General features: G+C 64.8%; 55 protein-coding genes and 5 tRNA genes (2 of these 60 only partly in view). 6 read left to right on the top strand and 54 right to left on the bottom strand.

The window, feature by feature from the left end; translation table 11 throughout:
• The 46 genes from rplQ to ACUDTM_RS16295 form a co-directional block, all read right to left on the bottom strand.
• A protein-coding gene (rplQ, locus tag ACUDTM_RS16520) for a 50S ribosomal protein L17 (RefSeq protein ID WP_005408217.1) crosses the window boundary here: on the bottom strand, positions 1-266 show its 5' portion. The gene continues 118 nt to the left of window position 1, outside the view; the window shows 266 of its 384 coding nt (coding positions 1-266); it begins with the start codon at positions 264-266; its stop codon lies beyond the left edge, outside the window.
• Positions 267-456: 190 nt separating this feature from the next.
• On the bottom strand, positions 457-1,455 hold the full coding sequence (locus ACUDTM_RS16515) for a DNA-directed RNA polymerase subunit alpha (RefSeq protein ID WP_005408216.1): 999 nt from the start codon (positions 1,453-1,455) through the stop codon (positions 457-459).
• A gap of 55 nt (positions 1,456-1,510) precedes the next feature.
• Positions 1,511-2,140 (bottom strand): 30S ribosomal protein S4, encoded by a 630-nt coding sequence (gene rpsD, locus ACUDTM_RS16510; RefSeq protein ID WP_004145446.1) that lies wholly within the window; start codon positions 2,138-2,140, stop codon positions 1,511-1,513.
• Positions 2,141-2,155: 15 nt separating this feature from the next.
• Positions 2,156-2,545 (bottom strand): 30S ribosomal protein S11, encoded by a 390-nt coding sequence (gene rpsK, locus ACUDTM_RS16505; RefSeq protein ID WP_004145443.1) that lies wholly within the window; start codon positions 2,543-2,545, stop codon positions 2,156-2,158.
• A gap of 11 nt (positions 2,546-2,556) precedes the next feature.
• Entirely contained in the window at positions 2,557-2,913 is a 357-nt protein-coding gene (rpsM, locus tag ACUDTM_RS16500) for a 30S ribosomal protein S13 (protein WP_004154500.1), read from the bottom strand.
• Between the two features lie 347 nt (positions 2,914-3,260).
• On the bottom strand, positions 3,261-4,628 hold the full coding sequence (secY, locus tag ACUDTM_RS16495; protein ID WP_005415420.1) for a preprotein translocase subunit SecY: 1,368 nt from the start codon (positions 4,626-4,628) through the stop codon (positions 3,261-3,263).
• 7 nt (positions 4,629-4,635) lie between these two features.
• Positions 4,636-5,079, bottom strand: a complete 444-nt coding sequence (gene rplO / locus ACUDTM_RS16490; protein WP_004154498.1) for a 50S ribosomal protein L15 — start codon at positions 5,077-5,079, stop codon at positions 4,636-4,638.
• Positions 5,080-5,085: 6 nt separating this feature from the next.
• On the bottom strand, positions 5,086-5,277 hold the full coding sequence (gene rpmD / locus ACUDTM_RS16485; RefSeq protein ID WP_005408214.1) for a 50S ribosomal protein L30: 192 nt from the start codon (positions 5,275-5,277) through the stop codon (positions 5,086-5,088).
• Complete coding sequence (rpsE, locus tag ACUDTM_RS16480) at positions 5,270-5,812, bottom strand: 30S ribosomal protein S5 (RefSeq protein WP_005415419.1); 543 nt, start codon at positions 5,810-5,812, stop codon at positions 5,270-5,272. Before rpsE ends, rpmD begins: the two co-directional genes overlap by 8 nt.
• 161 nt (positions 5,813-5,973) lie before the next feature.
• Positions 5,974-6,327, bottom strand: coding sequence for a 50S ribosomal protein L18 (rplR, locus tag ACUDTM_RS16475; RefSeq protein ID WP_004154495.1), 354 nt, complete (start codon positions 6,325-6,327; stop codon positions 5,974-5,976).
• Between the two features lie 32 nt (positions 6,328-6,359).
• The gene (gene rplF / locus ACUDTM_RS16470) at positions 6,360-6,884 is read right to left on the bottom strand and encodes a 50S ribosomal protein L6 (RefSeq protein ID WP_049416175.1); all 525 of its coding nucleotides are present in this window, start codon (positions 6,882-6,884) and stop codon (positions 6,360-6,362) included.
• 18 nt (positions 6,885-6,902) lie between these two features.
• Positions 6,903-7,301: a 30S ribosomal protein S8 gene (rpsH, locus tag ACUDTM_RS16465; RefSeq protein ID WP_005408210.1), complete on the bottom strand. Its 399-nt coding sequence runs from the start codon at positions 7,299-7,301 to the stop codon at positions 6,903-6,905.
• Positions 7,302-7,558: 257 nt separating this feature from the next.
• Positions 7,559-7,864 (bottom strand): 30S ribosomal protein S14, encoded by a 306-nt coding sequence (gene rpsN, locus ACUDTM_RS16460; RefSeq protein WP_005408209.1) that lies wholly within the window; start codon positions 7,862-7,864, stop codon positions 7,559-7,561.
• 18 nt (positions 7,865-7,882) lie between these two features.
• Complete coding sequence (gene rplE / locus ACUDTM_RS16455; protein ID WP_005415416.1) at positions 7,883-8,425, bottom strand: 50S ribosomal protein L5; 543 nt, start codon at positions 8,423-8,425, stop codon at positions 7,883-7,885.
• An 11-nt stretch (positions 8,426-8,436) separates the two neighbouring features.
• Positions 8,437-8,754: a 50S ribosomal protein L24 gene (gene rplX / locus ACUDTM_RS16450; protein ID WP_004154490.1), complete on the bottom strand. Its 318-nt coding sequence runs from the start codon at positions 8,752-8,754 to the stop codon at positions 8,437-8,439.
• A gap of 16 nt (positions 8,755-8,770) precedes the next feature.
• Positions 8,771-9,139 carry a 50S ribosomal protein L14 gene (rplN, locus tag ACUDTM_RS16445; protein ID WP_010483978.1) on the bottom strand — a complete coding sequence of 123 codons (369 nt, stop codon included), beginning with the start codon at positions 9,137-9,139 and terminating at the stop codon, positions 8,771-8,773.
• A 12-nt stretch (positions 9,140-9,151) separates the two neighbouring features.
• Positions 9,152-9,421, bottom strand: a complete 270-nt coding sequence (rpsQ, locus tag ACUDTM_RS16440) for a 30S ribosomal protein S17 (RefSeq protein ID WP_004154489.1) — start codon at positions 9,419-9,421, stop codon at positions 9,152-9,154.
• An 11-nt stretch (positions 9,422-9,432) separates the two neighbouring features.
• Entirely contained in the window at positions 9,433-9,618 is a 186-nt protein-coding gene (gene rpmC / locus ACUDTM_RS16435) for a 50S ribosomal protein L29 (protein WP_004154487.1), read from the bottom strand.
• Positions 9,618-10,031 carry a 50S ribosomal protein L16 gene (gene rplP, locus ACUDTM_RS16430; RefSeq protein WP_004154486.1) on the bottom strand — a complete coding sequence of 138 codons (414 nt, stop codon included), beginning with the start codon at positions 10,029-10,031 and terminating at the stop codon, positions 9,618-9,620. Before rplP ends, rpmC begins: the two co-directional genes overlap by 1 nt.
• 5 nt (positions 10,032-10,036) lie before the next feature.
• Positions 10,037-10,771 carry a 30S ribosomal protein S3 gene (gene rpsC, locus ACUDTM_RS16425; protein ID WP_005415414.1) on the bottom strand — a complete coding sequence of 245 codons (735 nt, stop codon included), beginning with the start codon at positions 10,769-10,771 and terminating at the stop codon, positions 10,037-10,039.
• Positions 10,772-10,789: 18 nt separating this feature from the next.
• Positions 10,790-11,125 carry a 50S ribosomal protein L22 gene (gene rplV, locus ACUDTM_RS16420; protein WP_004145348.1) on the bottom strand — a complete coding sequence of 112 codons (336 nt, stop codon included), beginning with the start codon at positions 11,123-11,125 and terminating at the stop codon, positions 10,790-10,792.
• Positions 11,126-11,137: 12 nt separating this feature from the next.
• Positions 11,138-11,407, bottom strand: a complete 270-nt coding sequence (gene rpsS / locus ACUDTM_RS16415) for a 30S ribosomal protein S19 (protein ID WP_005415413.1) — start codon at positions 11,405-11,407, stop codon at positions 11,138-11,140.
• Positions 11,408-11,413: 6 nt separating this feature from the next.
• On the bottom strand, positions 11,414-12,241 hold the full coding sequence (gene rplB, locus ACUDTM_RS16410) for a 50S ribosomal protein L2 (protein ID WP_004145339.1): 828 nt from the start codon (positions 12,239-12,241) through the stop codon (positions 11,414-11,416).
• A gap of 10 nt (positions 12,242-12,251) precedes the next feature.
• Positions 12,252-12,551: a 50S ribosomal protein L23 gene (rplW, locus tag ACUDTM_RS16405; protein ID WP_004145338.1), complete on the bottom strand. Its 300-nt coding sequence runs from the start codon at positions 12,549-12,551 to the stop codon at positions 12,252-12,254.
• Entirely contained in the window at positions 12,548-13,153 is a 606-nt protein-coding gene (gene rplD / locus ACUDTM_RS16400) for a 50S ribosomal protein L4 (RefSeq protein WP_005415412.1), read from the bottom strand. Before rplD ends, rplW begins: the two co-directional genes overlap by 4 nt.
• Before the next feature lie 12 nt (positions 13,154-13,165).
• Positions 13,166-13,816 carry a 50S ribosomal protein L3 gene (gene rplC / locus ACUDTM_RS16395; RefSeq protein WP_004145336.1) on the bottom strand — a complete coding sequence of 217 codons (651 nt, stop codon included), beginning with the start codon at positions 13,814-13,816 and terminating at the stop codon, positions 13,166-13,168.
• 11 nt (positions 13,817-13,827) lie between these two features.
• Positions 13,828-14,139 carry a 30S ribosomal protein S10 gene (gene rpsJ, locus ACUDTM_RS16390; RefSeq protein ID WP_005408208.1) on the bottom strand — a complete coding sequence of 104 codons (312 nt, stop codon included), beginning with the start codon at positions 14,137-14,139 and terminating at the stop codon, positions 13,828-13,830.
• 332 nt (positions 14,140-14,471) lie between these two features.
• Complete coding sequence (gene tuf / locus ACUDTM_RS16385) at positions 14,472-15,662, bottom strand: elongation factor Tu (protein ID WP_065178958.1); 1,191 nt, start codon at positions 15,660-15,662, stop codon at positions 14,472-14,474.
• Between the two features lie 52 nt (positions 15,663-15,714).
• Entirely contained in the window at positions 15,715-17,856 is a 2,142-nt protein-coding gene (gene fusA, locus ACUDTM_RS16380; protein WP_072167920.1) for an elongation factor G, read from the bottom strand.
• A gap of 141 nt (positions 17,857-17,997) precedes the next feature.
• Entirely contained in the window at positions 17,998-18,471 is a 474-nt protein-coding gene (rpsG, locus tag ACUDTM_RS16375; RefSeq protein ID WP_004145321.1) for a 30S ribosomal protein S7, read from the bottom strand.
• A gap of 12 nt (positions 18,472-18,483) precedes the next feature.
• Positions 18,484-18,858, bottom strand: a complete 375-nt coding sequence (rpsL, locus tag ACUDTM_RS16370) for a 30S ribosomal protein S12 (protein WP_004145320.1) — start codon at positions 18,856-18,858, stop codon at positions 18,484-18,486.
• Positions 18,859-19,142: 284 nt separating this feature from the next.
• Positions 19,143-23,366, bottom strand: a complete 4,224-nt coding sequence (rpoC, locus tag ACUDTM_RS16365; RefSeq protein WP_061480645.1) for a DNA-directed RNA polymerase subunit beta' — start codon at positions 23,364-23,366, stop codon at positions 19,143-19,145.
• A gap of 87 nt (positions 23,367-23,453) precedes the next feature.
• Positions 23,454-27,608 (bottom strand): DNA-directed RNA polymerase subunit beta, encoded by a 4,155-nt coding sequence (rpoB, locus tag ACUDTM_RS16360; protein ID WP_005415409.1) that lies wholly within the window; start codon positions 27,606-27,608, stop codon positions 23,454-23,456.
• A gap of 328 nt (positions 27,609-27,936) precedes the next feature.
• Positions 27,937-28,305 carry a 50S ribosomal protein L7/L12 gene (gene rplL / locus ACUDTM_RS16355; RefSeq protein WP_005415408.1) on the bottom strand — a complete coding sequence of 123 codons (369 nt, stop codon included), beginning with the start codon at positions 28,303-28,305 and terminating at the stop codon, positions 27,937-27,939.
• A 63-nt stretch (positions 28,306-28,368) separates the two neighbouring features.
• On the bottom strand, positions 28,369-28,905 hold the full coding sequence (gene rplJ, locus ACUDTM_RS16350; RefSeq protein ID WP_010480377.1) for a 50S ribosomal protein L10: 537 nt from the start codon (positions 28,903-28,905) through the stop codon (positions 28,369-28,371).
• Between the two features lie 386 nt (positions 28,906-29,291).
• The gene (gene rplA, locus ACUDTM_RS16345) at positions 29,292-29,990 is read right to left on the bottom strand and encodes a 50S ribosomal protein L1 (RefSeq protein ID WP_005415407.1); all 699 of its coding nucleotides are present in this window, start codon (positions 29,988-29,990) and stop codon (positions 29,292-29,294) included.
• A 4-nt stretch (positions 29,991-29,994) separates the two neighbouring features.
• Positions 29,995-30,423: a 50S ribosomal protein L11 gene (gene rplK / locus ACUDTM_RS16340; protein WP_004145248.1), complete on the bottom strand. Its 429-nt coding sequence runs from the start codon at positions 30,421-30,423 to the stop codon at positions 29,995-29,997.
• A 299-nt stretch (positions 30,424-30,722) separates the two neighbouring features.
• Entirely contained in the window at positions 30,723-31,283 is a 561-nt protein-coding gene (nusG, locus tag ACUDTM_RS16335; protein WP_004154362.1) for a transcription termination/antitermination protein NusG, read from the bottom strand.
• A 10-nt stretch (positions 31,284-31,293) separates the two neighbouring features.
• Positions 31,294-31,707 carry a preprotein translocase subunit SecE gene (secE, locus tag ACUDTM_RS16330; RefSeq protein WP_004145202.1) on the bottom strand — a complete coding sequence of 138 codons (414 nt, stop codon included), beginning with the start codon at positions 31,705-31,707 and terminating at the stop codon, positions 31,294-31,296.
• Between the two features lie 49 nt (positions 31,708-31,756).
• Positions 31,757-31,832 (bottom strand) — tRNA-Trp (locus tag ACUDTM_RS16325).
• A gap of 102 nt (positions 31,833-31,934) precedes the next feature.
• The gene (gene tuf / locus ACUDTM_RS16320; protein WP_065178958.1) at positions 31,935-33,125 is read right to left on the bottom strand and encodes an elongation factor Tu; all 1,191 of its coding nucleotides are present in this window, start codon (positions 33,123-33,125) and stop codon (positions 31,935-31,937) included.
• Positions 33,126-33,166: 41 nt separating this feature from the next.
• Positions 33,167-33,242 (bottom strand) — tRNA-Thr (locus ACUDTM_RS16315).
• A 49-nt stretch (positions 33,243-33,291) separates the two neighbouring features.
• Positions 33,292-33,365 (bottom strand) — tRNA-Gly (locus tag ACUDTM_RS16310).
• Positions 33,366-33,389: 24 nt separating this feature from the next.
• A tRNA-Tyr gene (locus ACUDTM_RS16305) sits at positions 33,390-33,475 on the bottom strand.
• A 137-nt stretch (positions 33,476-33,612) separates the two neighbouring features.
• Positions 33,613-34,629, bottom strand: a complete 1,017-nt coding sequence (locus ACUDTM_RS16300) for an isoaspartyl peptidase/L-asparaginase family protein (protein ID WP_188241486.1) — start codon at positions 34,627-34,629, stop codon at positions 33,613-33,615.
• A 106-nt stretch (positions 34,630-34,735) separates the two neighbouring features.
• Positions 34,736-35,755, bottom strand: a complete 1,020-nt coding sequence (locus ACUDTM_RS16295; protein ID WP_134972560.1) for a cyanophycinase — start codon at positions 35,753-35,755, stop codon at positions 34,736-34,738.
• A gap of 170 nt (positions 35,756-35,925) precedes the next feature.
• Between ACUDTM_RS16295 and ACUDTM_RS16290 the strand changes: the two genes are divergently transcribed.
• The 6 genes from ACUDTM_RS16290 (at position 35,926) to ACUDTM_RS16265 (ending at position 50,308) form a co-directional block, all read left to right on the top strand.
• Positions 35,926-38,664 carry a TonB-dependent receptor plug domain-containing protein gene (locus tag ACUDTM_RS16290; protein ID WP_151355091.1) on the top strand — a complete coding sequence of 913 codons (2,739 nt, stop codon included), beginning with the start codon at positions 35,926-35,928 and terminating at the stop codon, positions 38,662-38,664.
• Positions 38,665-38,826: 162 nt separating this feature from the next.
• Positions 38,827-41,598: a response regulator gene (locus tag ACUDTM_RS16285; protein WP_445391416.1), complete on the top strand. Its 2,772-nt coding sequence runs from the start codon at positions 38,827-38,829 to the stop codon at positions 41,596-41,598.
• The gene (locus tag ACUDTM_RS16280) at positions 41,595-42,818 is read left to right on the top strand and encodes an EAL domain-containing response regulator (protein ID WP_088496492.1); all 1,224 of its coding nucleotides are present in this window, start codon (positions 41,595-41,597) and stop codon (positions 42,816-42,818) included. Before ACUDTM_RS16285 ends, ACUDTM_RS16280 begins: the two co-directional genes overlap by 4 nt.
• Before the next feature lie 121 nt (positions 42,819-42,939).
• The gene (locus ACUDTM_RS16275; RefSeq protein WP_445391415.1) at positions 42,940-46,167 is read left to right on the top strand and encodes an ATP-binding protein; all 3,228 of its coding nucleotides are present in this window, start codon (positions 42,940-42,942) and stop codon (positions 46,165-46,167) included.
• Positions 46,164-46,805: a response regulator gene (locus ACUDTM_RS16270; RefSeq protein ID WP_049416983.1), complete on the top strand. Its 642-nt coding sequence runs from the start codon at positions 46,164-46,166 to the stop codon at positions 46,803-46,805. Before ACUDTM_RS16275 ends, ACUDTM_RS16270 begins: the two co-directional genes overlap by 4 nt.
• A gap of 263 nt (positions 46,806-47,068) precedes the next feature.
• Positions 47,069-50,308 (top strand): autotransporter family protein, encoded by a 3,240-nt coding sequence (locus ACUDTM_RS16265; protein ID WP_445391414.1) that lies wholly within the window; start codon positions 47,069-47,071, stop codon positions 50,306-50,308.
• A 504-nt stretch (positions 50,309-50,812) separates the two neighbouring features.
• Here ACUDTM_RS16265 and ychF read toward each other — a convergent pair.
• The 8 genes from ychF to ACUDTM_RS16225 form a co-directional block, all read right to left on the bottom strand.
• Positions 50,813-51,904: a redox-regulated ATPase YchF gene (gene ychF / locus ACUDTM_RS16260; RefSeq protein ID WP_005415403.1), complete on the bottom strand. Its 1,092-nt coding sequence runs from the start codon at positions 51,902-51,904 to the stop codon at positions 50,813-50,815.
• A gap of 117 nt (positions 51,905-52,021) precedes the next feature.
• Entirely contained in the window at positions 52,022-52,600 is a 579-nt protein-coding gene (gene pth / locus ACUDTM_RS16255; protein WP_072167917.1) for an aminoacyl-tRNA hydrolase, read from the bottom strand.
• A gap of 48 nt (positions 52,601-52,648) precedes the next feature.
• The gene (locus tag ACUDTM_RS16250) at positions 52,649-53,266 is read right to left on the bottom strand and encodes a 50S ribosomal protein L25/general stress protein Ctc (protein ID WP_005415401.1); all 618 of its coding nucleotides are present in this window, start codon (positions 53,264-53,266) and stop codon (positions 52,649-52,651) included.
• Positions 53,267-53,376: 110 nt separating this feature from the next.
• Positions 53,377-54,336: a ribose-phosphate diphosphokinase gene (locus ACUDTM_RS16245; protein WP_005415400.1), complete on the bottom strand. Its 960-nt coding sequence runs from the start codon at positions 54,334-54,336 to the stop codon at positions 53,377-53,379.
• A 140-nt stretch (positions 54,337-54,476) separates the two neighbouring features.
• A tRNA-Gln gene (locus ACUDTM_RS16240) sits at positions 54,477-54,553 on the bottom strand.
• 11 nt (positions 54,554-54,564) lie between these two features.
• Entirely contained in the window at positions 54,565-55,434 is an 870-nt protein-coding gene (gene ispE, locus ACUDTM_RS16235; RefSeq protein WP_072167916.1) for a 4-(cytidine 5'-diphospho)-2-C-methyl-D-erythritol kinase, read from the bottom strand.
• On the bottom strand, positions 55,431-56,090 hold the full coding sequence (gene lolB, locus ACUDTM_RS16230) for a lipoprotein insertase outer membrane protein LolB (RefSeq protein WP_445391413.1): 660 nt from the start codon (positions 56,088-56,090) through the stop codon (positions 55,431-55,433). Before lolB ends, ispE begins: the two co-directional genes overlap by 4 nt.
• Positions 56,087-56,131: the 3' portion of a tetratricopeptide repeat protein gene (locus ACUDTM_RS16225; protein ID WP_172412111.1), read on the bottom strand. Its footprint extends 1,641 nt past the window's final position; 45 of the gene's 1,686 nt are visible here — the last part of the coding sequence; the start codon falls outside the window, past its right edge; the stop codon is at positions 56,087-56,089. The genes lolB and ACUDTM_RS16225 overlap by 4 nt, the downstream gene beginning before the upstream one ends.

Genomic DNA, 56,131 nt, shown 5'->3' with positions numbered 1-56,131 from the left:
TTCGCGTAGCGCGGGCCCAGGATGGTGAACAGGTTGCCCACGGCTTCGTTGTCGCGCAGGCGAGCGAAAGCCAGACGGCGGTTGGCGACGGAGTCGACCTTGGCCAGGGTGATCAGCGGCTCGGCAACGCGGCGCAGTTCCTTGGCCTTCGGCAGGGTGGTCTTGATCAGCTCGTGCTTGAACAGCGAGGCGGCCATGTTCTTGAACATCGCTTCGCGGTGGGCGCTGGTGCGGCTGAACTTACGGCCAGACTTCTGGTGACGCATGGTGATATTCCTTGGTTAATGATGAGGCTGTGCGGATCGTTGTCGCCATCCTGGCGTTGCTGCGCGGACTGCGGATGGTCCTGGCCGCCCGTCCTGGACGACCTGCCCGCGAACCTGGGGTTCGTCGTGGCATGTTGTGTTGCGTTGAAGGCCCCACCGCGAACGGTGGAGCCTTCAGGCATTGCCGATATCAGCCCAGCATGCCGTGGCTGGCGACGCCGGCCGGCGGCCAGTTCTCCAGCTTCATGCCGAGCGACAGGCCGCGCTGAGCCAGCACTTCCTTGATCTCGGTGAGCGACTTCTTGCCCAGGTTCGGGGTCTTCAGCAGCTCCACTTCGGTCTTCTGGATCAGATCGCCGATGTAGTAGATGCTTTCAGCCTTCAGGCAGTTGGCCGAACGCACGGTCAGCTCCAGATCGTCGATCGGGCGCAGCAGCACCGGATCCACGCCGTTGTTGGCCGGCTTGGCCGCACCGCGGTCGCGGTGGGTGAAGTCACCGAACACCGACAGCTGGTCGCTGAGGATGTCGGCGGCGGTGCGCACGGCTTCCTCGGCATCGATGGTGCCGTTGGTCTCGATATCGATGACCAGCTTGTCCAGGTCGGTGCGCTGTTCGACACGCGCCGCTTCCACGGCATAGGCGACACGGCGGACCGGCGAGAACGAGGCATCCAGGACCAGGCGGCCGATGGCACGGGTTTCTTCGTCCGGACGACGACGCGCGGCAGCCGGCTGGTAGCCGAAACCACGTTCGATCTTCAGACGCATGTTGATTGCCGTGTCCTTGGTCAGGTGGCAGATCACATGGTCGCCGTTCAGGATCTCCACATTGTGGTCGACCTTGATGTCGGCAGCGGTGACAACGCCCGGGCCCTGCTTGGACAGGGACAGGGTGGCGCTGTCGCCGGAGTGCATACGGATGGCCACATCCTTCAGGTTGAGCAGGACTTCGAGCACGTCCTCCTGCAGACCTTCGACCGTGGTGTACTCATGCAACACGCCGTCGATTTCGACTTCCGTGATGGCGAAGCCCGGGATGGACGACAGCAGCACGCGACGCAGGGCGTTGCCCAGCGTATGCCCGTAACCCCGCTCCAAAGGTTCGATAACGACCTTTGCACGGGTGTCGGTAAGGCGTTCGATCTGCGGACCGCGAGGACGCAGAACCTGGTTGGCGGTAACCGTCATGTTGCGGGTTCTCCTAGTGAACCCCCGGCCGTCGCCGGGGGCTCTCCAATGTGAATTACTTCGAATACAGCTCGACGATCAGCGCTTCGTTGATGTCCGCAGGCAGATCCGAACGATCCGGAACAGCCTTGAAGATGCCGGTGAACTTGCCGGAATCCACTTCAACCCACGACGGGCTCAGGTCATGCTGGGCGGCGACGGTCAGGGCTTCCTGGACGCGCAGCTGCTTGGCAGCCTTTTCGGACAGAGCGATGGCGTCGCCAGCCTTGACCTGGTACGAAGCCAGGTTGACCGACTTGCCATTCACGGTGACGCCGCGGTGCGACACCAGCTGACGGGCAGCCGGACGGGTCACGGCGAAGCCCATGCGGTAGACGACGTTGTCCAGGCGGGTTTCCAGCAGCTGCAGCAGGTTCTCGCCGGTGTTGCCCTTCTTGGTCGAGGCCTTCTTGTAGTAGTTGCGGAACTGACGCTCCAGCAGGCCGTAGATACGCTTGACCTTCTGCTTTTCACGCAGCTGGGTGGCGTAGTCGGACAGCTTGCCCTTGCGGGCAGTGGCGCCGTGCTGGCCGGGCTTCTGCTCCAGCTTGCACTTGGAGTCCAGCGCACGCGCCGGGCTCTTCAGGGACAGGTCGGCGCCTTCGCGGCGGGCGAGCTTACAGGTAGGACCGATATAACGAGCCATTTCTTATCGCTCCCTTTAGACGCGACGCTTCTTCGGCGGACGGCACCCGTTGTGCGGGATGGGCGTCACGTCGATGATGTTGGTGATCTTGTAGCCGACGTTGTTCAGCGAACGCACGGCCGACTCACGGCCCGGACCCGGGCCCTTGATGCGGACTTCCAGCGACTTCACGCCGTAGTCCAGCGCAGCACGACCGGCCTTTTCAGCAGCCACCTGGGCAGCGAACGGGGTCGACTTGCGCGAACCGCGGAAGCCAGCGCCACCGGAGGTCGCCCACGACAGAGCATTGCCCTGGCGATCGGTGATGGTGACGATGGTGTTGTTGAACGAAGCGTGGACGTGGGCAACGCCGTCGGTGACGACGCGCTTGATCTTCTTCTTGGTCTTAGCAGCGGGCTTAGCCATTTCTCAGTCCCTTACTTCTTGATCGCCTTGCGCGGACCCTTGCGGGTGCGGGCGTTGGTACGGGTGCGCTGGCCACGCAGCGGGAGGCCACGACGGTGACGCAGGCCGCGGTAGCAGCCCAGGTCCATCAGGCGCTTGATCGCGATGCCGATCTCACGGCGCAGATCGCCTTCCACGATGTACTTGCCGACTTCGGCGCGCAGGCGCTCGATTTCCGGCTCCGACAGATCGCGGATCTTGGTGGTCGAAGCAACGCCTGCGACTTCGCAGACCTTCTTCGAACGGGTACGGCCGATGCCGTAAATGCTTTGCAACCCGACCCAGACGTGCTTCTGGGCTGGCAGGTTGACGCCTGCAATACGCGCCATGACGCGGTTCTCCAGCTGAGTGATGGCCGACAGCGCGCCTCGGGCACGCCAATCCGGCAGGATGGATCAAAAAAGTGAACTAGCAATACTAACAAGGTTCCGGTTTACATGGAAGCCCGTGAAACCATTGGTTTCATGAACCCGGCCTGGGGAGTGTGCCCAGGCTCCGGCGCCGGATGGGGTTGGACCTGGGGTTTCCCCCGGGGCCGCCCGCGCTACTCCAGCGCGGGACCACCTCATCACACCCCCACCCGGAACCGCTGCGGGGGCCGCCCTTCGTTTGTGTGGCCGGAATCCGCGAAGCGGAGGGACCATCACGTCAGGAAGACGAAAGTATAACAGGCCTATCAGCCGCGGGCAAAACCGCCGCGGTTGCCGCCCTTCAGGTTGGCCTTCTTCAGTAGGCTCTCGTACTGGTGGGACATCAGGTGTGCCTGCACCTGGGCGATGAAGTCCATCACCACCACCACCACGATCAGCAGCGACGTGCCACCGAAGTAGAACGAGGCATTCAGCTGCGTGCGCATCAGTTCCGGCAGCAGGCAGACGATCACCAGGTAGGCCGAGCCGGCCGCGGTCAGGCGGGTCAGCACGCCGTCGATGTAGTCGGCGGTGGCCTTGCCCGGACGGATGCCCGGAATCAAAGCGCCCGACTTCTTCAGGTTGTCGGCGGTTTCCTGCGAATTGAACACCAGCGCCGTATAGAAGAACGCGAAACCGGTGATCAGCGCAGCGAACACGATCATGTGCAGCGGCTCGCCCGGGCCCAGGGCATTGGCGACCTTCTGCAGGACCTGACCGAAGCTGCTCTGGTTGGCAGCCTGGCCGGACCACATGGCCAGGGTGGCCGGGAAGGCCAGCAGGCTCGAGGCAAAGATCGCCGGGATGACGCCGGCCATGTTGAGCTTCAGCGGCAGGAACGAGGTCTGGTTCATGTACGCGTTGCGACCGCCCTGGCGGCGCGCGTAATTGACCGTGATCCGGCGCTGGCCGCGCTCCACGAACACCACGAAGAAGGTGAAAGCGAGCACGACGATAGCGATCAGCAGCAGCTGGATGAACTGGATGTTGCCGTCGCGGTAGGCGTCGAAGGTGTGGATGACCGCACCCGGCAGGCCGGCGACGATACCGGCGAAGATGATCAGCGACACGCCGTTGCCGATACCGCGTTCGGTGACCTGCTCACCGACCCACATCAGGAACATGGTGCCGGCAGTCAGTGCGACCACCGCGGTGAGCACGAAGCCCATGCCGGGGGCGTACACGACCGGAGCGCCCGACGGCGAAACCTGCCCCTGCAGGGCCAGCGCGATCGAACCGCCCTGCACCACTGCCAGCAGCACGGCGCCGATGCGCGAATACTGGGTGATCTTGCGGCGGCCGGACTCACCTTCCTTCTGCATCGCCTTCAGGGCGGGGAAGATGTGCACGGCCAGCTGCATCACGATCGATGCCGAGATGTACGGCATCACGTTCAGCGCAAAGATGCTGAAACGGTGCAGGGCGCCGCCCGAGAACATGTTGAACATGTCCACGATGCCGCCGCCCTGCTGTTGCATCATGGCAAGCATGGCATCGGGATTGACGCCCGGCACCGGCACGTAGCAGCCGATGCGATAGACGATCAAAGCCCCGACGACGAACAGCAAACGTTGGCGAAGTTCAGTGAACTTGCCCATTCCGCCCGCGAGGTTACCGATGCCAGCTTGCGCCATGATTTTCTTACTCCGTTACGCTGCCGCCGGCAGCTTCGATCGCAGCCTTGGCACCAGCCGTGGCAGCAATACCCTTCAGGGTGAACGCCTTGGTCACTTCGCCCTTGACGACGACCTTGGCCTTCTTGGCAGTGCTCGGGACCAGCTTGGCAGCACGCAGGGCGGCGAAGTCGATCTCACCGGCCGGCAGCTTGTCCAGCGCGTACAGCAGCACTTCAGCGGTGTCCTTGGCGATCGGCGAACGGAAGCCGATCTTCGGCAGACGACGCTGCATGGGGGTCTGGCCGCCTTCGAAGCCAGCCTTGATCTTGCCGCCACCCTTGCGGGCGAACGAACCCTTGTGGCCGCGGCCGGCAGTCTTGCCCAGGCCCGAGCCGATACCGCGGCCGACGCGGGTGCGCTCGGTGCGGGCGCCCGGTGCCGGGCTCAGTTCATTGAGACGCAGAGTCATGGTCGATTACTCCTCAACCTGGACGAGGTACTGAACCTTGTTGATCAGGCCGCGCACCTGCGGGCTGTCCTTCAGTTCACGCACATCGTTGAGCTTGTTCAGGCCCAGGGCACGCACCGACAGGCGGTGACGCGACTGGGTGCCACGCAGGCCACGCACCAGGCGGACCTTCACAGTCTTGTTGGACTCATTAGCCATGGTTGAGTTCCTCCACCTTCTTGCCGCGCTTGGCCGCGATGCGGGCCGGCGACTGCGCAGCAGTCAGGCCCTTCACGGTGGCGCGCACCAGATTGATCGGGTTGCGCGAACCGGTGGCCTTGGCCAGCACATTCTTCACGCCAACGGCTTCCAGCACGGCGCGCATGGCACCGCCGGCGATGACGCCAGTACCTTCCGAAGCCGGCTGCATGAACACGCGGGCTGCGCCGTGACCATCCTTGATGGTGTGCCACAGGGTGCCGTTGTTCAGGTCAACGCTGACCAGGTTCTTGCGGGCCTGTTCCATCGACTTCTGGATGGCGACCGGCACTTCGCGGGCCTTGCCATAACCGAAACCGACCTTGCCTTCGCCGTCGCCGACCACGGTCAGGGCGGTGAAGGTGAACTGGCGGCCACCCTTGACGGTCTTGCTGACGCGGTTGACCGCGACCAGCTTTTCGATCATGCCGTCGTCGATCTTCTCTTCGCGGTTACGGTCGCGATCGCGACCCCGCTGCTGACGCTCTTCTGCCATGTTGATTCCTTGGTTGTTTGGGTATGTACGGCTCGAGGCCGCTTATGGTTGTGGAGTGACGCGTTGTTCCGGTGGACCGCTGCAGAAGAGCGGCGCCGTCCAGCCTCGCTCAGGCTGGCGAGCAGGCAGGCAGGAGGCCATCGGCCCCCTGCCCTTGTCCCTTAGAACTGCAGGCCGGCTTCGCGGGCGGCTTCTGCCAGGGCCTTGATGCGGCCGTGGTAGCGGTAGCCCGAACGATCGAAGGCAACCTTTTCGATGCCGGCGGCCTTGGCACGCTCGGCAACGATGCGGCCGACCTTGGCAGCGGCATCGGCGTTCTTGCCGTTCTTCAGGCCTTCCTTGACGTCGGTCTGGGTGGTGTTGGCGGCAGCCAGCACCTTCGAACCGTCAGCGGTGAAGACCTGGGCGTACAGGTGCTGGCCGGTGCGCAGCACCGACAGGCGGGCGACGCCGAGCTCACGGATGTGGGCGCGGGTCGACTTGGCGCGACGCAGGCGGGCGATGTTCTTGTTCATGATGTTTTTTCCTTGAAAGCGGAAGCGCCTAATTAGGCCTTCTTGGCTTCCTTACGGATGATGACTTCGTCGGAGTACTTCACGCCCTTGCCCTTGTACGGCTCCGGCTTGCGGAACGCACGGATCTTGGCGGCGACTTCACCGACGACCTGCTTGTCAGCGCCCTGGACCAGGATCTCGGTCTGGGTCGGGGTGGAGATGGTGATGCCTTCCGGTGCCACGAACACGACCGGATGCGAGAAACCGAGCGACAGGCTCAGATCCTTGCCCTGCATGGCAGCACGGTAACCCACGCCGACCAGCTCCAGCTTGCGCTCGAAGCCTTCGGACACGCCCTTGACCATGTTGGCCAGGATCGCGCGCACGGTACCGGTCAGCGCGACCAGGTCGGCGCTCTCGGTGCTCAGGGTGGCAACGCCGCTGTCGACGTTGATGGCAATACCGGCCGGCTTGACCAGCGACAGGGTGCCCTTCGGGCCCTTGACGGTGATGCTTTCCGACTGGACGTTCAGTTCGACCTTACCCAGGGTGACGGGCTTCTTGGCTACGCGGGACATAGTTCTACTCCTTTCGCCTTAGGCCACGAAGCACAGGACTTCGCCGCCGACGCCCAGCTGGCGCGCCTGCGCATCAGTCATGATGCCCTTGGAGGTGGAAATGATGGAGATGCCCAGGCCATTCATGACCTTCGGCAGCTCGCTCTTGCCGCGGTACTGGCGCAGGCCCGAACGCGAGAAGCGCTTCAGGGTCGCGATGACCGGCTTGCCTTCGAAATACTTCAGCACGATTTCCAGCTCGGACTTGTTGTTTTCCAGCTGGGTCACGCGCAGGTCGGTGATGTAACCCTCGTCCTTCAGGACCTGGGCGATCGCAACCTTGATCTTGGACGACGGGGCTTTCACCGTCTGCTTGCCAACCGCAGCCGCATTCTTGATGCGGACCAGCAGGTCGGCGATGGGATCAGTCATGCTCATATGAGTACCTTTGAGTGCACCGATATCCGCTTTCGCGAAAATCTGTTGTCTCCTGGAAACGGGCCAGGTCCCTTGATGCAGCGGGCCAGGGCCCACTCCTACAACCCCGTTTGCGCAGGGCAAGACGCGGGAGTATACGCCAAAAGAGCCCGACTTGCGCCGGGCTCTTCGGGTTTTTTCGCAGAAAGGAAGCTGAACGCCTCCCTCCCCGGTTCAGAAGCCCCCGAGGGGGCTCCTGATCGCAGAGCCGGCTGGGATTACCAGCTGGCCTTGCGCAGGCCCGGGACGTCGCCACGCATGGTGGCTTCGCGCAGCTTGTTGCGGCCGAGGCCGAACTTGCTGTACACGCCACGCGGACGACCCGACAGCTCGCAACGGTTGCGCTGACGGCTCGGCGACGAATCGCGCGGCAGCTTGGCCAGCTTGGTTGCGGCGTCGATCTTCTCTTCGTAGGTCGCGTCCACGGAGGACACGATCTTCTTCAGAGCCGCACGCTTCTCAGCGTACTTCTTGGCCAGCTTTTCCCGCTTGATGTCGCGGTTGACCATGGAGGTCTTTGCCATTTCGGTTTCCTCGACAGATCAGTTACGGAACGGGAACTTGAACGCTGCCAGCAGCGCCTTCGCTTCCGCGTCGGTCTTCGCAGTGGTGGTGATGGCGATATCCATACCGCGGATCGCGTCGACGGCGTCGAAGTCGATTTCCGGGAAGATGATCTGCTCCTTCACACCCATGTTGAAGTTGCCGCGGCCGTCGAAGGAACGACCGGAAACACCACGGAAGTCGCGCACGCGCGGCAGCGAGATGTTGATCAGGCGGTCCAGGAACTCGTACATCTTGTGGCGACGCAGCGTGGTCTTGCAGCCGATCGGCCAACCATCACGGATCTTGAACGACGCAACCGAGATACGCGACTTGGTGACAACCGGCTTCTGGCCGGAAATCTTGGTCATGTCCGCGACGGCGTTTTCCAGGATCTTCTTGTTGGTGGCAGCCTCGCCCACACCCATGTTCAGGGTGACCTTGACGAGCTTCGGTACTTCCATCGGATTGGTGTAGCCGAACTGCTTCATCAGCGCCGGCACCACTTCTTCCTTGTAGATCTTTTCGAGACGGGAAGTCATCTTCACATTCCTCAGGCGTCGAGCGCCTCACCGCTGGAGCGGAACACACGCAGTTTGCGTCCATCCTCCAGCACCTTGAAGCCAACGCGTTCGCCCTTGCCCGAAGCCGGGTTCAGCACGTTCACGTTGGAGATATGGATCGAAGCTTCGCGCTCGACCACGCCGCCGGCAACACCTGCCTGCGGGTTCGGCTTGGTGTGGCGCTTGACGATGTTCACGTTGGCGACGACCACGCGGTCGCCGTCGACGCGGACGACTTCGCCCTGCTTGCCCTTGTCCTTGCCAGCGTTGACGACAACCTGGTCGCCCTTCTTGATACGGTTAGCCATGATTATCTCCTGTCGCTCACAGCACTTCGGGAGCGAGCGAGACGATCTTCATGAACTTCTCCGAACGAAGTTCACGGGTCACCGGCCCGAAGATACGGGTACCGATCGGCTCCTGCTTGTTGTTCAGCAGGACGGCAGCGTTGCCGTCGAAGCGGATCAGCGAACCGTCGGCGCGACGCACACCCTTGCGGGTACGCACCACGACGGCGTCATACACTTCACCCTTCTTGACCTTGCCGCGCGGAATCGCATCCTTCACGGTGACCTTGATGATGTCGCCGATACCGGCGTAACGGCGCTTGGAACCACCCAGCACCTTGAAGCACATCACCTGCTTGGCACCCGAATTGTCCGCGACGTCAAGGTAGCTCTGCATCTGGATCATGATTCAGACTCCTTATTCAGCCGCACGCGTGATGACTTCCACCACGCGCCAGTTCTTGGTCTTGGACATCGGAGCAATCTCGGTCACGCGGACGACGTCGCCTTCCTTGCAGGCGTTGTCGGCATCGTGGGCGTGCAGCTTGGTCGAGCGCTTGATGTACTTGCCGTACAGCGCGTGCTTGACCTGACGCTCAACCAGGACGGTAACCGTCTTGTCCATCTTGTTGCTGACGACACGGCCTTCGACCGTGCGCAGCGTCTTCTTTTCAGTATTGTCGCTCATAGCGGCCATCCTTACTTCGTGCTGCCGAGCAGGGTCTTGACGCGAGCAATCTCGCGACGGACCCGGCGAATGTCGTGGGTCTTCGGCAGCTGGCCGGTGACCTGCTGCATACGGACAGAGAACTGTTCCTTACGCAGGTCGATCAGGTGGGCCTTGAGTTCGTCAGCCGACTTTTCACGGAGAGTTTTGATATCCATCAGCGCACCGTACGGGTCACGAAAGTGGTGGTGACCGAGAGCTTGGCGGCGGCCAGGCGGAACGCCTCGCGAGCCACTTCCTCGGAAACACCCTCGATTTCATAGATCATGCGGCCGGGCTGGATCTGGGCCACCCAGTATTCCACGTTACCCTTACCCGAACCCATTCGGACTTCGATGGGCTTCTTGGTGATGGGCTTGTCGGGGAACACGCGGATCCACATCTTGCCGCCGCGCTTGACGTAGCGGCTGATCGAGCGGCGGGCCGCTTCGATCTGGCGCGCGGTCAGCTGACCGTGTGCGGTTGCCTTCAGGCCGTATTCGCCGAAGCTGACAGCGTTGGCGCTCCAGCTCAGGCCATCGTTACGGCCCTTGTGTACCTTGCGGTACTTGGTTCGCTTGGGTTGCAACATTGTCGTTACCTCGCTTCACGGGCCGGGCGCTGACGGTCACCACGGTCGCCGCGATCGTGACGATCGTTGCGCGACGGGGTGTCGTCCTGCTTTTCCTGGCCAACCTGGGAGAAATCGAAGACCTCGCCCTTGTAGATCCAGACCTTGATGCCGATGATGCCGTAGGTCGTCTTGGCTTCAGCGAAGCCATAGTCGATGTCGGCACGCAGGGTGTGCAGCGGCACGCGGCCTTCGCGGTACCACTCCGAACGGGCGATTTCTGCACCGTTGAGGCGGCCACCGACGTTGACCTTGATGCCCAGGGCACCCAGGCGCATCGCGTTGCCGACCGAGCGCTTCATTGCACGGCGGAACATGATGCGACGCTCCAGCTGCTGGGCGATCGACTCGGCAACGAGCTGCGCGTCCAGTTCCGGCTTGCGCACTTCGGTGACGTTGATGTGCGCCGGGACGCCCATCATCTCGCTCACTTCCTTGCGCAGCTTCTCGATGTCCTCACCGCGCTTGCCGATCACCACGCCCGGACGGGCGGTGTGGATCGTCACGCGAGCGGTCTTGGCCGGACGCTCGATCAGGATCTTGCTGATGCCGGCCTGAGCCAGCTTCTTGCGCAGCATGTCGCGCACTTTCAGGTCGGCTGCCAGGTAACCGGCGAACTCGGCCTTGTTGGCGTACCACTTGGAGTTCCAGTCCTTGGAAATGCCGAGGCGGATACCAATCGGATGAACTTTATGACCCATGGTCTTTTCCTTATCCGCTTACTTGGCGGCGCCCACAACCACAGTGATGTGGCTGGTGCGCTTGAGGATGCGGGTACCGCGGCCTTTCGCCCGCGCCATGAAACGCTTCAGGGTCGGACCTTCATCAACCATGATGGTCTGAACCTTCAGCTCGTCGACGTCGGCGCCCTGGTTGTTCTCGGCGTTGGCAATTGCCGACTCCACCACCTTCTTGATCAGGTGGGCAGCCTTCTTGTCCGAGAACTTCAGCAGGTTGACCGCACGTTCGGCCGGCAGACCGCGCACCTGGTCAGCGACCAGACGAGCCTTCTGCGGGGAGATGCGCGCAGTGCGCAGGATGGCTTTCGCTTCCATTGTCATCTCTCCTTACTTGCCCGACTTCTTGTCACCACCGTGACCCTTGAAGGTCCGGGTGATGGCAAATTCGCCGAGCTTGTGGCCGACCATATTCTCGTTGACGAGAACCGGGATGTGGTTCTTGCCGTTATGCACGGCAATGGTGATGCCTACCATGTCAGGCAGGATCATCGAACGGCGCGACCAGGTCTTGATCGGCTTCTTGCTGCCCGCAGCGGCCTCCACCTTCTTGACGAGGTGGTGATCGACGAACGGGCCCTTCTTGAGTGAACGTGCCATGGTCGATTAGCCCCTACGATCGCGGACGATGAACTGCTGAGTGCGCTTGTTATGGCGCGTCTTGTAACCCTTGGTCGGGACACCCCACGGGGTGACCGGATGCGGGTTACCCTGGCCGGCCTTGGCCTCACCACCACCGTGCGGGTGGTCAACCGGGTTCATGGCAGCACCACGAACGGTCGGGCGGACGCCGCGCCAACGCTTGGCACCGGCCTTGCCCAGCTTTTCCAGGCTGTGCTCGTCGTTGCCGACTTCGCCGATGGTGGCGCAGCACTCGACCGGAACCTTGCGCATTTCACCCGAGCGCAGGCGCAGGGTGGCGTAGATGCCTTCACGAGCCACCAGCTGCACGGCCGCACCAGCGGCACGAGCGATCTGAGCGCCCTTGCCCGGCTTCAGTTCGATGCAGTGGATGGTGGTGCCGACCGGGATGTTGCGCAGCGGCAGGGTGTTGCCGGCCTTGATCGGGGCGTCCGAACCAGCGATCACCTGATCACCAGCCTTCAGGCCCTTCGGGGCGATGATGTAGCGACGCTCACCGTCGACGTAGCACAGCAGAGCGATGTGGGCGGTGCGGTTCGGATCGTATTCGATGCGTTCCACGCGCGCCGGGATGCCCAGCTTGTTGCGCTTGAAGTCGATGATGCGGTAGTGCTGCTTGGCACCACCACCGACGTGACGCACGGTGATGCGACCGTGGTGGTTACGACCACCCGAGCGGCTCTGCGACTCGACCAGCGCGGCGTGCGGAGCACCCTTGTGCAGGTCGGGGGTGACCACGCGCACGGCCGAACGGCGGCCGGGGGAGGTGGGCTTGAATTTCATCAATGGCATGGGATGTACCTCAGGCCTTGGCCGTTACATCGATCGACTGGCCGTCGGCCAGGCGAACGTACGCCTTGCGCCAATCGCCGCGGCGGCCAGCACGGTTACGGAAGGACTTGTTCTTGCCCTTGACGTTGACCACGTTGACGGCTTCGACCTTGACGTCGAACAGCTGCTCAACCGCGGCCTTTACATCGGCCTTGGTGGCTTCGTTCGAAACTTCGAAGACATACTGATTGGAGAGTTCCTGCAGGCGCGCGGTCTTTTCCGAGACACGCGGGGCACGCAGCACGCTGAAGATTTTTTCGTTGCTGTTCATGCCAGCCACTCCTCGACCTTCTTGACCGCGTCAGCGGTGATGACGACCGTGTCGGCACCCACCAGCGAGACCGGGTCCAGACCCTGCACGTCACGCACCTGCACGTACGGCAGATTGCGGGCGGACAGGTACAGGTGCTCGGACGCTTCCTCGGTGACGATCAGCGGGCGCTTGCCCACTTCCAGGCCGGCCAGCTTGGCGATCAGACCCTTCGTGCTGGTGGCTTCGACGTCGAAGGCCTCCACGATGGTCAGACGGCCCTGACGGTTCAGCTCGGACAGGATCGCGCACATGGCGGCACGGTACTGCTTGCGATTGACCTTCTGCTCGAAGCTGCGCGGCTTGGCCGCGAAGGTGACACCGCCGCCGACGAAGATCGGAGCAGTCAGTGCGCCATGACGCGCGCCGCCGCCCTTCTGCTTCTTCGACTTCTTGGTGGTACCAGCCACTTCGGAGCGAGTCTTCTGTGCCTTGGTGCCGGCGCGACCGGCGTTGCGGTAAGCAACGACGACCTGGTGGACCAGATCTTCGCTGAAATCGCGACCGAACACGGCTTCGGAGACCGAGACCTTGTTGTTGCTACCCGTGATAACGAGTTCCATCGTCATCTCTCCTTATGCCTTGCTCGCCGGACGGACGATCACATCGCCACCCGCCGCGCCCGGAACGGCGCCGCGAACCGCGATCAGACCGCGCTCGACGTCGACCTTGACCACTTCCAGGTTCTGGGTGCTCTGCTGCACCGCGCCCATGTGGCCCGACATCTTCTTGCCCGGGAAAACGCGACCCGGGGTCTGGCGCTGACCCAGCGAACCCGGCGCGCGATGCGACAGCGAGTTACCGTGGGTTGCATCGCCCATACGGAAGTTGTGGCGCTTGATGGTGCCCTGGAAGCCCTTACCCTTGGTGACACCCTGGACGTCGACGATCTGGCCGACTTCGAAGATGTCCGCCTTGACTTCGCCGCCAACGGCGAAATCGCCGAGCTGCGCGTCTTCAACGCGGAATTCCCACAGGCCACGACCCGCTTCCACCTTCGCCTTGGCGAAGTGGCCGGCTTCCGGCTTGTTGACCAGGGCAGCGCGACGCGCGCCGACGGTCACCTGCACGGCGCTGTAGCCGTCGGTTTCGACGGTCTTGATCTGCGCGATGCGGTTCGGGGTTGCTTCGATCAGGGTCACCGGGATGGAGCGGCCATCTTCAGTGAACACGCGGCTCATGCCGGCCTTGCGGCCCACGAAGCCCAACGAATACTTCTTCGTCATGGTCGTAGTCCTCAGGTCAGCTTGATCTGAACGTCGACGCCGGCAGCCAGTTCGAGCTTCATCAGCGCGTCCACGGTCTTGTCATTCGGGTCAACGATATCGAGCACGCGCTTGTGCGTGCGGGTCTCGTACTGGTCACGCGCGTCCTTGTCGACGTGCGGGGAAACGAGAACGGTGTAACGCTCGATCTTGGTCGGCAGCGGGATCGGGCCACGCACTTGCGCGCCGGTCCGCTTTGCCGTTTCAACGATCTCGCTGGCCGAACGGTCGATCAGACGATGATCGAACGCTTTCAGCCGGATCCGGATCTTTTGGTCCGCCATGGCGGTAGGTTCCTTCGTTAAAAGAGCGACAGACAAAGCCTCTGGGTTGCTTTGCCCCATGAAATTCCTGAATACGGACGGCCCGCAGTCCTGCAGGCCGCCAAGGTCAATCCGTGGACCTCAAAAACGTAGGCAGACCAGTTACCCGGCCTGCCCAGACGTAGAAGCATAATGGCACGCAAGGCAGCTGTCAACAGTCACCTGTTGACGCCGCCTGAATGGCATTGACCCTTCCTGGTCCGGGGAACACAAGGCACATCCTGTGCCTGCTTTCCCATTTGATACGCCCCGATGCCCTACCCAGGCAACATCGGGGCGCAGATACTACCAGATTACTCGATGATCTTCGAGACCACGCCAGCGCCGACGGTACGGCCACCTTCGCGGATGGCGAAGCGCAGGCCTTCGTCCATGGCCACCGGGTTGATCAGGGTGACTTCCATCTTGACGTTGTCACCCGGCATCACCATTTCGACGCCTTCCGGCAGCTTGGCGGCGCCGGTGATGTCGGTGGTGCGGAAGTAGAACTGCGGACGGTAGCCGTTGAAGAACGGGGTGTGGCGGCCGCCCTCGTCCTTCGACAGGACGTACACTTCGCCTTCGAACTTGGTGTGCGGCTTGATCGTGCCCGGCTTGGCCAGCACCTGGCCACGCTCGACGTCGTCACGCTTGGTGCCGCGCAGCAGCAGGCCAGCGTTGTCGCCTGCCTGACCCTGGTCCAGCAGCTTGCGGAACATTTCAACGCCGGTCACGGTGGTCTTCTGCACCGGACGGATGCCGACGATTTCGATTTCGTCGCCAACCTTGATCACGCCGCGCTCGATACGACCGGTCACCACGGTGCCGCGGCCCGAGATCGAGAACACGTCTTCCACCGGCATCAGGAACGGCTTGTCGATCGCACGCTCCGGCTCCGGAATCCAGCTGTCCAGCGCGTCGACCAGCTTCAGGATGGCCGGCACGCCGATGTCGCTCTGGTCGCCTTCCAGCGCCAGACGGGCCGAACCGGCGATGATCGGGGTGTCGTCGCCCGGGAACTCGTACTTGCTCAGCAGCTCGCGCACTTCCATCTCGACCAGCTCGAGCAGCTCGGCGTCGTCCACCATGTCGGCCTTGTTCAGGAACACGACGATGTACGGCACGCCGACCTGGCGCGACAGCAGGATGTGCTCACGGGTCTGCGGCATCGGGCCGTCAGCGGCCGAGCACACCAGGATCGCGCCGTCCATCTGGGCGGCACCGGTGATCATGTTCTTGACGTAGTCAGCGTGGCCCGGGCAGTCAACGTGGGCGTAGTGACGGGTCGGGGATTCGTATTCGACGTGCGCGGTCGAGATCGTGATGCCACGCGCCTTTTCTTCCGGCGCGGCGTCGATCGAGGAGTAGTCCTTGAACTCGCCACCGAAGCGCTCGGCACCGATCTTGGTCAGTGCGGCGGTCAGCGTGGTCTTGCCGTGGTCGACGTGACCGATGGTGCCGACGTTGACGTGCGGCTTGGTGCGTTCGAACTTACCCTTTGCCATTGTTCTATACCTTGATTGTTCGTAAGTGGTTTCAAGAGAGGCTGAGCGAGGCTCAGCCCTTCTTCATGACGGCTTCGGCGATGTTGCTCGGAGCCGGCTCGTAGTGATCGAATTCCATGGTGAAGGTGGCGCGGCCCTGGGTCTGCGAACGCAGCGCAGTGGCGTAGCCGAACATTTCACCCAGCGGGATCATCGCGTTGATGATGCTGGCCGAACCGTCACCGGTGGTGTCGGAACCCTGCAGCACGCCGCGACGACGGCTGACGTCGCCCATCACGTCACCCTGGTAATCCTCCGGGGTCACGATCTCGACCTTCATGATCGGCTCCAGCAGCACCGGCTTGGCCTTGGCGAAGCCCTGCTTGAAGGCCATCGACGAAGCCAGCTTGAACGCCATTTCCGAGGAGTCGACGTCGTGGTACGAACCGAACACCAGCTTCACCTTGACGTCCACGACCGGGAAGCCAGCCAGCGGGCCGCTGGTGATGGTTTCGCGCAGGCCCTTCTCGACCGACGGGATGAATTCCTTCGGGATCACGCCGCCGGTGATGTCGTTGATGAACAGGAAGTCGTCCTTGATCATCGGAGCGATCTTCGGATCGGCACGGTCGGCAGCGGTGATCGGCGACAGCTCGATCACGACGTGACCGTACTGACCCTTACCACCGGACTGCTTGGCGTGCTTGTAGTCCGACTTGACGTCGGCCAGGGTGATGGTTTCGCGGTAGGCCACCTGCGGCGCGCCGACGTTGGCTTCAACGTTGAACTCGCGCTTCAGGCGGTCAACGATGATGTCCAGGTGCAGCTCGCCCATGCCCGAGATGATGGTCTGGCCGGATTCTTCGTCGGTCTTGACGCGGAACGACGGATCTTCCTGCGCCAGGCGGCCCAGGGCCAGGCCCATCTTTTCCTGGTCCGACTTGGTCTTCGGCTCGACGGCCATCGAGATCACCGGCTCCGGGAACGTCATGCGCTCCAGGATGATCGGGGCGTCCACGGCGCACAGGGTGTCACCGGTGGTGGTGTCCTTCAGGCCCACGGCAGCGGCGATGTCACCAGCCAGAACTTCCTTGATTTCCTCGCGGTTGTTCGAGTGCATCTGCAGGATGCGGCCGATGCGCTCCTTCTTGCCCTTCACCGAGTTCAGCACGGTGTCGCCACCGTTCAGGGTGCCCGAGTAGACACGGAAGAAGGTCAGCGCGCCGACGAACGGGTCGGTGATGATCTTGAAGGCCAGCGACGAGAACGGAGCCTTGTCGTCCGACTTGCGGGTCATTTCGACGGTGTCGTCGTCAACGTCCACGCCCTTCACGTCCGGCACGTCGACCGGCGACGGCAGCAGCTGGATCACGCCGTCCAGCATGGCCTGCACGCCCTTGTTCTTGAAGGCCGAGCCGCAGTACATCGGCACGATCTCGGTGGCCAGGGTGCGGGTACGCAGGGCGTTGATGATTTCAGCCTCGGCCAGCTCTTCGCCGCCCAGGTACTTTTCCATCAGCTCTTCGCTGGCTTCGGCAGCGGTCTCGACCATGAACTGGCGAGCCTCTTCAGCCGGGCCCTGCAGTTCGGCCGGGATGTCGCTGTATTCGAACTTCATGCCCTGCGAAGCTTCATCCCAGTGGATGGCCTTCATCTTCAGCAGGTCGACGACGCCCTTGAAGTTGTCTTCAGCGCCGATCGGCAGCTGCATCGGCACGGCAACCGCACCCAGCTTGGCCTTCAGCTGGCCGACGACCTTCTGGAAGTTGGCACCGGTGCGGTCCATCTTGTTGACGAACGCGATGCGCGGCACGTGGTACTTGTTTGCCTGGCGCCACACGGTTTCCGACTGCGGCTGCACGCCACCGACGGCGCACAGGACGAAGACGGCACCGTCGAGCACGCGCAGCGAACGCTCCACTTCGATGGTGAAGTCGACGTGCCCGGGGGTGTCGATGATGTTGAAGCGGTGCTCCGGCAGGGACTTGTCCATGCCCTTCCAGAACGCGGTGGTGGCAGCGGACTGGATCGTGATGCCACGCTCCTGCTCCTGCTCCATCCAGTCCATGGTGGCGGCGCCGTCGTGCACTTCACCGATCTTGTGGCTCTTGCCGGTGTAGAACAGGATGCGCTCGGACGTGGTGGTCTTGCCGGCATCGATGTGAGCCATGATGCCGAAGTTACGGTAACGCTCGATGGGAGTGGAACGGGCCACGGGAGCCTCTCAGATTTCTTGGATTTCGGATGGCCGAACGCCGCCTTTCGGCGGCCTTCGGATTGGCGCAGTCCTTCTGGGACCGCGAGGCAGCACGCACCGAAGTGGTGCTGCCCTGCCTGTTTTACAAGGCCGTCAAACTCACCAGCGGTAGTGCGCGAATGCCTTGTTGGCTTCGGCCATGCGGTGGGTTTCTTCGCGCTTCTTGATGGCGCCGCCGCGGTTTTCCGAGGCGTCGATCAGTTCAGCAGCCAGCTTCTTCGGCATGGTGTTCTCACCACGCTTGCGCGCGGAGTCGATCAGCCAGCGCATGGCCAGGGCCATCTTGCGCGACGAACGCACTTCGACCGGCACCTGGTAGGTGGCACCACCGACGCGGCGCGACTTGACTTCGACCGCCGGAGCGACGTTGTCCAGAGCCTTCTGCACCAGTTCAATGGCGTTGGCGCTGCTGTTCTTCTCGGTGATCACGTCCATGGCGCCGTACACGATCTTTTCGGCGACGGACTTCTTGCCGCTCTGCATGACCATGTTGATGAAACGGGCGATGGTTTCGCTTCCGTGCTTCGGATCGGGCAGGACGGAACGCTGCGGAGTATTACCCTTACGCGACATAGTGCTCTCTCCTTATGCCTTCGGACGCTTGGCGCCGTACTTGGAACGGGCCTGGCGACGCTTGGCAACGCCGGCGGCGTCGAGCGAGCCACGAACGGTGTGGTAACGCACACCCGGCAGGTCCTTGACGCGACCGCCGCGGATCAGGACCACGGAGTGCTCCTGCAGGTTGTGGCCTTCACCACCGATGTAGGAAATCACTTCTTCCTGGTTGGTCAGGCGGACCTTGGCAACCTTGCGCAGAGCCGAGTTCGGCTTCTTCGGAGTGGTGGTGTAGACACGGGTGCAGACGCCACGGCGCTGCGGGCACTTGTCGAGCGCCGGCGAGGCACTCTTGTAGGTGGTCGCTTGCCGCGGCTTGCGGACCAGCTGGTTGATCGTCGCCATCAGTAGGTTCTTCTGATTGGTGGCCGGAAAATCCGGCCAGAGATGCGGAAATGTTAAAGCAGGCCGAAATTTTGGCCTGCTGAGACAGACGATTGTAGCAACCTGCAAGGAAAGCAGTCAAACGCCTCCTGTCAAGCCCGTCCCTGATCCCGGGACGTTACTGGGGGGCCTCCATGTACCCCGTTCAGGTTGGCTGGGTCGATCGCGGACGATCTCCCCTGCCCTTTCCCAATCCCATCGATGGACCGACGGGGTGGTCCGGCCTTGCGGCCGGACCGGATACCTCATTCTTCGCCCGAGGCCTGTTCAGCTTCGGCTTCAACCACCGGGGACTCGACCGCAGCCGGGGTGCCGGCCAGGGTCTGCATTTCCGAGTCGGTGAGACCGGAAGCGCCGCGACGGCGGCTGCTGTGGTAGGACAGGCCGGTACCGGCCGGAATCAGGCGGCCGACGATGACGTTTTCCTTCAGGCCACGCAGGTTGTCCTTGGTACCGCGGACGGCAGCCTCGGTCAGCACTCGGGTGGTCTCCTGGAAGGAGGCCGCCGAGATGAACGATTCGGTCGCCAGCGAGGCCTTGGTGATACCCAGCAGGACCGGATCGAAGCGCGCCGGCAGTTCGTTGCGGGTCGACAGGCGCGCATTCTCCTCGATAACGCGCTGGCGCTCCACCTGTTCGCCGTTCAGGAACTTGCTGCTGCCCTGGTCGGTGATCTCGACCTTGCGCAGCATCTGGCGGGTGATCACCTCGATGTGCTTGTCGTTGATCTTCACGCCCTGCAGGCGGTACACGTCCTGGATTTCCTTGACCAGGTAGGCAGCCAGCGGCTCGACACCCAGCAGGCGCAGGATGTCCTGCGGGCTCGGCTCGCCGTCCACGATGGTTTCACCCTTGGTGACATGCTCGCCTTCGAACACGATGACCTGGCGGTACTTCGGGATCAGCTCTTCGTGCTCCGAACCATCAGTGTCCTTGATGATCAGGCGCTGCTTGCCCTTGGTGTCCTTGCCGAAGCTGATGATGCCCGAACGCTCGGCCAGCACCGCCGGATCCTTCGGCTTGCGCGCTTCGAACAGGTCGGCCACGCGCGGCAGACCACCGGTGATGTCGCGGGTCTTCGACGCTTCCTGCGGGATCTTGGCGACGACGTCGCCCACGCCCACCGGGGCGCCGTCCTGCAGGTTGACGATCGAACGCGGCGGCAGCAGGTACTGCGCCGGCAGGTCGGTGCCCGGGATCGACAGGTCGTTGCCCTTGGCGTCGACGATGCGCACGATCGGGCGCAGGTCCTTGGCCTGGGTACCACGACGCTTCGGATCGGTGATTTCGCGCGAGGCCAGGCCGGTCAGCTCGTCGGTCTTCTCGATGACGGTGACGCCGTCGACGAAGTCGATGAAGCGGATGAAGCCGGCCACTTCCGACACGATCGGGTGGTTATGCGGATCCCAGTTGGCCACGGTCTGGCCAGCCTTGATCGCATCACCGTCCTTGGACGTGATGGTCGCACCGTACGGCAGCTTGTAACGCTCACGCTCACGGCCGTGCGCATCGAGCACCGAGATTTCGCCCGAGCGCGACACCGCCACCAGCGAGCCGTTGGCGTGCTCCACGGACTTGAGGTTGCTGAACTTGACCGAGCCGGTGGTCTTGACGGTGATGTTGTCGACCGCAGCAGCTCGCGACGCCGCACCACCGATGTGGAACGTACGCATGGTCAGCTGGGTACCCGGCTCACCGATGGACTGGGCGGCGATGACGCCGACCGCTTCACCGATGTTGACCAGGTGGCCACGCGCCAGGTCGCGGCCGTAGCAGCGCGAGCAGACACCGAAGGCCGATTCACAGGAGATGGTCGAGCGGACCTTGATGGTCTGCACGCCGGCATCTTCCAGCTTGGCAACCCAGGCTTCGTCCAGCAGGGTGTTGCGGGTGACGATCGGATCTTCGTCGTTGCCCGGCAGGAACACGTCCTCGGCAACCACGCGGCCCAGCACGCGATCCTTCAGCGGCTCGACCACGTCGCCGCCTTCCACGATCGGGGTCATGATCAGGCCTTCGGTGGTACCGCAATCCACTTCGGTGATCACCACGTCCTGCGCCACGTCGACCAGGCGACGGGTCAGGTAACCCGAGTTCGCGGTCTTCAGCGCGGTATCGGCCAGACCCTTACGGGCACCGTGGGTGGAGTTGAAGTACTCCTGCACGTTCAGGCCTTCGCGGAAGTTCGCCTTGATGGGCGTCTCGATGATCGAGCCGTCCGGGCGGGCCATCAGGCCACGCATGCCGGCCAGCTGACGGATCTGCGCCTGCGAACCACGCGCACCGGAGTCGGCCATGATGTACAGCGAGTTCATCGACTTCTGGTCGATGGTCTCGCCCTTGGCATTGACGACCTTCTCGGTACCGATGGTGTCCATCATCGCCTTGGCGATGCGCTCGTTGGTGCGCGACCAGATGTCGACCACCTTGTTGTAGCGCTCGCCGGCGGTGACCAGGCCCGACTGGTACTGCTCCTGGATTTCCAGCACTTCGGCTTCGGCCTCGGTGAGGATGCCCTTCTTCTCGTCCGGGATCAGCATGTCGTCGATGCCGATCGAGACGCCGGCGCGGGTCGCATAGGCGAAGCCGGTGTACATCAGCTTGTCGGCGAACACGACCGTGTCCTTCAGGCCGAGCTGGCGGTAGCTGGAGTTGATCAGGCGGCTGATGTTCTTCTTGGTCAGCTCGACATTGGCCAGCGCGAACGGCAGGCCTTCCGGCAGGATTTCAGCCAGCAGGGCGCGACCGATCGTGGTGTCCACGATCGAGGTCTTGTTCTGCTTGTTGCCGTCTTCGTCGGTCACCACCTCGGTGATGCGGACCTTGACCTTGGCGTGCAGTTCCACCACGCGGTTGTCGTAGGCGCGCTTGACTTCGGCGATGTTGGCGAAGGCCATGCCCTCGCCCTTCTTGTTCTCCAGCGAGCGGGTCATGTAGTACAGACCCAGCACGACGTCCTGCGACGGCACGATGATCGGCTCGCCGTTGGCCGGCGACAGGATGTTGTTGGTCGACATCATCAGCGCACGCGCTTCCAGCTGGGCTTCCAGCGAGAGCGGCACGTGGACGGCCATCTGGTCACCGTCGAAGTCGGCGTTGAACGCGGTGCAGACCAGCGGGTGCAGCTGGATGGCCTTGCCCTCGATCAGTACCGGCTCGAACGCCTGGATGCCCAGGCGGTGCAGGGTCGGCGCACGGTTCAGCATCACCGGATGCTCGCGGATGACCTCTTCCAGGATGTCCCAGACTTCGGCTTCTTCGCGCTCGACCAGCTTCTTGGCGGCCTTGATGGTGGTGGCCAGGCCACGACGCTGCAGCTTGGCGAAGACGAACGGCTTGAACAGCTCAAGCGCCATCTTCTTCGGCAGGCCGCACTGGTGCAGGCGCAGGTACGGGCCGACCACGATGACCGAACGGCCCGAGTAGTCGACGCGCTTGCCGAGCAGGTTCTGGCGGAAGCGGCCCTGCTTGCCCTTGATCATGTCGGCCAGCGACTTCAGCGGGCGCTTGTTGGTGCCGGTGATGGCACGACCGCGGCGGCCGTTGTCCAGCAGTGCATCGACCGATTCCTGCAGCATGCGCTTTTCATTGCGCACGATGATGTCCGGCGCGCTCAGTTCGAGCAGGCGGCGCAGGCGGTTGTTGCGGTTGATGACGCGGCGGTACAGGTCGTTCAGGTCGGAGGTCGCGAAGCGGCCGCCATCCAGCGGGACCAGCGGACGCAGGTCCGGCGGCAGCACCGGCAGCACGGTCATGACCATCCATTCCGGACGGTTGCCCGATTCCAGGAAGGCTTCGATCAGCTTGATGCGCTTGGTGAGGCGCTTGAGCTTGGTTTCCGAACCGGTAGCGGCGATCTCCTCGCGCAGGCGGGTCATCTCCGACTGCAGGTCGATCGTGCGCAGCAGTTCGTAGACGGCCTCGGCGCCCATGGCGGCGTCGAAGTCGTCGCCGTGCTCCTGGCGGGCCTGCAGGTACTGTTCTTCGGTCAGCAGCTGGCGGCGCTCCAGGGCGGTCAGGCCCGGCTCGGTCACCACGTACGCTTCGAAGTACAGCACGCGCTCGATGTCGCGCAGGGTCATGTCCAGCATCAGGCCAATGCGCGACGGCAGCGACTTGAGGAACCAGATGTGCGCGACCGGCGAAGCCAGGTCGATGTGGCCCATGCGCTCACGACGCACCTTGGCCAGGGTCACTTCGGTGCCGCACTTTTCGCAGACCACGCCGCGGTGCTTCATGCGCTTGTACTTGCCGCACAGGCACTCGTAGTCCTTCACCGGGCCGAAGATGGCGGCGCAGAACAGGCCGTCGCGTTCCGGCTTGAAGGTACGGTAGTTGATGGTTTCCGGCTTCTTCACTTCGCCGAAGGACCACGAACGGATCAGGTCCGGCGAGGCCAGCGCGATCTTGATCGCGTCGAAGTCCAGCGTCTGGCGCTGCTGGTTGAAGAGGTTGAGCAGGTCTTTCATGGTGTTCTCCAGAAGGAGGAATGCTGTGTCGATGGGCTTTCAGTTCACTGCCAGCGGCGCGGCGGCGGACCGCCGCGCCGGCATGGATCAGTTGTCTTCCAGTTCCATGTTGATGGCCAGCGAGCGGATTTCCTTCACGAGCACGTTGAAGGATTCCGGCATGCCCGCGACCATCTCGTGCTCGCCGTCGACGATGTTCTTGTACATCTGGTTGCGGCCCTGCACGTCATCGGACTTCACCGTCAGCATTTCCTGCAGGGTGTAGGCCGCGCCGTAGGCTTCCAGCGCCCAGACTTCCATTTCACCGAAGCGCTGGCCGCCGAACTGCGCCTTGCCGCCCAGCGGCTGCTGGGTGACGAGCGAGTACGGACCGGTCGAACGGGCGTGCATCTTGTCGTCGACCAGGTGGTTCAGCTTCAGGTAGTGCATGTAACCGACGGTGGTATGGCGGTCGAAGGCTTCACCGGTGCGGCCGTCGTACAGCTGGGTCTGGCCACTGCTCGGCAGGTCGGCCAGTTCCAGCATGCGCTTGATTTCCGCTTCGGTGGCGCCGTCGAAGACCGGGGTGGCCATCGGCACGCCGTCGGTCAGGTTGCGGGCCAGGCGCAGCAGTTCCTCGTCGCTGAACTGCGACAGGTCGACACGGTTGGCCACGTTGGTGTCGTCGTGGTTGTAGATGTCGTCCAGGAACTTGCGCAGGTCGGCCACCGCGGCCTGGGCTTCCAGCATCGCCTGGATCTTGCGACCCAGGCCCTTGGCGGCCCAGCCCAGGTGCACTTCCAGGATCTGGCCGATGTTCATACGCGACGGCACGCCCAGCGGGTTCAGCACGATGTCCACGGTCTCGCCCGAGGCCATGTACGGCATGTCCTCGACCGGCACCACGTTGGACACCACACCCTTGTTGCCGTGGCGGCCTGCCATCTTGTCACCCGGCTGGATGCGGCGCTTCACCGCCAGGAACACCTTGACCATCTTCAGCACGCCCGGGGCGAGGTCGTCGCCCGCGGTGATCTTGCCGCGCTTGTCGGCAAAGCGACGCTCGAATTCCTTCTCGTGCGCCTGGATCTGCTTCTGGGCGCGCTCGATGGCTTCCGAGGCGTCCTCGTCCTTCATGCGCAGGGCGAACCAGTCAGACTTCTTCAGGCCGTCGAGGAAGGCGTCGGTGATCACGTCACCCTTCTTCAGGCCAGCACCACCATTGACCACCTTGCCCACGATCTGCGAACGCAGACGCATGTAGATGGCCGCTTCCAGGATGCGGAACTGGTCATCGAAGTCCTTCTTGACGCGCTTGATTTCGGACTCTTCGATCTGGCGCGCGCGCTTGTCCTTCTCGATGCCGTCGCGGGTGAAGACCTGCACGTCGATGACGGTGCCGTCCATGCCCGGCGGAACGCGCAGCGAGCTGTCCTTAACGTCCGAAGCCTTCTCGCCGAAGATCGCGCGCAGCAGCTTCTCTTCCGGGGTCAGCTGGCTTTCGCCCTTCGGGGTGACCTTGCCGACCAGGATGTCGCCGGCGCGCACTTCGGCACCGATGTACACCACGCCGCTCTCGTCCAGGCGGTTCAGCGCCTGCTCGGAGACGTTCGGGATGTCGGCGGAGATTTCCTCCGGCCCCAGCTTGGTGTCACGCGCGACGCAGGTCAGCTCTTCGATGTGGATCGTGGTGTAGCGATCCTCTTCCACCACGCGCTCGGAGAGCAGGATGGAGTCTTCGAAGTTGTAGCCGTTCCACGGCATGAACGCGATCAGCATGTTCTGGCCCAGGGCCAGCTCGCCGATGTCGGTGGACGGACCGTCGGCCAGCACGTCACCGCGGGCGATGACGTCACCCACCTGGACCAGCGGACGCTGGTTGATGCAGGTGTTCTGGTTCGACCGGGTGTACTTGACCAGGTTGTAGATGTCCACGCCGGCGTCGGTGGCGCCAACGATCTCTTCCTCATTGACCTTGACCACGATGCGGGCGGCGTCGATCTGCACGATCTCACCACCACGACGGGCGTTCACGGTCACACCCGAGTCACGCGCCACGGCGCGCTCGATGCCGGTACCGACCAGCGGCTTCTGCGAACGCAGGGTCGGCACGGCCTGACGCTGCATGTTGGCGCCCATCAGTGCGCGGTTCGCGTCATCGTGCTCCAGGAACGGAACCAGCGCGGCCGCGATCGAGACGGTCTGCATCGGCGAAACGTCCATGAAGTGGACTTCCGCCGGCGGCTTCAGCAGCGATTCGCCCTGGAAGCGGCACGGAACGAACTGCTCGGTCAGGGTGCCCTTGGCGTCGGTCAGCGCGTTGGCCTGCGCAATGACGTACTCGTTCTCTTCAATGGCCGACAGGAACTCGACTTCGTCATAGACCTTGCCGTCCACGACCTTGCGGTACGGGGTCTCGAGGAAACCGTACTTGTTGGTGCGGGCGTACACGGCCAGCGAGTTGATCAGGCCGATGTTCGGGCCTTCCGGGGTTTCGATTGTGCAGACGCGGCCGTAATGGGTCGGGTGCACGTCGCGCACTTCGAAGCCGGCGCGCTCACGGGTCAGGCCGCCCGGGCCCAGGGCCGAGACGCGACGCTTGTGCGTCACTTCCGACAGCGGGTTGTTCTGGTCCATGAACTGCGACAGCTGCGAGGAGCCGAAGAACTCCTTGATGGCAGCGGCGACCGGCTTGGCGTTGATCAGTTCCTGCGGGGTCAGGCCTTCCGATTCGGCCATCGACAGGCGCTCCTTGACCGCACGCTCGACGCGGACCAGGCCGACGCGGAACACGTTCTCGGCCATTTCGCCGACCGAACGCACGCGACGGTTGCCCAGGTGATCGATGTCGTCGACCACGCCGCGACCGTTGCGGATCTCGGTCAGGACCTTGATCACGTCCAGGATGTCGGAGCTTTCGCCGTGGGCAGCGACCAGGCGCTTGGACTCTTCGTCGTTGCGCTCGCCGAAGTACTTGCTGTCGTACAGCACGGCTTCGCCGGTGGTTTCCTTGCGGCCCACGCGACGGTTGAACTTCATGCGGCCGACCGCGGACAGGTCGTAGCGCTCGAAGGTGAAGAACAGGTTGTGGAACAGGTTCTGCGCGGCATCCTTGGTCGGCGGCTCGCCCGGACGCATCATGCGGTAGATCTCGACCAGGGCTTCCAGCTGGGTCTTGGTCGGGTCGATACGCAGGGTGTTGGACAGGTACGGGCCACGATCCAGGTCGTTCACCCACAGGGTGCCCACGGCATCCACACCGGCCTTGCGGAAGGCCTGCAGCTGCTCGTCCGTGATCTCGTCGTTGGCCTGGGCCAGCAGTTCGCCGGTCGAGGCATCGACCACGTCGTGCGACAGGATGCGGCCGACGATGTAGTCGTCCGGCACGGCCAGGGCAGCGATGCCCGAGGCTTCCAGCTGCTTGATGTGGCGCGCGGTGATGCGCTTGCCGGCTTCCACGATGACCTTGTCGCCGTCGGCGAGGTCGAAGCCCAGGGTCTCGCCACGCAGGCGCTCCGGCACCAGCTCCAGCTGGACGCCTTCATCCGGGTTGATGTGGAAGGTGTTGATCTCGAAGAACTCGGCCAGCATCTCTTCGTTGCTGTAGCCGAGCGCGCGCAGCAGGATCGACACCGGCAGCTTGCGGCGGCGGTCGATACGGGTGAACAGCGCGTCCTTCGGGTCGAACTCGAAGTCCAGCCAGGAGCCGCGGTAGGGAATGATGCGGGCGCTGTACAGCAGCTTGCCCGAGCTGTGGGTCTTGCCACGGTCGTGGTCGAAGAACACGCCCGGCGAGCGGTGCAGCTGGGAGACGATGACGCGCTCGGTGCCGTTGACGATGAAGGTGCCGTTCTCGGTCATCAGCGGGATTTCGCCCAGATAGACCTCCTGCTCCTTCACGTACTTGATGGCCTTGGTCGACGACTCACGGTCGTAGATCACCAGGCGCACGGTCACGCGCAGCGGGGCGCCGTAGCTCATGCCGCGCTGGCGGCACTCACGCTCGTCGAAGACCGGTTCGCCCAGCTTGTAGCCGACGTATTCCAGGGCAGCGTTGCCGCTGTAGCTGGCGATCGGGAAGACCGACTTCAGCGCAGCGTGCAGGCCGTGGTCCGTGCGCTTGGCCGGATCGACGTTTTCCTGCAGGAATTCACGATAGGAATCCACCTGGATGGCGAGCAGGAACGGCACTTCGAGAATCGAGCGCTGCTTGCCGAAATCCTTGCGGATACGCTTTTTTTCGGTGAACGAATAGGACGTCATGAGGTCTTCCACCTTGTTGTGCGGATCGTGCGCCCACGATCCGAAGGGAACTTGAAATTGTCAGTTGGAAGTCGCTGGTATTGCCGGCACCAGCACGCCTTCTCCCGCTACTTCCAACTGCCAACTCGTCTGCTACCACTCCCCCGCTGCCGCGCTCGGCGCTGGCCTGCCGGGGTTTGACTGCAGCCCGTGTTGGGCTTTTTCCTGCTTTTTTCACATCCACGCATGGCGCGGATCTACAACACCGCAACAACGACCAAAGGCCGGGGGCTTACGCCCCCAGCCTTGGCTGCATCGCCGCGAATCGGTGACGATGCAAGGTAACTGCTTACTTGACTTCGACAGTCGCGCCAGCAGCTTCCAGGTCCTTCTTCATCTTCTCGGCTTCTTCCTTCGAAGCGTTGTCCTTCAGGACGCCGCCGGCTTCGGCCAGGTCCTTCGCTTCCTTCAGGCCCAGGCCGGTGATGGCGCGGACGGCCTTGATGACTTCGACCTTCTTCTCGCCGGCAGTCTTCAGGGTGACGACGAATTCGGTCTGCTCTTCAACAGCAGCAGCCGGGCCAGCGGCAGCAGCCACGGCAACCGGAGCAGCGGCGGAGACGCCGAACTTCTCTTCGATGGCCTTGACCAGCTCCATCACTTCCATCAGGGACTTCTCGGCGATGGCGTCGACGATCTGTTCGTTGGTAAGGGACATGATTAATACCTTTGGATGATTTTCTGGATTGAGGTTCCGTCAGGAACCACGGTAAGTCGAAACTCAGGCGGTCTCGGCGGCCGGCTCGGCAGCGTCAGCGGCGACATCGCCGCCCCCCTGCTTCTCGCCAACGGCCTTGATGGCGCGGGCAAACATCGTGACCGGCTCGGTCAGGACGCGGGCCAGCATGGCCAGGGCCTGGTCGCGGGTCGGCAGCGAGGCCAGCACTTCGACGTGGCTTGCCGGGAACACTTCGCCACCGATGGCGACGACCTTAGCCTTCAGCTTGTCGTTGCCCTTGGCGGCTTCCTTGATCAGGCGACCGGCAGCGCCGGGCTCCTCGAGCGAGAACGCGTACAGCAGCGGACCAACCATCTGGTCCTGGGCGACTGCGAACTCGGTGCCTTCAACGGCGCGCGAAGCCAGGGTGTTCTTGACAACCTTCAAGAAAACACCGGTTTCACGAGCCTGCTTGCGCATCGCGGTCATCTGGGCGACCGTGGTGCCAGCGTATTCGGCTGCGATCAAGGAGTGGGCCTTGGCGGCGACGTCTGCCAGCTCGGCGACTACTTCTTGCTTCTGGGACAGATTGAGAGCCATTGCACTCCTCCTATTGAACTCCGCTTACGGCTCCTGCCGTGTGCGGTCCTGTGCGGCATCCATCCTGGACGCCGGGAACATCGGGATGATGTTCCGGGGGTGGGCCGTTCTAGACCTGGAGTGGGCCAACCTGGGAAACCCAGACGTGCGTGAACCAGAAAAACTCCAGAAGGGCACCATCTACGCAGGGTGATTCCGGGGAATCGATTAAGCGCTCCTGACTGCTCCGGCGGCGACTCCTTGCCAGATCGAGCTTCCATGCCCGTCGCCGGTATTGCCACGACCGCGCCTGCGGTCTTTGACGGCTACCGCGGGCGATGCACTGCCAGCGATGCCTTCAAATGTCACGGTCACGGCACCCGGGGCACCGTGACCGCTTGAAACAATTACTTCAGGGTCAGCGACGACTGGTCGACGGTGACGCCCGGGCCCATCGTCGAGCTGACCGAAACCTTCTGCAGGTAGGTGCCCTTCGAGGTGGCCGGCTTGGCCTTGATCAGGTCCAGCAGCAGCGCGGTCAGGTTCGACTTCAGCGCGTCTTCGGCGAAGTCGGCCTTGCCGATGGTGCAGTGGATGATGCCGGCCTTGTCGGTGCGGTAACGGACCTGACCCGACTTGGCGTTCTTCACGGCTTCACCCGGGTTCGGGGAAACGGTGCCGACCTTCGGGTTCGGCATCAGGCCGCGCGGGCCCAGCACGGTGCCCAGCTTACCGACGACGCGCATGGCGTCCGGGGTCGCGATGACGACGTCGTAGTTCAGATCGCCGGCCTGCATCTTCTCGGCCAGGTCATCCATACCGACGGCGTCGGCGCCAGCAGCCAGGGCTTCGTCAGCCTTGGCACCGGCCGGAGCGAACACGGCGACGCGGACCGACTTGCCGGTACCGGCCGGCAGCACGGTGGAGCCACGGACCTGCTGGTCGGACTTCTTCGCATCGACGCCCAGGCGCACGGCGACGTCGATCGACTCGACGAACTTGGCCTTGGTGGCGGTCTTCAGGATGTTGATCGCGTCCTCGAAGGCGTATGCCTTGCCCGGAACGACGGCGGCCTTGATGGCCTTCTCACGCTTGGTCTGTGCCATCTTATTAACCCTCCACCACGAGGCCCATGGAACGGGCAGAGCCAGCGATGGTACGCACGGCGGCGTCCAGGTCGGCGGCAGTCAGATCCGGTTCCTTCGCCTTGGCGATCTCTTCCAGCTGCTTACGGGTGACCTTGCCGACCTTCTCGGTGTTCGGGCGCTTGGAGCCCGACGAGATGCCAGCGGCCTTCTTCAGCAGGGTGGTAGCCGGGGTGCTCTTGGTGATGAAGGTGAACGTACGGTCCGAGTAGGCCGTGATGATCACCGGAACCGGCAGACCCGGCTCGAGCTTCTGCGTGGCAGCGTTGAACGCCTTGCAGAATTCCATGATGTTCAGGCCACGCTGACCCAGCGCAGGACCGACCGGCGGCGAGGGGTTGGCCTGACCGGCCTTCACCTGCAGCTTGATGTAACCGACAACTTTCTTTGCCATGTGAGTGCTCTCCGGGTGCTAGCGCCTTTCGACAACAGGCTCCCCATCGGACCGGGAATCACGCGTCCCGGCATCGCGTTTTGAAATCATGCTGAAGGCCACCTTGCGGCGGCCTCGTCCTGCTGGCTTCCCCAGCGGGGAGCCGCGCACTATAACAGGTTTTTTCTTCACATGCCTGAAGCGGCAGGTAAACGAACGGAACCGGGCCAGGCCCGGTTCCCTTTGGAGAGTCGAGCCATGCCCGACTACCGCACCATCCAGACCCCGGAGTCGAGCATGGCTCGACTCGACAGGACAGGTCAGACGGCCTTTTCGACCTGGCCGAACTCGAGCTCGACCGGAGTGGCACGACCGAAGATCAGCACCGAGACGCGCAGACGGCTCTTCTCGTAGTTGACTTCTTCGACGACGCCATTGAAATCGTTGAACGGACCGTCGGTGACGCGGACCATCTGGCCCGGCTCGAACAGCACCTTCGGACGCGGCTTCTCGACACCTTCCTGAACGCGATTCAGGATGGCTTCGGCCTCGGAATCGGCGATCGGCAGCGGACGATCGGCGGTGCCGCCGATGAAGCCCATGACCCGCGGGGTTTCCTTGACCAGATGCCAGCTTTCGTTGTCGATGCGCGGAATGCCGGCTTCCTCGTGGGTCTCGATCTGGACCAGCACGTAACCCGGGAAGAACTTGCGCTCGGAACGGCGCTTCTGGCCGGCGCGCATCTCGACCACTTCCTCGGTCGGGACCAGGACGTCGCCGAAGCGCTCTTCCATGCCGTCACGGACGATGCGATCGCGCAGAGCCTGCGCCACCGACTTCTCGAAGCCCGAATAGGCGTGAACGACGTACCAACGCTTCATGCAATTCTCCTTAGCGGCTCAGGAACCACTGAGTCAGTTTCTGGATCAGGAAGTCGAAGCCACCCAGCAGAAGACTGAGGATGAGCACCACGACGATCACGACCCAGGTCATGCGGACGGCTTCCTGGCGCGTCGGCCAGACCACCTTGCGCAGTTCGAAGCGCGACTCGGAGAGGAATTCGCGGGTGTCGCGCCCCTTGCCGGTCAGCATGAACACGCCGATACCGCCAACCAGACCGACCACGACCGCCAATGCACGCAGCTGACCCGCCCACGCACCCAGCTGGGCGGCGCGACCGGAGTCGGCGGAGAACCAGAACCAGACGAACAGACCGGCCAGCACCAGCAGCGATGCGGCGACATACTTGACGATATCTCCACCGTTGGCGGAGTTGTCCTTGGAGTGTTCGATCTTGCTATTCATCCGGCTGTGTCTGCTTTAGCGGCCCAGGCCGCTGGATAAGGTGGGCAGATGGCACGCCAGGAGGGACTCGAACCCCCAACCTGCGGTTTTGGAGACCGCTGCTCTGCCAATTGAGCTACTGGCGTACGTTGAAAACTTGCCTTCCCTTAGACGGCGAAGGCGGACCGAGGTTCCCGGCCCGCCATTCGCGTAACCGGCGGCGCTATGCAACCACCGGTACTGCAGGCTTACTCGATGATCTTCGAGACCACGCCGGCGCCGACGGTACGGCCGCCTTCGCGGATGGCGAAGCGCAGGCCTTCGTCCATGGCCACCGGGTTGATCAGGGTGACTTCCATCTTGACGTTGTCACCCGGCATCACCATTTCGACGCCTTCCGGCAGCTTGGCGGCACCGGTGATGTCGGTGGTGCGGAAGTAGAACTGCGGACGGTAGCCGTTGAAGAACGGGGTGTGGCGGCCGCCCTCGTCCTTCGACAGGACGTACACTTCGCCTTCGAACTTGGTGTGCGGCTTGATCGTGCCCGGCTTGGCCAGCACCTGGCCACGCTCGACGTCGTCACGCTTGGTGCCGCGCAGCAGCAGGCCAGCGTTGTCGCCTGCCTGACCCTGGTCCAGCAGCTTGCGGAACATTTCAACGCCAGTCACGGTGGTCTTCTGCACCGGACGGATGCCGACGATTTCGATTTCGTCGCCAACCTTGATCACGCCGCGCTCGATACGACCGGTCACCACGGTGCCGCGGCCCGAGATCGAGAACACGTCTTCCACCGGCATCAGGAACGGCTTGTCGATCGCACGCTCCGGCTCCGGAATCCAGCTGTCCAGCGCGTCGACCAGCTTCAGGATGGCCGGCACGCCGATGTCGCTCTGGTCGCCTTCCAGCGCCAGACGGGCCGAACCGGCGATGATCGGGGTGTCGTCGCCCGGGAACTCGTACTTGCTCAGCAGCTCGCGCACTTCCATCTCGACCAGCTCGAGCAGCTCGGCGTCGTCCACCATGTCGGCCTTGTTCAGGAACACGACGATGTACGGCACGCCGACCTGGCGCGACAGCAGGATGTGCTCACGGGTCTGCGGCATCGGGCCGTCAGCGGCCGAGCACACCAGGATCGCGCCGTCCATCTGGGCGGCACCGGTGATCATGTTCTTGACGTAGTCAGCGTGGCCCGGGCAGTCAACGTGGGCGTAGTGACGGGTCGGGGATTCGTATTCGACGTGCGCGGTCGAGATCGTGATGCCACGCGCCTTTTCTTCCGGCGCGGCGTCGATCGAGGAGTAGTCCTTGAACTCGCCACCGAAGCGCTCGGCACCGATCTTGGTCAGTGCGGCGGTCAGCGTGGTCTTGCCGTGGTCGACGTGACCGATGGTGCCGACGTTGACGTGCGGCTTGGTGCGCTCGAACTTACCCTTGGCCATGGCTGCTTATCTCGAATTCGTCTGAGAGGTGATGCTTAAGATGGTGCTCACGAAAGGAATCGAACCTTCGACCTCTTCCTTACCAAGGAAGTGCTCTACCGACTGAGCTACGTGAGCCGAGTTTTGCATTATGACATGAACTCGATAATATTCAAAGTTCATTCAATGGAGCGGGAGACGGGAATCGAACCCGCACCATCAGCTTGGAAGGCTGAGGTTCTACCATTGAACTACTCCCGCGCCGGGAATGTCACAACGTGAAACTGGTGGAGGGAGGTGGATTCGAACCACCGAAGGCGTAAGCCAGCAGATTTACAGTCTGCCCCCGTTGGCCGCTTGGGTATCCCTCCTTACCACCCCAACCCGTTGCCGCCGAAGCGTTGCGGTGTGTGGTGGTGAGCCGCTTATTCTGCTGATCAGGCGGGGGGCTGTCAACGCTTTTTTCCATCTTTTTCACACGTTGTCGCAAACCCATTGATACGCAAGGTTATTGCCCAGGGACCGACAGGGTCTCGCTGGCGAAAATTGCGACATGGGGGACGCCATCGGCGCCGATCCAGCCCCGATACATGCCCTGGGTGTTGAACGGCATGGCCATTTTTCCGTCTGCGGCAAGCACGATCGCGCCGCCGTCGCCGCCCATCTTCGGAATCATCTCGTTGATCACGCCCCTGCCGGCCTGCTCCGGCGTCTGCCGCTGGTAGCGCATGCGCGCACAGATCTCGTGCGCGGCCGCAGTCCGGATGTAGTACTCGCCCCAGCCGGTGCCCGATACCGCGCAGCCCGCGTCGGCCCAGGTACCGGCGCCGATGATCGGCGAATCACCCACACGGCCATAGCGCTTGTTGGTCATGCCACCGGTGGAGGTGCCGGCGGCAAGCTGCCCCTGCGCATCCAGGGCAACCGCGCCCACCGTGCCGAAGTGCCTTGCGGTCTCCAGGTCGGCGTGCGCCTGGCCACTGGCCTCTTCCTTCAATGCGCGCTGCAGTTGCTGCCAGCGCTTGTCGGTACGGAAGTAGGATGGATCGACCAGGCCGATGCCCTGCTCCACCGCGAATGCCTCGGCACCGTGCCCGACCATCATCACGTGCCTGGACTTCTGCATCACGGCCTGGGCCAGCAGGATCGGGTTGCGCACCCGCTGCACGCCGGCCACCGCACCTGCAGCCAGGGTGGCGCCATCCATCACTGCGGCATCCAGTTCGTTGTGGCCGTCATGGGTGAACACCGCGCCCTTGCCGGCGTTGAAGGTCGGATCGTCCTCCAGCACGGTGATTGCCGCAGTGACGGCTGCAAGCGCCGGGCGACCGGCCGCCAGTTCGGCATGGCCCTTCAGCAGCGCCGCGCGCAAGGCGTCGCGCGCAGCCTTCTCTTCAGCCGGCGACAGGTCCTTGCGCTCGACACCGGCGCCGCCGTGGATGACCAGCAACGGCGAGGCGGCCGGGGCGGCCTGGGCAAGCAACGGCACGGACAGCAGCGCGGACAGCACCAGGCGCAGTTTCATCGGGTACATCTCCAGCAGGTGTAGTGAAAGGATTGCACCGGTAGTGCCGGCCGCTGGCCGGCACCGGTGGCATCAGGGAAGGTGGATTGCCGGCCAGCGGCCGGCACTACCGAAGCGTGAACTCAATCTCGCCGTCACTGACGTCGGCCACGGCCTGGTAATCGGCCTCGGCCTGGAAATCATCCAGCCGCATGCGGCTGCCGCTGGCGACCACCGTCACCGGCACCGCATGGAAGCGCAGCGGTTCCCCCTCGACCAGGCGATCGGCGTCGCGGCCGGGGCTGACCACCCAGACCTTGCCTTCGCCATCTGCGCTGTAGACCTGGGCCCGGCCATCGGGCTCAACGCACAGGGCGGTGTCCTCATCGACGCCGATGCCGACGATGTCAGGGTCGCCGCTGTCCTGGGCGGCACGTGCCACGAACACGATCAGGCGGCCGAGCCGGTCCCGCTTGTCGAAATGGGTGTCGGTGACCACGCGCTGCAGGTAGGGCATCTGCAGGAAGCCGCTGTCCAGGGTCACGGCACTGCCCATCGGGTCGGCCAGCGCACCGGCCGAGGTGATGCTGCCGCCATCCATGGCGCCATAGGCATAGCCGCCGAGGATGGCCAGGCCAGCGCTGGTACCGGCAATCGGCTTGCCGGCGCGCACATGGGCGTTGAGTGCGCGGTTGAGTGCGGTGCCCTTCCAGAAGCGGATATAGCGGGACTGGTCGCCGCCGGCAATGAAGATGGCATCGGCCGCTGCAACCACGCGCAGCACCGCCGGATCATCGGCACCGCGGCGGCTGTCGAAGACCAGGGTCTGCACTGCGGTGGTGCCGCCGATCTCGCGGTACAGGCGGTCCTGCAGTTCGTCGCCACCGGAGGCGCGCAGAATCAGCACACGGCCATTGCCGGCCTGCTTCAGCCACCACTGGAAGGCCTCCGGCACCCACTCGCCACCGCCCATCAGCATCATGGCGGGCGCGCGCGAACCGGGACGCGGAGATTCCAGATCGCCGACTTCGTAATAGGCGAAGCCGGGGCCCTGCAGGTCCTGCGCGGGCGCGGCCAATGGCCAGCCCAGCACCAGCAGCGCCAGCCAAGCGAAGGGGCCAGGGAGGGTCCGGTCGAGGCGTCGCATCTTGATCTCCCTGAACAAAATCGAGTTGCAAGCGTTTTCACTCTTTGCCAGATAGGGGCCCAGTAGTCAAGGACATGAAAAAGGCGTTAAATGCGCGCGCCCATTCCGGAAGTCTGAATGGGGGACAGGGCCCCTCCTCTGCGGGCCGGCTTCATTTCCGAGAATTCCTCATGCGTAGACAGGCGATGGCGTGGTCGATCCAGCTGGCGTTGATGGGCGTGGCTGCTTCCGCGGCGGCCCAGGCACCGGCTTCCTCTCCGGTGCAACAACTGGATGCGGTGCAGGTCACCGGCTCGCGCATTCCGCGCGCCCAAGTGGAAGGCCCCGCTCCGATCACGGTGATCAATGCCGAGCAGATCCGCTCCAGTGGCTTCACCAGCGTGCCGGACGTACTGCGTGCAATGACCCAGAACGGCGGTGAGACGCAGAGCCAGCAGTCTTCCAGTGGCGCCGACTTCTCGCCGGGCGCCCAGCAGGTGGACCTGCGCGGCCTGGGCCCGAACCACACGCTGGTGCTGGTCAATGGCCGGCGCATTGCCGATTTCCCGATGCCGTTCAAGGGCCGCAGCAACTTCACCGATGTCTCCAACATCCCGCTGGGCATGATCGAGCGCATCGAAGTGCTGACCGGCAGCGCCTCGGCCATCTACGGCTCGGACGCGATCGCCGGCGTGGTCAACTTCATCCTGAAGAAGAAGGCCGACGGCACCACCATCGACATGCGCATGGGCACCACCACCGAAGGCGGCGGCGAGTCGTTCGACATGAGCCTGGCCAGCGGTTTCAGCCGTGGCAACTTCAACGCCGTGTACAGCGTCGAGCTGCAGTCGCAGACCCCGCTGTGGGCCTATGACCGTGACATCCAGGACTCGACCCGGGATGGCCCCACCGAGGGTTCGCGCATCGCGCGCCGTGCCTATCTGCGCACCGACTACAACGATGACTACCTGGACCCGGGCGCCGCCACCTGCGAAGCGCTGTCCGGCCAGAACCAAGGCAGCACCTATCGTGCCTACCGCCCGAAGTATGGCTACTACTGCGGCAGCGACAGCTCGATCGGCTACGGCACCATCCTCAGCAAGCGCCGCGGTGCCAACGGCTACGCGTCGCTGAGCTACGACTTCGACAATGGCCAGCAGTGGTTCGCCGACGCGCAGCTCGGCTACCACACGATGTCGCTGATGCGCGACGTCACCCAGTGGGGCCGCATGGATGCCAACGGTGATGAGTCGGGCTACTTCAACAACGAAGCCACTGGCGAGATCGAGTTCTGGCAGCGCCAGTTCTCGCCCGAGGAAATGGGTGGCCTGCGCAACGCCATGGTGCGCAGCACGCAGAAGACCTTCAGCGTGACCACCGGCTTCAAGGGCAACCTGATTGGCAACTGGGATTACGAAGCGGCGTTGAGCCATTCGCAGTACCAGTCGCGCATCAGCTGGGCACAGATCATTGCCGCCAAGGCCAACGACCTGTTCCTCGGCCCGCAGCTGGGCGTGGATGACGACGGTTTCCCGGTCTACAACGCCGATCCGTCACGGCTGTACCGTCCACTGACCCGCGCCGAGTACGACTCGATCGCCGCGCGTACCACCTACACTCCGAAGTCGCGCACGGAGACCGCCGCCTTCACCCTGACCAACTCGGCCCTGTTCGCTCTGCCGGGGGGCGACGCCGGGTTTGCCGCGACCGTGGAAGTGGGCCAGCAGGCCTATTCGCTGAACCCCGATCCGCTGGCGACCGGGTACTACTACTACAGCTGGAAGGATTCGGACGGCAAGGGTTCGCGCAACCGCTGGGCGACGGCTGCGGAGCTGCGCATGCCGCTGCACGACACGGTCAACCTGAGCATGGCGGGCCGCTACGACCACTACCGCTATTCCGGACACAGCATCGGCAAGGCGACCTGGAGCGGCGGCCTGGAATGGCGCCCGATCGATACCCTGCTGGTGCGCGGCTCCTACGGCACCGCATTCCGTGCACCGGACCTGCACTATGTGTTTGCCGGACCGGGCAACGACGAGACCAGCGCCGAGGATCTGTACACCTGCCGCCTTGAGGAAGCCAGCGACTGTTCCGATTACGAGCGCAACCTGATCCGCAGTCGCACCGGCAACCGCCAGCTCGACCCCGAAACCAGCACCTCGTGGAGCGCCGGCATCGTCTGGTCGCCGGCGATCGGCCTGGACCTGTCGGTGGACTGGTTCGACATCGACATGCGCAACCAGGTGCAGGACATGGACGTGCGCACGCTCCTGGCCAACGAAGCAAACTGCCGCCTGGGCAGCGCCGACATCAATTCGCCGACCTGCGTGGACGCGCTCGCCCGCATCACCCGCAGCAACGACGGACGCCTGTATGGCGTGCACGTGGAGCCGATCAACGTCGCCCGCGAATCCACCTCCGGCATCGACGTCGGCCTGCGCTATCGCCTGCAGACGGGCATCGGCGATTTCATCTTCAACGGCACGCACACCTGGGTGAAGAAGCATGATTTCCAGCGCTACCCCGGCGACCGCACCGAAGACCAGTTCGCGGTCAACAGTGGCTTCGACATTCCGCGCACCAAGACCAGCCTGAGCGTGACCTGGGAGAAGGATGCGTGGTCGGCAACGGTGTACGGCTCGCGCCTGGGCAAGCTGCCGACCTCGGACAGCTACGACCAGGTGTTCGACTGGGATAGCGGCGACAGCCCGTACGTGACGGCGACCTATCGCTACAACGCCTCGCTGCAGTACCGCTTCGACGACCACTCGCGCCTGTCGCTGTCGGTGGTCAATGTGTTCAACAAGATGCCGCCGAAGGACCGTACGTACACCGCTTACCCGTACTACGACGTGTCCTGGTTCGACAGTGTCGGCCGCACGATCAACCTGCAGTACACCCACAAGTTCGGTGGCAGCGCACTGTAAGTGCCTGGCCAGCGCCGATACAGGGGACCCCCGCTTTGGCGGGGGTTCTCTTTTCCGCCGCCTGAACGGTACCCACGCGCAGGCTCCGGCCTGACCGGCCAGCGGGGGATTTTAGGAAACAGCTGATTCCGCGCCATCAGCGCCGCTCCCTAGCATCGTTGCATGCTCCGCTTTCCCCGCCCTTCGCTGCAGCAGGCCGTGCCATCAACCACCGCGTCGGTGTTGCTGCGCTGCCTGACCGTCTGCGTCTTCATCTGCCTGGCCGCCGCGGCCGGATTCTACCTGCTCACGGCATTCACCGAAGACATCTCGACCCATCGCCGCGAGATGAATGCAGCGGCCTACAAGGCACAGATCTATTTCGACCAGCGCGAAGCCCTGCTGCGCTACCTGGGTGATTCGGTGCTGGCCGGCAACCCGGATGCACCGGCCGCAGACAGCGAGGGCGTGCGACAGCTGCCGCTGGATGGTCCCGGTGGCCAGCCGGGCCAGCGGCTGCTGCTGTCAGCGCGCGCTGAGCACACGCTGCAGGCACTGCAGACGCACCTGCTGCTGATCGATGCACACGGCGCGCATTGGCTGGCTGGGGGCGAGGTCGACGTCGACCTGGTGCACCTGCCACCGCTGCGTACGCTGCAGGCACGCAGCGGCAGCCTCGAGGGTGCAGACCCGGTGTACTGGCTGCGGCCGGGTGACAGTGGCGTTGCGCTGGCGCAGCCGGTACAGGCGGGCCCCCAACCGGCGCAGTGGCTGGTGCTGCTGCTCGATGGCGCGGCGGCGGCGAGCATGATCGACGGCCAGGGCATTGGCGGTTATGCGCTGCTCGACCGTGCTGGGCAGCCTGCATTATCCAGCCAGGCACCGCGGCTGGATGGTGCGGGCTGGAAGACCCTGCGGGAGCGCCAGGACGACAGCTTCGGCACGTTGTGGAGCGGCGGCCTGCCGCGCGGCGTAGCGCTGGTGAAAAGTGTCGGCAATGACGGCTGGCGGTTGGTCTACCACCTGCCGCCACAGCTGCTGCTGGGCGACCTGGCCGTGCCCCTGCTGGTCTGCGTGCTCTTGCTGCTGCTGGCCGGTGTTGCGCTGCGCCTGATACGGCATCGCGTGGAGCTCCAGCTGATCGAGCCGGCCCTGCAGCAGCACCGCCGCCTGCTGGAGAACCTGGACTTCAGTTCGACGGTGATCGACATGGCGCCGGTCGGCATCTGCGTCCTGCGCCGCAGCGACCGCGCGTTGCTGCTCTCCAACCAGCTGCTGCGCGACTGGCTCGGCGAAGAAGGCGAACACAGCGACTGGCAGGCACCATGGCGCGGACATGCCGGCGAACGCGGGCGTGGACTTGAATTCACCGCCCGCGATGGGCGCCAGCTGCAGGTGCTGCACGCGGCCTGCCGCTACCAGGGCGATGACGTGCTGCTATGCGTCTTCCATGATATTTCCCGGCACCGCCAGGCACAGGCCGCACTGTCGTCGGCACGCCAGGCCGCCGATGCGGCCAACCAGGCCAAGAGCGCGTTCCTGGCCACCATGAGCCATGAGATCCGCACCCCGCTGTATGGCGTGCTGGGCACGCTGGAGCTGCTGGGGCACACCTCGCTGGACGCCCGGCAGTCGCAGTACCTGCGCACCATCGAGAGTTCCTCGTCGGTCCTGCTGCAGTTGATCAGCGATGTGCTGGATGTTTCCAAGATCGAGTCAGGCCAGCTCAGCCTGGAGCCGACGGCATTCTCGCCGCGCGAGCTGACCGAGAGCGTGCTGCGCAGCTTCGCCGCGTCGGCCACCTGCAAGGGCCTGCAGATCCTGGTCTGTACCGATCCGAGCCTGCCGACACGGGTGCTCGGTGATGCCGACCGCATCCGCCAGGTGCTGGGCAACCTGCTCAGCAATGCAATCAAGTTCACCGAGCATGGCCGGGTGGTATTGCGCGTGCGCCAGGTGCAGCGCGAAGCTGAATCGAGCGTGCTGGCCTGGCAGGTGACCGATACCGGCGTGGGCATCGCTGCGGAGGAACAGGCGCGGTTGTTCGAACCGTTCCGCCAGGTCCGCGGCGCCGCCAGCGCGCAGGGCACCGGCCTGGGCCTGTCCATCAGCGACCGCCTGGTACGCCTGATGAGCGGCGAGCTGCAGGTGGTGAGCGAACCCGGGCTGGGCAGCAGCTTCAGCGTCCGCCTGCCGTTGCCGGTGCTGGCCGCTGCCGAGGATGGCCCCACACTACTGCCGGAACCACCGATCCTGGTGCGCGGCCGCGACCGCGAACTGGTCGACAGTGCCTGTGGCTGGCTGTGTCGCTGGGGCGCCAACGCGCAGCCCCTGCTTGGCGACCCGGCGTTGCTGGACCATGACGGTGCGATCCTGATGGATGGCGAAGCCGGGATGCCGCTGGCCTGGTCGGGCCCGCGCGTGGTGGCTTCGATCGAGGGCGGTGACCAGCCGATCACTGCCGGTGATGGCAGCCTGGTGGTGACCCTGCACAGCATGACCGCGATCGGCAAGGCGCTGGCCAGCGTGCAGCACCAGCGTGCAGCGCAGCCGGTGGCCACGCGTACGGCACCACCGATGCCTCTGGGCCTGCGTGTGCTGGCCGTCGAGGACAACCCGATCAACCGGGTGATCCTGGCCGAGCAGCTGCGCACCCTCGGCTGCGACGTGGAGCTGGCACAGGATGGCATGGAAGCGTTGCAGCGGTGCCGTGAGCAGTGCTTCGATCTGGTGGTGACCGATATCAACATGCCGCGCATGGACGGCCACGCGCTGGCCCGCCAGCTGCGCGATGACGGCAACCCGGTACCGGTGATCGGCGCCACCGCCAATGCCACCGCAGAGGAGCGCGAGCGCTGCCTGGCCAGTGGCATGCAGGGCTACCTCAGCAAACCCGTCGACATCGCCCGCCTGCGCAAGGCGCTCACCGCCCTGCGCCAAGGAGACCCCGCATGACCCAGCGCGTCCTGATCCTGGAAGACCAGCCCTTCCAGCGTGGTTTCCTGGCCAATCTGTTCGGCAGCCGCGCCGGTGTCCAGGTCGATGCCTGCGAAGACGTGGATGCCGCCATCGCACTGTGTGCCTGCCAGCCCTACGACCTGGTGGTCAGTGACCTGCTGATGCCCGGGCAGGACGGCATCCAGTTCATCCAGGCACTGGCGGCGCAACCACGCCCGCCGCGCCTTGCCGTGGTCAGCGCGGCCCCGCGGCGGATGATGACCTCGGCACGGCTGATGGCCGAATCGCTGGGGCTGGATGTGATCGGCCTGCTGCCCAAGCCGGTGGCGGCCGCCGACGTGGACGCGCTGTTCGAGGCGCTGGCGCAGGCGCGCCCGGCCACCGACAAGGCCCCCTCACTCGCGGCAGCGGCAGTCCCCGAACCGGATGCGTCGCAGCTGCGCCAGGCGATGGCCGATGGCAGCCTGACGGCGTGGTTCCAACCCAAGAAGTCACTGCAGTCCGGACGGGTGGTGGCGGCCGAAGCACTGGTGCGCTGGCGCCACCCGCAGCTGGGCACGCTGGCCGCCGGCAGCTTCCTGCCGGCGATCTGCCGCTACGGGCTGGAGGGCGACCTGCTGCGGATGATGCTCAAGGCCAGCATCAGCGCACAGGCGCGTTGGCGCAAGCAGGGCTTCCGGGTACCGGTGTCGATCAACCTGCCGCCTCATCTGCTGGAGCAGTCGGACCTGCCCGATGAGCTGCTGGCGCTGACCCTGGCCCACGGCGGGACGCCCGGCGAGTTGTGCTTCGAACTGATGGAGAACAGCACCACGCGGCACGTCAGCGACTTCTATGCCGGTGCCTGCCGGCTGCGCATGAAGGGCTTCGGCTTGGCCCAGGATGATTTCGGGCAGGGCCTGAGCTCGGTCCACAACCTGGTCAATACCCCCTTCACCGAGGTCAAGATCGACCGCGCGCTGGTCAGTGGCTGCGCCCGAGACCCGGCCCTGCACCTGACCCTGTCGACGGTGATCGCACTGGCCAACCAGCTGGGCCTGATCATCGTGGCTGAGGGCGTGGAAAGTGATGCCGACCTGGCCGCACTGCGGCAGTTAGGGTGCAGCCAGGTGCAGGGGTTCCTGATCTCGCAGGCGCTGCCGTCGGACGAATTCAACCGTTTGCTGGACGAGGAAGCACCGCAACTGGACGAAAGACCGCGGGCCGCCCTGCGCTGACGCGGATTCCACGACGGCTTCACAAAAACATCAAGCGGCATTGATGATCCTGTCTATGCAGTAGCGGCGGACTTCGCGCCGCCACCGGTGCCGATGTCCGCCCCATGCCCTGAGACCTGCCATGCCGGCCGAGGCCGCTCCTGTACGCCGACTCGCTCGCCGCTCGCTCCGCGTCCATGCCCTGTTGATCGGCGTGGTGGTGCTGGCGACCCTGCAGGCCGGACTGCTGCTGTCGGCCGGCTCGCAACTGTTGAACGAAGAGCGCAGCAAGATCGAGTACCACTTCCGCCGCCTGGACGGCACGTTGCGCGAGCAGGAGCGCTTCCTGCGCCAGTGGCGGCTGCATGATGTCGGCGTACGAGGCCAGCCGGTTGCCGATGCCAGCGTGGAACTGCAACGCGGTCCGTTGTATGCCAACTTCGCGGTGATTGGGAGCGAGGGGGCCGGTCGTTCGCCACCGACCGAGCTGGGCGACCGGTTCCTGCGCTTCTACGGCACGTTCTGGTCCTCTTCGCGCTACCCACCACCGCAATGCCTGCTGGTCGATGGCCAGGGCACACGCGGGCTGCTGGCACCGGTACAGACCGTCGGTACCGATGCAAGCCAGAACAGCCCGCATCACCTGCGACCGGCGATCGCCGACATCCACCGCGCACTGGGTACGCGGCCCACGCTGCAGCGCGGCGGCATCGCCTGGGTAAGCGTGCCGTGGCGCGACCGGCAGACCTGGCTGCTCGCCATCGCCCACACCCCGCAGGATGCGCGCCTGTGGGGTGAGGACGGCAAGGATTCGCAGGCCGCGCTGGCGTGCCTGCTCGATCCGGCACGTGTCGATGACTACCGGCAGGTGCTGGGTGTTCCGGTGTTCCAGCGGCTGTCGCTGTTCGATGCCGATGGCCAGCGCCTGCTGGGCGATGCAGCAGACGCCAGTGACGCTGGCACCTCCTGGAAGGCTGGCCTTGCAGGCCTGGAGTTCCGCATGCGCAGCGAGCGCGGCTGGCTGGCGGTGTACCACGTCAGCTGGCGGCAGGTGTTCCAGCACCCACAGGGGCCCTTGCTCGGTGCGACCGTGGTGGCCCTGCTGCTGGCACTGGGTGGCACGCTGGTGCTGCGCGCGTATCGGCGTTCGGTCATCGAGCCGCTGCGCAGCAACCACGCGCGGCTGCTGGAAAGCGAAGCCTTCAGCCGCACCATCCTGGACAACGCGCCGATCGGGCTGTGCCTGCTGCACCGTACCGATGGCAATGTGCTGCTGGACAACACCCTCGCCCGCCGCTGGCTGGGCGAAGACCACCACAGCGGAGGCTGGCATGGCCCTTGGCGGCGCAGCGTACTGTCCGCTGGAGGCACCACGCTCGGCGATGGGCTGGCCTACACCACGCCCGAAGGCCGCCACCTGCTGGTGACCGCGACGCCGGCGCGCTATCGCGGCGAGCCGGCGGTGCTGTGTCTGTTCATCGATCTCAGCAGCCAGCACGAAGCCGAGCAGGTGCTGCAGCAGGCGCGCCGTGCCGCCGACCAGGCCAACCGGGCCAAGAGCCAGTTCCTGGCCACCATGAGCCACGAGATCCGCACGCCGCTGTACGGCGTGCTCGGCACCCTCGAACTGCTCGGACTCACGCCACTGGATGCGCGTCAGCGGGACTACCTGGGGACGATCCAGCGTTCGTCCTCGACGCTGATGCAACTGATCAGCGACATCCTCGATGTCAGCAAGGCCGAGGCCGGGCAACTGAGCCTGGAACCCAGCCCGTTCGATCCAGTGCATCTGACCGAGGATGCGCTCGACTCGTATGCTGCCGCGGCCGCCAGCAAAGGGCTGCAGTTCTACGCCTGCATCGATGCCGACGTGCCGTCCGTGGTGTGCGGTGATGCGGCACGGATCCGCCAGATACTCAACAACCTGATCAGCAACGCGCTGAAGTTCACTGACAGCGGACGCGTGGTGGTGCGCGTCTCGGCACGCTGGCAAGAGCAGCGCTGCTGGCTGCAGTGGCAGGTCGCCGATACCGGCATCGGCATTGCCAGCGAGCACCAGGCACACCTGTTCGAGCCGTTCTTCCAGGCCAACCCGGGCACCGATGCGATGCGCGGCACCGGCCTGGGCCTTTCCATCTGCGCGCATCTTGTGGCGTTGATGGAAGGCCAGCTGCGCGTGGTCAGCGAGAGCGGCCTGGGCAGCAGCTTCAGCGTAGAACTGCCGCTGCCCCCGGCGCCGGCCGATCCGCAGCAATCTCCTGCGCCGCAGTTGCCTGCGGGCCTGCAGGTACAGGTGCGGGGCGGTGTGCGCGAGCTGGTCCAATCGCTGTGCGAGCGCCTGCAGCAGCGCGGTGCCCTGGCCAGCGTATACCGCGATGAAAGCGCGGCGGGCTTGCCGTCGTCCACCGTGCTGCTCGACCTGGTCCTGGACGACGCGTTGCCCGGGTGGGTGGATGGACCGCGTGCGGTTGCCTGCCGCGACGGCGGCGTGCGGCCACGGCAGATCGATGGCGCCTGGCAGGTTGGCCTGCACCGGTTCGACGCGATCGTGCTCGCGTTGGCTGCCGCCAGTGGCCAGCCGCTGGCGGCCAGCGCCGAAGGGCGCCTGCCGGCGACGCGCCGTTTCGGCCTGCAGGTGCTGGTGGCCGAGGACAACCCGATCAACCAGGCGATCCTGCGCGACCAGCTGGAACAGCTCGGCTGCCGCGCCGTGGTCGCCAGCGACGGCAATGAAGCGTTGGGCTACTGGCATCAGGACGAGTTCGCGCTGGTGCTGACCGACCTGAACATGCCCGGGATGGATGGCTATGGCCTGGCGCGCGCCTTGCGGGCGCGCGGTGTCAGCGTGCCGATCCACGGCGCCACCGCCAATGCCGACCCGGCCGAACGCCAGCGCTGCCAGGAATCGGGCATGCAGGGCGTGCTGGTCAAGCCGATCACGCTGGAAGCGCTGCAACGCCTGCTGATCCAGATCACCCGGGGCGATGCAGCGGTTGCCGCGCCACCGCAAGCACCGCAATCCACCGATACGGGCGATGATGATCTCCCGCTGCAGGTTCCCGCGAAGATGCAGGCGTTGTTCGTGCAGACCATGCAGGCCGACCTGGACAGCCTGCGCCAGTCGATTGCCAGCGCCGATCCCGCGCGCGTGGTGCAGGTACTGCATCGCATCCGTGGCGCACTGGTCATCGTGGGCGCACCCGCCCTGGTGGACAGCGGCCTGCAGATCGAGCACAGCCTTGCGAGCGGCGATGACCTGACCACCCAGGCGGCGTCGCTTGCCCGCTTCCAGCGACGCCTCGAACAGCTGTTGCATCCGCTGCTTGATGCGGCCTCCCCTTCCCCACCTGACGACCCGACCCTGCCATGACCACACGGATCCTCATCGCCGACGACCACCCGATCGTGCTTGCCGGCATCCGCGACGTATTGGCCGGGGAACTGGACCTGGACGTGGTGGGTGAGGCGGCCGACCCGGCGACGCTGATCGAACTGATGACCCGCACCCGCCCACAGGTCGTGATCACCGACTACAGCATGCCGGGGGGCGACCGCTTCGGTGACGGCATCAAGCTGATCTCGTTCCTGCGCCGCAGCTTCCCGGAGACGCGCCTGCTGGTGCTGACGATGGTGTCCAATCCGTCGTTGGTTGCAGCGATGTATGCCGCCGGCGCCGGCGGCGTCGTGCTCAAGAGCCATGGATTGGGCAGCCTGGTACAGGCCCTGCGCGTGGTGCTGGCCGACCGCGTCTACCGGCCACCGGGCCTTCTGCCGGTCGCGGCGAGCGAACCAGCCGATGCCGATGCGGTCCGTGCACGCCTGTCGCCGCGCGAACTGGAAGTGATCCGGCTGTTTACCGGCGGCATGAGCGTGGGCGACATCGCACGCCAGCTGCAGCGCAGCGCCAAGACGGTCAGCACGCAGAAGATCAGTGCGATGCGCAAGCTCGGCGTGGACAGTGACCAGGCACTGATCGAGTACTGCCTGCAGGCCTCGTTGTTCGCCTGAGGCCCACTCCAGGCTGAATCCTGCGGGCCCCGTACGAGGGCCTGCGACGGCTTTAGGAAACGCCTGATTCCATAGGACAGTGCCGATTTCTAGGCTGGACGCATCCCGCCATGGTGCGCCTGCCGGCAGCAACCGCGTCGCCGTGGGGGACGGAAGCCCGATGGCGCCTGCAGCTGCCATCGCGTGTGGCTTCCGCAGCGACGCGGCCCTGCCGCGCCAGTCCGCGCAGCCCTGCTGCGCCCTGCCACAGGAAGTCCAACAGCATGTACGCCTCCCCCACTCGGCGCCGCCGAGCGTCCGGGCGCGCGCGCCTCGCGCCTGCTCCCCTCCTTCCCAGCCTGCTGGCAACCGCCCTGTGGGCGGCACTGCCAGTCCACGCCGCCGATCTGACCGGGCCCCTGCAGGTCAGCGATGGCAACAACCTGCAGCTGGGTGCCGATGATGTCCTCACCCATGGCGCGGGCAGCTTCGCACTGACCGTCACCGGCGCTGGCAGCAGCGCACTGATCGACGGCAGCCGCATCAACGTGACCGGTAATGGCAGCGCCGTGTCTGCTGCCAGTGGCGGCCAGGTGCAGCTGCGCGGTGCCACCCTGTCGATCGCACCCGCTACCGGCGTGGGCTTCTACGCACTGTATGCCAATGGTGCCGGCAGCGTGATCGATGCGCGCGATGTCGATATCGATGCCACGCGCAACGGCAGCGGATTCGGCAGCGTGCAGGCCTACAACGGTGGCGTGATCCGTTACACCGGGGGCCGCCTTTCAGTGACAGGTACCGGTGCGGCGCTGGCCGGTGCGTCCGGCAAGGGCAGTGAACTGCACCTGGCCGATCTGCAGATGAGCGCCGACGGTGGTGCCCGTCTGCGCGCCGACAGCGCGGGCCTGCTGACGATCCGCAACAGCCGCATCACCCTCGCTCCCGGTGGCATCCTCGCCGGCGTTGCCGTCGATGGCGCGGGCAGCCGCGCCGAGCTGTATGACACCTACATGGAAGGCGGCTGGTTCGATATCGACAGTGGTGGCAGCGTGCTGCTGGAGAACGTGGAAGCGCACTCGGTGGGTGGCAGCATGCGCCTGCTCGGCAGCCGCATCAGCAAGACCTATTCCAGCGCAGTGATCAACGGCGGCAGCTTCTACACTGTCGGCGGCTATGGCGTGAACATCAACAGCTGGGGGCAGCTGACCGCCCGCGACGCCGCGTTCGATGTGCGTGATGGCTACTCCGGATTCTGGCTGGCCAGCGATGAGTCGCGCCTGCAGCTGACCGACAGCACCATCGACACCTGGACCGACACCTACGGCTACGGTGTCGAGATCGCCGGCGGGGTCGCCACCGTGCAGGGCGGCCGGATCACCACGCACGGCGATACGACCTATGGCGTACGCGTGACCGGTTCCACCGGCAGCACCGCCAGCCGCATTGAAGCCACCGGCAACGTGATCGACGTGCGCGGCAACGGGGGTGGCGGCGTGTTCATCGGTGGCTCCACCGCCACCGCGCTGCTCGACACCGTTGCGATCCGCGGCGACGGCGAGAACGCGTTCGGCATCGTGCACATGAACACCGCGCGGCTGACCCAGGCCGATCGCCTGGACATCCGCATGACCGGCAGCAACAGTGGTGGCTACCGCTCCTACCTGACCGCGTTCGGCCCGTACTGGAACCGGGCCACCTTCAATGACAGCCACATCGAGACCGCCAGCGGCGCCGCGTTCTGGCTGCAGGGCAGCAACCATGCGTTGACCGTCAATGGCAGCGACGTGACCGCAGGCGACGGCAGCGGGCGCCTGCTGCGGGTCAGCGACACGGTGTTCACCGATGGCAGCAGCGTGGCGACCAGCCGCATCGACTTCAGCGCCGACGCCAGCACGCTGCGCGGTGACGTGGTGGTCGACAGCGCAACGGCTGACGTACGCATGGTGCTGGGCAACGGCACCACGTTCAGCGGTGCCCTGCGCAACAACTCAGGCTACCAGGTCGCACAGCTTGCGCTGGATGGCAGCAGCCAGTGGAACGTGCGTGCCAGTTCCAGCGTCGGCGCGCTCGAACACGCCGGCACCATCGCCTTCGATGCCCCGGGGGCAAGCGGCTTCAAGACCGTCACTGTCAGCGGCGACTATGTGGGCAACGGTGGTCAGTGGATCTTCAACCGTGCACTGGGTGACGACACTTCGCTGGGCGACCAGCTGGTCATCAGTGGCAACAGCAGCGGCACTGCCAGCGTGAGCGTGCGCAATGCCGGCGGTGCCGGTGCACTGACGCAGGAGGGTATCCGCCTGATCACCGTTGGCGGCCAGTCCGATGCACAGTTCAGCCTGCAGGGACGCGCGGTCGCCGGTGCCTACGACTACTTCCTGTTCAAGGGCGGCGTGTCGACCCCGGATGATGGCAACTGGTACCTGCGTTCGGAATACGTGCCACCCGTCGATCCGCCGGAACCGCCGATTGATCCGCCGCAGCCGCCGGAGCCGCCGGTCGATCCACCGTCACCGCCGGAACCGCCGGTCGATCCACCGTTGCCGCCGGAGCCGCCGATCGATCCACCGCGCCCGCAGGTGGAACGCCCGGAACCGGCGGCCTACCTGGCCAACCGCAGCGCCGCGCTGGGCATGTTCCGGCACAGCCTGCACGACCGCGCCGGTGACCCCGCCGCCGAGGCCGGCACCAGCAGCGATGCCGTGGCCTGGATGCACCTTCGGAGCGCGCAGCCCGACAGCCACGACCGCAGCCGCCAGATCCAGGTCGATGGGCAGATCAGCAGCGTGCTGGTCGGCGTCGGCCGTCGCTTCGAGGTGGGCGGCGCGGGCGAACTGCAGGCAGGTGCGATGCTCGGCCACGGCCGCGCGCGCAATGACAGCCGCTCGCAGGTGACCGGCTATACCGCGCGTGGCGTGGTCACCGGCACCAGTGTGGGTGCCTATGCCACGTGGCTGCAGGATGCGCGCATGCAGGGCGGCGCCTATGTGGATGGTTGGCTGCAGTACGGCCGCTTCCGCAACAGCGTGCAGGGCGATGGCCTGCAGAAGGAACGTTATGACGCCCGCAACTGGAGTGCATCGGCCGAAGCCGGCTATGTGCTGCCCCTGCGGCGCACCGCGCAGCGCGGCATCTACCTGCAACCGCAACTGCAGTTGGTGCACAGCCGCTATGACAGCGACCGCGTGGTCGAGGCCAACGGCACGGTGGTCGAAGACCGCAGTGGTGACGAGACCAGCACCCGCCTCGGCCTGCGCCTCTACAGCCGCGGGTTGAGCCCGGCGCAGGGCCAGGTGCATCCGTACATGGCAGTGAACTGGTGGTCCGGCGGCAATGGCGCGGGCTTGGCGATGGACGGTGAACGGCTGCAGCGGCAGTTGCCGCGCGACATCTACGAAGCCAAGGCCGGTGTACAGGTGGATCTGTCCGGCGGCTGGCGCGGCTGGGGCGAAGTGAGCCGGCAGAGCGGCGGCATGGGCTTCCGCGACGTCGGTGCCCAGCTGGGCGTGTCGTACACCTGGTGATGCGGGAAGTGTCCGGCAAGGGAGTGCCGGGCACTTTTTCCACATGCCGCGTGGAAAGCGATGGGAGTTTGATGTGGACAAGTGGCGGTGAGCTCCACGCATCAAGCGTTTCAGGGAGTGGCGTTTTTTTGTCCACGCCCATGCGCGGTTTTCCACATCCGCCGTGGAGAGTGGTTGGGATTTGGTGTGGACAAGTGGGTGCGAGCATTGCACCGCAAGCATTTCGAAGCGTGGTGAAAATTTGTCCACATTGCACAGGCAAGCCTGGCAGAGCCGAGCCCACGCTCGGCTGATGCCCCCCAAGCCGAGCGTGGGCTCGGCGCTACAGGGGAGCTGCACGGTTTTCCACATGCGGCGTGGAAAGCGATGGGAGTTTGCTGTGGACAAGTGCCGGCGAACGTCACGCCGCAAGCGTTTCGCAGCGTGGTGATTTTTTGTCCATCGCCAGAAACGCAGACGCCCCGCACAAGGCGGGGCGTCCGGGGTCGATCCGATGCCGCTGGATCAGACGTTGAAGCGGAAGTGCAGGATGTCGCCTTCCTGCACGCGGTATTCCTTGCCTTCCAGGCGCAGTCGACCGGCTTCCTTGGCGCCGGCTTCGCCCTTGTACTTGATGAAGTCGTCATACGCGATGGTTTCGGCGCGGATGAAACCCTTCTCGAAGTCGGTGTGGATGACCGCGGCGGCCTGCGGGGCAGTGGCGCCCTTGCGCACGGTCCACGCACGGACTTCCTTCACGCCAGCGGTGAAGTAGGTCTGCAGGCCGAGCAGGCTGTAGGCCGCGTTGATCACGCGGTTCAAACCCGGCTCGCTCAGGCCCAGGTCGGCCAGGAAGGTATCGCGGTCCTCGTCGTCGAGCTGGGACAGCTCTTCTTCGATCGCGGCCGACACCGGCACCACCTGCGCGCCCTCGGCGGCGGCATGCGCGCGCACGGCTTCCAGGTGCGGGTTGTTCTCGAAACCGTCTTCCAGCACGTTGGCGATGTACATCACCGGCTTCAGGGTGAGCAGGAACAGATCGCGCACCAGCGCCTTCTCTTCCTCGTCCAGGCCCGCCGAGCGACCGGCCTTGCCCTCCGACAGCGCCGCCTGCAGCTTGGCCAGCACCGGCTTGCGCGCCGCGGCGTCCTTGTCACCGCCCTTGGCGGCGCGCTCGGCACGGTTCAGCGCCTTCTCGACGCTGTCCAGGTCGGCCAGCGCCAGCTCGGTATCGATGGTTTCGATGTCCGAGATCGGATCGACCTTGCCGGCCACGTGCACGATGTCACCGTGCTCGAAGCAGCGCACCACGTGGGTGATCGCATCGACTTCGCGGATGTGCGCCAGGAACTTGTTGCCCAGGCCTTCACCGCTGGCGGCACCGGCCACCAGGCCGGCGATGTCGACGAACTCGACCGCGGTCGGGATGACCTTCTGCGGGTTGATGATGCCCGCCAGCTCGTTCAGGCGCGGATCCGGTACCGGCACGATGCCGACGTTCGGCTCGATGGTGCAGAACGGGAAGTTCGCCGCGGCGATACCCGCCTTGGTCAGCGCATTGAACAGGGTCGACTTGCCGACGTTGGGCAGGCCGACGATGCCGCATTTGATACCCATGGGTGACAGCTCTCTGGGGTGAAAGTGATTGGTGAAACAGCGCGCGCGCTGCTTGGCCAATCCATCTCGGTGTCGATCATTGTGTGCCAACCAAGGTTGGCACCTACCCAAAGCGGTTTACTTCGGGGTGTGCAGCCGCTTCATCGCTTCGTTGAAATCGCCCTGCACCGCCAGCGGCATCACGTCGATCGCATCATCGATGGCGCGTGCGATCAGCACGTCGTCGTCCTTCGACGGGCGCCCCAGCACCCAACCCACCACGCGGTCCTTGTGGCCGGGATGGCCGATGCCCACGCGCAGGCGATGGAACTTGCCGTGGCCGAGCAGGCGCATGGTGTCGCGCAGGCCGTTCTGGCCACCGTGGCCACCGTCGAACTTCAGCCGTGCCGCGCCGGGCGGCAGGTCCAGTTCGTCGTGGGCCAGCAGGGTTTCCTCCGGCTCGATCTTCCAGAACCGCTGCGCGGCGGTGACCGACTTGCCGCTGAGGTTCATGAAGGTGGCGGGCTTGAGCAGCCACACCGTCTGCCCGGCGATCTCGACCTTGGCGGTCTCGCCGAACAGCTTGCTGTCCACATTCCATCGCGCACCGGCTTTTTCCGCCAGGGCCTCAACGAAATGAAACCCGGCATTGTGCCGGGTCCGGGCGTGTTCCGATCCGGGGTTGCCCAGACCGACGATCAGTCGCAGTCCTGCCATGGTTCCTTCCAGTACGGTGCCTGCCCGGAGGCAGGCACCGCAGCGGTATTACTCGGCGGCAGCCGCTTCTTCGTCGGCCGCGTCGGCCTTGCCGGCCTTGGCGGTGACGATGGCGTCGTCGTGGTCCTTGCCCAGCGCCAGGGCCGGGATTTCCACGCCCTTCGGCAGCTTGATGTCGGACAGGTACACCACGTCACCGGCCTTCAGCTCACCCAGGTCGACTTCGATCGACTCCGGCAGGTCCTTCGGCAGGCAGGTGATGGTCACTTCCTTCAGTTCGTGGGTGACCACGACGTCGGCAGCCTTGCCGGCCGGCGAGGTGTCTTCGTTGACGAAGTGCAGCGGGACCGAAGCGGTCAGGGCTTCGTTCTCGTTCACGCGCTGGAAGTCCAGGTGCATGATCAGCTGCTTGTACGGGTGGCGCTGCATGTCACGCAGCAGGACCTTCTGCACCTGGCCGTCCAGGTTCAGGTCCAGGATCGAGGCATAGAACCACTCGTTCTGCTGGGCCAGCCAGATTTCGTTGTGGTCCAGGCTGATGGCGACCGGCTCGGCGTTGCCGCCGTACACGATGGCCGGGATCACACCGGCGTGACGCAGGCGGCGGCTCGCACCCTTACGCTGCAGTTCACGCTTGGTGACCTTGATTTCATGGGTCTTCGACATTTTCGACTACTCAGGTTGTTGCCGCGCCCTGCGGCGTGGCGGTTGAAGATGCTTCCGCGACCAGAAGCACCCGGGGTATGTCCCCGCCGTTGCCGGCAGGGACGAAAAACTCAGTCGACGTACAGCGAGCTGACCGACTCGCCGAAGGCGATGCGGCGCATCGTTTCGGCCAGCATCTCCGCCACGCTCAGCTGGCGGATCTTGCTGCACACCCGCGCGGCGTCCTTCAGCGGGATGGTGTCGGTCACCACCAGCTCGTCGAGCTGGGAATTGGTGATGTTGTCCACCGCCGGGCCCGACAGCACCGCGTGGGTGCAGTAGGCGGCGACCTTGAGCGCACCGCGCGCCTTCAGGGCAGCGGCAGCGGCGCACAGGGTGCCGGCGGTATCGACGATGTCATCGACCATCACGCAGGTCTTGCCTTCGACGTCACCGATGATGTTCATCACGGTGGAGACGTTGGCGCGCGGGCGGCGCTTGTCGATGATCGCCAGGTCGGCGTCATCCAGGCGCTTGGCCACCGCACGGGCGCGGACCACGCCGCCCACGTCCGGCGAGACGACGATCAGGTTCTCGGTGCCGTAGGCGCGCCAGATGTCGGCCAGCAGCAGCGGGGACGCGTACACGTTGTCCACCGGAATATCGAAGAAGCCCTGGATCTGGTCGGCGTGCAGGTCGACGGTCAGCACGCGATCAGCGCCCGCGGTGCTGAACATCTTCGCCGCCAGCTTGGCGGTGATCGGCACGCGCGAGGAGCGCATGCGGCGATCCTGGCGCGAGTAGCCGAAGTACGGCACCACCGCGGTCACGCTGGCCACCGATGCGCGCTTGAGCGCGTCGATCAGCACCAGCAGTTCCATCAGGTTTTCCGCGCTCGGCGCGCAGGTCGGCTGGATCACGAACACGTCCTGCTTGCGGACGTTCTCTTCGATCTCCACCTGCACTTCGCCATCGGAGAAGTGCGAGACCAGCGCCTTGCCCGGGCGAACCCCCAGTTCCTTGCAGATGTTCTGCGCCAGACGTTTGTTGGCGTTGCCGGAAAAGACCAGCAGGTTCGGGGACTCTTGCATCATGATTGTCTCGGGCGGGGACGAGTGGCGGGGATCCGGGGGCGGCAAGGACCCGGATGGACCCCTGCTGCTGACAACACCGCGGTTGTTTCCACGTCCCGCGCGGGCGATGCGCTGGAAGGCGCGGACACAGCCGCTATTGGCAGGGGCGGTAGGATTCGAACCTACGAATGCCAGGATCAAAACCTGGTGCCTTGGGCCTCTTGGCGACGCCCCTGCATTGATAAATCAGTGTTGCTCGAGTGCATCCAGCAGTGGCGAACGCGCAACGCCCGCTGCCACCCTTGCCCGCAACTCCTTCGGCAATTTCGACCGTCCCTGCTCTGCAGCAGACTGCGACGCGAATTCGACGAAACAACCACTTCCCGAACCGGTCAGCCGCGCCGTGCCGATGTCGCTCAACGCGGCAAGCGCTGCCTCGACGGCAGGCTCACGGCGGCGCAGCACCGGTTCGAACGCGTTCCCGACCAGGGTCCCGGAAGCGAAGTCCTCTATTTTCGCCACTGGGCTGTCGCGCGTCAAATCCGGGTCTGCAAACAGGGCCGGCGTGGGAACATGAACGCCCGGTTCAACCACCACATACCAGGCCGGCGCCAGCGTGATCGGCTGCAGGCGCTCGCCCACCCCTTCTGCCCAGGCGTTGCGACCGCGCACGAACACCGGCACGTCGGCGCCCAGGCGCAGGCCCAGCGCGGCCAGCGCCTCTTCGTCCAGCCCGGCCTGCCAGAGCCGGTTCAGCACCACCAGTACCGTGGCCGCATCGGACGAGCCGCCACCGAAGCCGCCGCCGGCTGAAACATGCTTTTCAACGATGATGTCCGCACCTTGCGCGACATTGGTCGTCTCTTTCAGCAGCTTCGCGGCACGTACCGCCAGATCGTCGCCCTCGGCCACGCCCGCCAGGCCCTCGCCGTGCCGGCGCACCTGGCCGTCTTCACGCAGGCGCAGGCCGATGCGATCGCCCCAGTCCAGCAGGCGGAACACGGTCTGAAGTTCGTGGTAGCCGTCGGCCCGGCGGCCGGTGATGTGCAGGAACAGGTTCAGCTTGGCCGGGGCCGGCCACCAGGACCAGCCCGCGTCGTCGACTGCCCCACTCATGGCGTGCCCTGCCCCCACTGGTCCACCAGCAGGCGCACCTTGGCGTCACCATTGCTGGCCTCGATCCGGCGCGGCAGCGCCGGTCGTCCGGCGTCGGCCGGGTACCAGTCCAGGTACTGTACCTGCCAGCCCATCTGCTGCATGCGGCGCGGCCGGCCTTCACCGTCGCGTTCGACCGTCTCGGGGCCGGCGGCGTCGCCGGCGACCAGCCCGCGGATCCACTCCGGCAACTGGTTGACCGGAATGTCCCAGCCGGTCGCCTCCAGCAACAGCTGCTGGGCGTCCTCGCCGTCGCGCGAGCCGCCCGTCAGTCCTTCCAGGCGGCCAGCTTCGGAATGGGTATCGCCGGTCAGCTTCCAGCTCTGCCGGGTCACCGGCGCGCTCAACTCCACCACGTAGCGGCGGCCTTGCTGCTTCCAGTCGATGCGACCGCTGCCGCCGTCCTTGCCCTTGCTGACCGCGACCCGGCCCTGGAAGGCCCAGTCCGGCTGTGCATGCAGGGCGGCCACGCGCGCCGCTTCGGCCCGCGCCGCTTCGGCCGAGACCGTCTCGACCACCGCCGGTGGCGGGGTCTTCTGCGTGCCCACGCTGGTACAGGCGGTCACCGCCAGGGTCGCTGCCGCCAACAGCAGCGGCCGGATCAGGGAAACACTCATGGATTGAATTTCTCGCGGGCGCGCAGCAGCGCGCGGTTTTC

The sequence above is a fragment of the Stenotrophomonas maltophilia group sp. vghtpe118 genome, from assembly GCF_052605195.1.
The sequence above is the reverse complement of the archived record's forward strand: the minus strand, read 5'-3'. Positions and strand labels throughout refer to the sequence as shown.

Excerpts from the sequence above, each read along its gene's own strand:
- ACUDTM_RS16515 (WP_005408216.1), bottom strand. The coding sequence starts at position 1,455 with ATGACGGTTACCGCCAACCAGGTTCTGCGTCCTCGCGGTCCGCAGATC.
- rpsD (WP_004145446.1), bottom strand. The coding sequence starts at position 2,140 with ATGGCTCGTTATATCGGTCCTACCTGTAAGCTCGCCCGCCGCGAAGGC.
- rpsK (WP_004145443.1), bottom strand. The coding sequence starts at position 2,545 with ATGGCTAAGCCCGCTGCTAAGACCAAGAAGAAGATCAAGCGCGTCGTC.
- rpsM (WP_004154500.1), bottom strand. The coding sequence starts at position 2,913 with ATGGCGCGTATTGCAGGCGTCAACCTGCCAGCCCAGAAGCACGTCTGG.
- secY (WP_005415420.1), bottom strand. The coding sequence starts at position 4,628 with ATGGCGCAAGCTGGCATCGGTAACCTCGCGGGCGGAATGGGCAAGTTC.
- rplO (WP_004154498.1), bottom strand. The coding sequence starts at position 5,079 with ATGACTCTGCGTCTCAATGAACTGAGCCCGGCACCGGGCGCCCGCACC.
- rpmD (WP_005408214.1), bottom strand. The coding sequence starts at position 5,277 with ATGGCTAATGAGTCCAACAAGACTGTGAAGGTCCGCCTGGTGCGTGGC.
- rpsE (WP_005415419.1), bottom strand. The coding sequence starts at position 5,812 with ATGGCAGAAGAGCGTCAGCAGCGGGGTCGCGATCGCGACCGTAACCGC.
- rplR (WP_004154495.1), bottom strand. The coding sequence starts at position 6,327 with ATGAACAAGAACATCGCCCGCCTGCGTCGCGCCAAGTCGACCCGCGCC.
- rplF (WP_049416175.1), bottom strand. The coding sequence starts at position 6,884 with ATGTCCCGCGTAGCCAAGAAGCCCGTCACCCTGGGTAAGGTCGAACTG.
- rpsH (WP_005408210.1), bottom strand. The coding sequence starts at position 7,301 with ATGAGCATGACTGATCCCATCGCCGACCTGCTGGTCCGCATCAAGAAT.
- rpsN (WP_005408209.1), bottom strand. The coding sequence starts at position 7,864 with ATGGCAAAGACCTCCATGGTCAACCGCGACATCAAGCGGGAAAAGCTG.
- rplE (WP_005415416.1), bottom strand. The coding sequence starts at position 8,425 with ATGACTTCCCGTCTCGAAAAGATCTACAAGGAAGAAGTGGTGCCGGCG.
- rplX (WP_004154490.1), bottom strand. The coding sequence starts at position 8,754 with ATGGCTAACCGTATCAAGAAGGGCGACCAGGTTGTCGTCAACGCTGGC.
- rplN (WP_010483978.1), bottom strand. The coding sequence starts at position 9,139 with ATGATCCAGATGCAGAGCTACCTTGACGTCGCGGACAATTCGGGTGCC.
- rpsQ (WP_004154489.1), bottom strand. The coding sequence starts at position 9,421 with ATGAGCGACAATACTGAAAAGAAGACGCTGCGCACGGTCGAAGGCCGT.
- rpmC (WP_004154487.1), bottom strand. The coding sequence starts at position 9,618 with ATGGATATCAAAACTCTCCGTGAAAAGTCGGCTGACGAACTCAAGGCC.
- rplP (WP_004154486.1), bottom strand. The coding sequence starts at position 10,031 with ATGTTGCAACCCAAGCGAACCAAGTACCGCAAGGTACACAAGGGCCGT.
- rpsC (WP_005415414.1), bottom strand. The coding sequence starts at position 10,771 with ATGGGTCATAAAGTTCATCCGATTGGTATCCGCCTCGGCATTTCCAAG.
- rplV (WP_004145348.1), bottom strand. The coding sequence starts at position 11,125 with ATGGAAGCGAAAGCCATCCTGCGCACTGCGCGCATCTCCCCGCAGAAG.
- rpsS (WP_005415413.1), bottom strand. The coding sequence starts at position 11,407 with ATGGCACGTTCACTCAAGAAGGGCCCGTTCGTCGATCACCACCTCGTC.
- rplB (WP_004145339.1), bottom strand. The coding sequence starts at position 12,241 with ATGCCATTGATGAAATTCAAGCCCACCTCCCCCGGCCGCCGTTCGGCC.
- rplW (WP_004145338.1), bottom strand. The coding sequence starts at position 12,551 with ATGAACAGCAACGAAAAAATCTTCAGCGTGCTGCGTGCCCCGCGTGTC.
- rplD (WP_005415412.1), bottom strand. The coding sequence starts at position 13,153 with ATGGAACTCGTTATCACGGGTAGCAACAACAAGGTCTCGGTCTCCGAA.
- rplC (WP_004145336.1), bottom strand. The coding sequence starts at position 13,816 with ATGACGAAGAAGTATTCGTTGGGCTTCGTGGGCCGCAAGGCCGGCATG.
- rpsJ (WP_005408208.1), bottom strand. The coding sequence starts at position 14,139 with ATGGCGGACCAAAAGATCCGGATCCGGCTGAAAGCGTTCGATCATCGT.
- tuf (WP_065178958.1), bottom strand. The coding sequence starts at position 15,662 with ATGGCAAAGGGTAAGTTCGAACGCACCAAGCCGCACGTCAACGTCGGC.
- rpsG (WP_004145321.1), bottom strand. The coding sequence starts at position 18,471 with ATGTCGCGTAAGGGTAATACTCCGCAGCGTTCCGTCCTGCCCGATCCG.
- rpsL (WP_004145320.1), bottom strand. The coding sequence starts at position 18,858 with ATGGCGACGATCAACCAGCTGGTCCGCAAGCCGCGGCAAGCGACCACC.
- rpoC (WP_061480645.1), bottom strand. The coding sequence starts at position 23,366 with ATGAAAGACCTGCTCAACCTCTTCAACCAGCAGCGCCAGACGCTGGAC.
- rpoB (WP_005415409.1), bottom strand. The coding sequence starts at position 27,608 with ATGACGTCCTATTCGTTCACCGAAAAAAAGCGTATCCGCAAGGATTTC.
- rplL (WP_005415408.1), bottom strand. The coding sequence starts at position 28,305 with ATGTCCCTTACCAACGAACAGATCGTCGACGCCATCGCCGAGAAGTCC.
- rplJ (WP_010480377.1), bottom strand. The coding sequence starts at position 28,905 with ATGGCTCTCAATCTGTCCCAGAAGCAAGAAGTAGTCGCCGAGCTGGCA.
- rplA (WP_005415407.1), bottom strand. The coding sequence starts at position 29,990 with ATGGCACAGACCAAGCGTGAGAAGGCCATCAAGGCCGCCGTCGTTCCG.
- rplK (WP_004145248.1), bottom strand. The coding sequence starts at position 30,423 with ATGGCAAAGAAAGTTGTCGGTTACATCAAGCTGCAGGTGAAGGCCGGT.
- nusG (WP_004154362.1), bottom strand. The coding sequence starts at position 31,283 with ATGAAGCGTTGGTACGTCGTTCACGCCTATTCGGGCTTCGAGAAGTCG.
- secE (WP_004145202.1), bottom strand. The coding sequence starts at position 31,707 with ATGAATAGCAAGATCGAACACTCCAAGGACAACTCCGCCAACGGTGGA.
- tuf (WP_065178958.1), bottom strand. The coding sequence starts at position 33,125 with ATGGCCAAGGGTAAGTTCGAGCGCACCAAGCCGCACGTCAACGTCGGC.
- ACUDTM_RS16300 (WP_188241486.1), bottom strand. The coding sequence starts at position 34,629 with ATGAAACTGCGCCTGGTGCTGTCCGCGCTGCTGTCCGTGCCGTTGCTT.
- ACUDTM_RS16295 (WP_134972560.1), bottom strand. The coding sequence starts at position 35,755 with ATGCGACGCCTCGACCGGACCCTCCCTGGCCCCTTCGCTTGGCTGGCG.
- ACUDTM_RS16290 (WP_151355091.1), top strand. The coding sequence starts at position 35,926 with ATGCGTAGACAGGCGATGGCGTGGTCGATCCAGCTGGCGTTGATGGGC.
- ACUDTM_RS16285 (WP_445391416.1), top strand. The coding sequence starts at position 38,827 with ATGCTCCGCTTTCCCCGCCCTTCGCTGCAGCAGGCCGTGCCATCAACC.
- ACUDTM_RS16280 (WP_088496492.1), top strand. The coding sequence starts at position 41,595 with ATGACCCAGCGCGTCCTGATCCTGGAAGACCAGCCCTTCCAGCGTGGT.
- ACUDTM_RS16275 (WP_445391415.1), top strand. The coding sequence starts at position 42,940 with ATGCCGGCCGAGGCCGCTCCTGTACGCCGACTCGCTCGCCGCTCGCTC.
- ACUDTM_RS16270 (WP_049416983.1), top strand. The coding sequence starts at position 46,164 with ATGACCACACGGATCCTCATCGCCGACGACCACCCGATCGTGCTTGCC.
- ACUDTM_RS16265 (WP_445391414.1), top strand. The coding sequence starts at position 47,069 with ATGTACGCCTCCCCCACTCGGCGCCGCCGAGCGTCCGGGCGCGCGCGC.
- ychF (WP_005415403.1), bottom strand. The coding sequence starts at position 51,904 with ATGGGTATCAAATGCGGCATCGTCGGCCTGCCCAACGTCGGCAAGTCG.
- pth (WP_072167917.1), bottom strand. The coding sequence starts at position 52,600 with ATGGCAGGACTGCGACTGATCGTCGGTCTGGGCAACCCCGGATCGGAA.
- ACUDTM_RS16250 (WP_005415401.1), bottom strand. The coding sequence starts at position 53,266 with ATGTCGAAGACCCATGAAATCAAGGTCACCAAGCGTGAACTGCAGCGT.
- ACUDTM_RS16245 (WP_005415400.1), bottom strand. The coding sequence starts at position 54,336 with ATGCAAGAGTCCCCGAACCTGCTGGTCTTTTCCGGCAACGCCAACAAA.
- ispE (WP_072167916.1), bottom strand. The coding sequence starts at position 55,434 with ATGAGTGGGGCAGTCGACGACGCGGGCTGGTCCTGGTGGCCGGCCCCG.
- lolB (WP_445391413.1), bottom strand. The coding sequence starts at position 56,090 with ATGAGTGTTTCCCTGATCCGGCCGCTGCTGTTGGCGGCAGCGACCCTG.